This window comes from Paenirhodobacter sp. (genome assembly GCF_041916475.1).
In the GTDB taxonomy this organism is placed as follows: Bacteria; Pseudomonadota; Alphaproteobacteria; order Rhodobacterales; family Rhodobacteraceae; genus Rhodobacter.
The window spans coordinates 1-54,803 of sequence record NZ_JAYRZN010000004.1; the positions used below are offsets into that span (position 1 = coordinate 1).

Below are 54,803 nucleotides of genomic sequence, written 5' to 3' on the forward strand. Positions count from 1 at the left end.
GATGGGCCATGGCCTGTGCCGCCATCACCGAGAACGACCCGCATACGCGCGGCATCGTGGTGCTGGGGCTGGATGCGCCGGAGGCCGCGCTGGCCGCGAGCTTCGCGGTGGCGGCGGAATTCCCGCTGGTGAAGGGCTTCGCCGTGGGCCGCACCATCTTCGGCGACACCGCCCGCAAATGGATGCAGGGCCAAAGCTCAGACGCAGACGCCATCGCCGAAATGGCCGGGAAATACAGAAAATTGTGTGACATATGGGATGCGGCGCGCCTGTCCGCCGGGGAGGCCGCGTGATGGAAACGCTCCGCTTGACCGCCGCGCAGGCGATGGTGCGCTGGCTCAGCGTGCAGATGACGCCCGAACAGGAGCGCTTCATCGAAGGCGTCTGGGCGATTTTCGGCCATGGCAATGTGGCGGGGATCGGCGAGGCGCTGCAGGGGATTGGCGCGGCGCTGCCCACCTGGCGCGGCCAGAACGAGCAGACCATGGCCCATGCCGCGATTGCCTATGCCAAGGGCCATGCGCGGCGCCGCGCGCAGGCGGTGACGACCTCGATCGGGCCGGGGGCGACGAATGTGGTTACGGCGGCGGCGCTGGCGCATGTGAACCGGCTGCCGCTGCTGATCATCGCGGGCGATGTGTTTGCGAACCGTCGCCCGGATCCGGTGCTGCAGCAGGTGGAGGATTTCGACGACGGCACGGTGAGCGCGAACGACTGCTTCCGCCCGGTGGTGCGCTACTTCGACCGCATCACCCGGCCCGAGCACCTGCTCAGCGCGCTGCCGCGGGCGCTGCGGGTGATGACGGATCCGGCGAATTGCGGCCCGGTCTGCCTGGCCTTCTGTCAGGATGTGCAAGCGGAGGCCTATGACTGGCCGGTGGAATTCTTCGCGCCGAAGGTCTGGCGTATCCGCCGGCCGGAGCCGGACCGCGCCGAGCTGAACGAGGCGGCGGCGCTGATCCGCGCGGCCGCGCGCCCGGTGATCATTGCGGGCGGCGGGGTGATCTATTCGGGCGCGGAGGAGGCGCTTGGCGCCTTCGCCAGCCGCCATGGCATTGCAGTGGCCGAAACCCAGGCCGGGAAATCGGCGCTGGCGCAGGCGCATCCGATGAACTTCGGCGCGAGCGGGGTCGATGGCTCGGCCGCGGCGAATGCGGCGGTGCGGGGGGCGGATCTGGTGATCGGCGTCGGCACCCGGCTGCAGGATTTCACCACCGGCTCGCGCACCATGTTCGCGCCCGGGGCCGGGCTGGTGAGCATCAACGTGCAGGGCTATGACGCGGCGAAGCATGGCGCGGTGAGCCTCGTGGCCGATGCAAAAGTGGCGCTGGAGCGCCTCAGCGCGCTTCTGGGCGATTACCGCGCCACGCCCGATACGGCGGCTCGCGCGGACTGGCTTGCGGCGGTGGACGCGCATTGCGCCGCGCCGCAGGGCAACGGCCTGCCAACGGATGCCCAGGTGATCGGCGCGGTGCAGCGCGCGACCGGGCCGGAGGCGATCGCGATGTGCGCCGCGGGCACCATGCCCGGCGCGCTGAAGCTGCTGTGGCAGCCCGCGCAGGGCGGCTATCATATGGAATACGGCTTCAGCTGCATGGGCTACGAGATTGCAGGCGCAATGGGGCTGAAGCTCGCGCTGCCTGCGCGCGAGGTGATCTGCTTCATCGGCGATGGCAGCTACATGATGGCCAACAGCGAGCTCGCGACGGCGGTGATGCGGCGCGTGCCCTTCACCGTGGTGCTGACCGACAACCGCGGCTACGGCTGCATCAACCGGCTGCAGACATTGGGCTGCAAGGGCGCGGCCTTCAACAACATGTATGCCGATTGCAATGTCGCGGCGCAGCCCGCCATCGACTATGTGGCCCATGCCGCGGCGATGGGGGCGCATGCGGTGAAGGCCGCGTCCATTGCCGAGCTGGAGGCGCAGATCGCCGCCGCGCGCGGGCGCGACATTCCCTCCGTGATCGTGATCAAGACCACGGCGAAGGACTTCCCCGGCACCGGGATCGAGACCTCCGCCGGGCCGCACGGCCATTTCTGGGACGTGGCCCTGCCCGAGGTGAGTGACGCCCCTGCGCGGCAGGCCGCCCATGCCGCCTATCTGGACCATCTGGCGCAGCAGCGCCGCATCAACTGAACCCGAGGAGCCATCATGATCCGCTTCGGAACCAATCCCATCGCCTGGGCCAATGACGACGACCAGACCCTGGGCGCCCATATCCCGACCGAACAGATCCTGCGCGAAGCGGCCGAAATCGGCTTCGACGGGATCGAGAACGGCCACCGCTGGCCCGCTGATCCGGAGGCCTTGCGCCAGCTGCTCGGGGGCTATGGGCTCGCGTTCGTCTCGGGCTGGCATTCGCTGAACCTGCTCGCCCATGGCGTGGAGGCGGAGAAAGCCGCGATCCAGCCGCATCTGGACCGGCTGAAGCACAATGGCTGCACCGTCTGCATCGCCTGCGAGACCTCGAATTCGGTGCAGGGGCTGGACGTGCCGGTGAACGATGCGCCGGTGCTGAGCGCGGCCGAGATGGCGGCCTTCGGCGCGATGGTGGAGGAGATCGCGGCCTTCACCGCGGCGCAGGGCGTCGAGCTGGTCTATCATCACCACATGGGCACCGTGGTGGAAACGCCCGCGGAGATCGACGCCTTCATGGCCGCGACGGGGCCTGCGACGAAGCTCCTGTTCGATGCGGGCCATGCCTATTTCGGCGCGAACGGGCAGGATCCGGGGCCGCTGCTGGCGCGCCATATCGGGCGGGTGCGGCATGTGCATGCGAAGAACGTGCGCCCGGCGGTGATGGCGCGGGTGCGGGCCGAGGGGCTGTCGTTCATGGACGGGGTGCGGGCGGGTGTGTTCACCGTGCCGGGCGATGCCGAGGGCGGGATCGATTTCGCGCCGCTCCTCGGGCAGCTGAAGGCCGCGGGCTATGCCGGCTGGATCGTGATCGAGGCGGAGCAGGACCCTTCGGTGCGCGAGCCCTTCGCCTACCAGTCGCTGGGCCTGAAGACCCTGAAGGCGGCCGCGCAGGCGGTGGGCCTCGTGCCCGTGGCGGCAGCGCAATGACCGGCTTCGACGATCCCCGCCTGCGGCCCCTCTGGCGGCGGCTGCTTCTGGTTGCGGTCCCGCTGGGCTGGGCGATCGTCGAACTCCGGGCCGGATCGGCGCTGTTCGCGGGCCTGTTCCTGGCGCTCGGGGCCTATCTGGGCTGGCGCCTCCTGATCACCTACAACCCTCAGCGGGGGACTGCACGATGACACGGCTGCACCTGAAACCCTTCGGAACCCATGGCAAGGTCCATGCCGTCACGCCGCAGACGGCGGGCTGGCGCTATGTGGGCTTCGGGCTCTACCGGCTGCGCCCGGGCGAGACGGTGGCGGAAGCGACCGGCTCCGACGAGGTGATCCTGGTGATGGTGGAGGGCAAGGCCGCCTTCCAAGCCGCCGGGCAGGACTGGGGGGTGCTGGGCGAGCGGATGAACGTGTTCGAGAAGACCCCGCCGCACAGCCTCTATGTGCCCAATGGGCAGGACTGGCGGGCGACGGCAGAGACGGACTGCATCATCGCCGTTTGTGCGGCGCCGGGGCGGGGCGGGCATGCGGCGCGCCGGCTTGGCCCCGAGGGGATCACCCTGACCGAGCGCGGCCGCGGCACCAACACGCGCTATATCAACAATATCGCGATGGAGGCCGATGACGTGGCCGACAGGCTGCTGGTGACCGAGGTCTTCACCCCGGCGGGGCACTGGTCGAGCTATCCGAGCCATCGCCACGACGAGGACGATTTCCCCCGGATCACCTACCTGGAGGAAACCTACTACCACCGGCTGAACCCGGCCTCGGGCTTCGGCGTGCAGCGGGTCTATACCGATGACGGCACGCTCGACGAAGTGATGGCGGTGAAGGACGGAGACGTGGTGCTGGTGCCGCGCGGGCATCACCCCTGCGGCGCGCCCTACGGGTTCGAGATGTATTACCTCAATGTCATGGCCGGGCCGCGGCGCAACTGGCGCTTCGTGGCGGCCCCCGAGGTCGAATGGATCATGGAGAGAGACGCGACATGAGCAGCCCCTTCACCCTGGCCGCCTGTGCGGAAATGCTGTGGCGCGACCGCCCGATCGAATGGCGCTGTGCGCGGCTGGCCGAGATGGGGTTCCAGGTCGGTCTCTGGAACTGGCCGGAGCACGATCTGGCGAAGCTCGCCGCATCGGGGGCGACGTTCTCGATCATGAACGGCTACCTGACCGGGCGGCTGGCCGATGATGAGGGGGCCGATGCGCTTCTGCGCTCGGCGCGGGAGACGGCGCAGGTGGGCAAGCGGCTTGGCGTGGCGCGGCTGAACCTGCATGGCACCGGCCTCGGCGCGGGCGGCCTGCCGGCGCAGCCCTGCGACGTGGTGAGCGGGGCGATGTGGCTCAAGGCGCGCGATACCCTGTGCCGGATCGCCGAGATGGCAGAAGCCGAGGGCGTGACCTTCACGCTGGAGAACCTGAACCTGCCGGTGGACCATCCGGGCACGCCCTTCGGCCGGGCGGAGGATACGATCGCGCTGGTATCGGCGGTGGATCATCCGCGGCTGCGGCTGAACCTCGATCTTTATCATGCGCAGATCGGCGAGGGGAACCTGATCGAGACCTGCCGCCGCGCGCTGCCCTGGATCGGGGAGGTGCAGGTGGCCGATGTGCCGGGGCGCTGCGAGCCGGGCACGGGCGAGATCAACTACAGGGGAGTTGCTCGGGCGCTGCAAGCGATGGGCTATGCCGGACCGGTGGGCATGGAGGCCTTCGCCACCGGCGACCCGGAGGCGGCGCTCGCAGCCTTCCGCGCGGCCTTCACGCTCTGAGGCGGGCTCGCGCCGGCGTCGCGCGGGCCACAGTCGCGCAGAAGCTGCGGGCGGGAGCGTTCTGCGCTTGAACGGCGCATGGGAGGGGATATTCTTGTGGCCGCTGCACGCTACAGGAGATCAGAATTCCCCATGTCGAAGGTCATTCTGCATATCGGTGCGCACAAGACCGCGACCACCACGATTCAGAACACCTTTGCCGCCAATGCCGCCGTATTGCGCGATAACGGGTTGATCTATCCTGTGTTTCATCGCGGCACCGGGCATGATGGGCTGGTCTACAGCTGGCGTTCTATGCCGAAGTTCTATGCGCTGGAGGGCGGCGGGCAGGTCGGGCTGCGCTGGCTCGCGCGGGAATTCGGCGCGGGGCCGCTGCCGGTGTTTCTCAGCAGCGAGGAGTTTTCGCGCGGGGATCCGAACGAGGCCTGCGATTTCGAGGAGGTGCGCGCCCTGCTGGAGGGGTTCGCGGAGGTCGAGGTGTTCTTGTGCCTGCGGCCGCAGTGGGAGTTCCTGCAATCGGCCTATCTGGAGATTTCCAAGCTGCGCCAGCCCCCCGCGCCGGATCAGCTGGCGGAGATGGCGATCCAGACCGGCATGTTCGCGGGGCTGCATGCGGATGATAACCGGCTGCTGGACCGGCTGGAGACGGCCTTCCGGTCCGAGGAGATCACGCTGCTGACCTTCGAGGAAGCGGTCGGCGCGCCGGGGGGCATTCTGGGCTGGATGCTGGCGCATCTGGGCCTGCCGCTGCAGGCGGAGGACCTCGCTCCGGTCGATGGTGGGGCGTCGAATGTCTCCATCGGGCCGCTGGTCGGATGGGCGGCCAATGCGCTGAGCGCGCCGCGCATCGCCCGGCCGCAGCAGCAGCAGATGCTGCGCGCGAGCTTCGAGGCCCGGTTTGCGGGGCGCCGCTGCACCCTGTTCTCCGAGGCGGAGATGGAGCGGCTGTGCTGGCATTTCGACCCGCTGAACGCCCGCGTGGCGGCGCGGCGCCAGCCCTATCAGCCCGGCTTCGCGATCCCGCCGATGCGGCCACCGGAAGGCGTTCTGTACCGCGACGATCCTGCGGTGCAGGCCTGGTACGCGGGTGCGCAGCCCGAGCAGAAGGCCGCGGGCTGAGGTTCAGGACATCAGGTCGTAGGTGGTGTTGCCGATCTGCAGGTAGATGTGATCCTGGGCGCCGCCATCCACCAGCGCCCAGATGATCTGCCCGGTGGGCTTGTAGATGACGAAGGCCTCCTGGACGCCGGCGGTCCCGGCATTCGGGGTCTCGGCATAGTTCACCTGGAAATCGGCGCGCGTGGCGGCGGCGCCAAACAGCAGCTTGTCCCTCTCGGTGCCGGAATAGTCCTGGATCCAGTCCGATCCATGCGATGCGATGCCGAGGTGATAGAAGGTATCGGCCCCGGCGCCGCCCGCCATCCGGTCGTGCCCATAGCCGCCGTTGAGATAATCGTTGCCGTCGCCGCCATAGAGCATATCTCCCAGCGGCCCGCCGATCAGCGTATCGTTGCCCGTCCCGCCGATCAGCGTATCGGAGCCGAAGCCGCCTTCCAGGGAATCTTTGCCCGCATCGCCATAGAGCAGGTCGTTGCCATAGCCGCCGAGCAGGGTATCGTTGCCGTTGCCGCCATACATGTCGTCGCGCAGGTCGGATTTGGTCTGGCCGCCGATCAGCAGATCGTCGCCATCCCCCCCGGAGATCGTGTCCCGGCTTTCGCCACCATAGATCGTGTCGTTGCCCGCATCGCCGTAGAGCGCGTTCTGCCCGGAGCCACCGTAGATCAGGTCATTGCCGGCGCCGCCGCTGATCTTGTCGTTGCCATCGCCGCCATAGAGCGTGTCGTTGCCGGCATTGCCGCGGAGGGTGTCGTTGCCGCCATTGCCATAGATCAGGTCATGATCGGCGCCGCCGCTCAGGCTTTCGGCGCTGCTGGTGCCGCGGATCACGAGGCCGGTCGATGGCGTGGCGGGCTCTGGTTCTGGCTCTGGCTCCGGTTCGGGCTCCGGCTCGGGGGCAGGCGTTTCCTCGTAGGACAGGATCAGCAGGTGGTCGGCGCCGCCGAAGCTCAGCGTCGGCCAGATGTCGGTCAGGGCCAGGCTGTGCTTCGCCGAGGAGGTGATGTTGATCTTGTAGCTGCCGAAGGTGAGATTGATGCCGGTGCTGGTCGTGCTTGCCGCCAGCTGCGAGGTGGAGCGCAGAAGCGGCAGGCTGCTCAGGTCGATGGTGTCGCCCGCGGCGTAGTCCAGGATGTATTGCGTCGCGCTGCTCGGGCGGATGACGAAGGTGTCCTCGCCCGCGCCTCCGCTGAGGTAGGTGGAGCCGGTGCCGGAAACCAGGATATCGTCGCCCGCGCCGCCCGAGAGCGTATCCTTGCCCGAGGAATTGGAGATCAGCATGTCGTCGAGCGTGGTGCCGGTGATCTTCGTGCTGCCGGAGGTGGCACCGTTCACGGTGCTGCCGAGTTTGCTCAGGTCGATGTCGTAGCGCGCAAGCCCGCTTTCGGTGCCCGAGGAGACATAGACCTCCAGGAGATTGCCGACCACGGTCGCGGTGAGCGACTGGATGTTCTCCAGCCCCGATCCGGCGCTGTGCGCGATGGTCTGGACATAGACGAGGTGCCCGTCGGGCGGGAGCGTGAACAGCGAAAGCCCGTCATCCGCCCCGGCCGCCACCACGAAGGCGCGGTTACCGACCTTCGCGGTGGCCAGTTCGGTGATGCCGCCGAAGCGGGTGTCGAGCGTGTCCCAGAGATGGTCCGTGGCGGTCAGCACCCCGGTGGAAGACATCTGCATGACGCTGATCGAGGAGCTGCCGGAGGCGGCCAGCAGCACGAAGGTCTTGCCGAAAATCTGGACGACCTCGAGCGCACTTGGCTTGTCGATCCCGATCCCCTCGGCCGCGCCCAGCGTATCCTTCAGCGCAAGGGCGCCGGTGCTGGAATTGACGGTATAGACGGAGAGCCCCTGCAGCCCGGCATCCGCGCGCAGCAGGAAGGTCGCGCTGCCGATGGTCACATGTTCGAGCAGGACCGTACCGGCCTTGTAGCTCGATGGCGCAGAGACGGTCTGCCCGGCATAAAGGATGCCGTCCTGCTTCAGGATGAAGCTCGCGAGCTTGCCGGTGCTGCTGCTGACCACGGTGACCAGAAGGTTGCCGTTGGCGAGGCCCGCGGTATGGAGCTGCGCCTGCTTGCCGGAGGCCAGCGCATCGTCGAGCAGGTAGTTCGCCGCCGATTGCAGCGCGCCACTGGTGGAGACGGAATAGCCGAGCAGATCGCCCGCCGCCGTGGTGCCATAGAACAGCAGGTTCCCGCCCGTGCCGCTCACCCAGGAGAGGTCCGCCCCCGTCATCGTGGACAGGCTGCTGCCATAATATTTCGTGTTGAGCAGCGTCGGCGCGGCCGATGTGCCCTTCAGCTCGTATGTGACGAGACCACCGTTCACTCCGGTGGAATAATACAACAGCGTTCTGCCGTTCGACGTGGTCGTGTCCATCTGCCGGATATCGCCATCCAGCACGGAAACACCCGTCAGATAGGTCCCCCTATATGCAAGTTCCATTCCTCACGGTTTCCCAGCCCTCGTGACAATACCCCGCAGAAAGTATTGCCGGAGGCGCTGCCCGTTCGGCAGTGCATTATCGGAAGGATTTTCCTAGAATTTAAGCCGCCTTTTTAGACACTTGGTCAGACTCGCTCATCCAGGATGTGCCGGTGGAAACGACGCACGAGGAGCAGGCCGATGACCGAGAGCAGCAGCGCCACCCCGAAGACATAGACCGGCGACGCATAGGGGGCTCCGTAGGTGCCGTAGAAGCCCTTGCGCATCATCGAGATCACATGGGTCAGCGGGTTCCAAAGCATCCAGCCCCGCGGCACCGGAGACAGCGTATCCACCACGAACAAAACCCCGGAAATCAGGAACATGGGCCGGTTCAGCACCGCCCAGGTGAACTGCCAGACCGGGAACATGCTGGTCAGGAAACAGTTCATCAGCCCGATCCCGAGCCCCATGGAAATGAGCATCGCGAAGGACAGGCCGATGGCGCCGACATTGAGATCCACCCGCGCGCCCTCGATCTCGATGATCACGAACAGCACGACGAAGAAGACCAGGAACTGGGTCAGGCTTTCGAGCAGCAGCCGCGCTACGATTGTATCTATGTAGGACACATTCGGATAGGCCAGCAGCGGCTTCGAGAAGCGGATCGCCGAGGCGACCTTATTGCTGATATTTTGATACATCTGCAGCGGCAGCAGCCCGGTCGCGTAAAACAGCGGAAAGCTGCTGCCGAGCGGCGGGTGATGCGCGATCATCGTAAAGACGATCGTCATCACGATGATTCCCGCCGTGGGCTCGGCGATGGACCACAGATAGCCGCCCGGGGAGCGGCCATAGGTCGTGGACATTTCGCGCAGCATCAGCGCCATCACCGCGCGCGGGAAGACGAAGCCGACACGGCGTTGGGTGACCGCGTTCATGGCGTCAGGCCGAGGCGGCCGCGGGCGGTACCGCGGCGGTATAGCTGAGGGCCTGCGCACCCTCGGGGCGCAGCCAGGCGCGCAGCACCTGCAGGTATTGGTCTCCCCACATGTCGGAGGGCTCGAGGATCGCCTTCTCCGCCCATTCGTTCCAGGCGTTCAGGAACAGCTCCTGCCGGTAGGAGCCCTGCAGCCGGTTTTGCGAAATCTCGCGCAGCCAGCGGTCAAAAGAGGCCGGGTTCGCGCCCCAGGCCAGGTGCGCAGAGGCGCCGCGCCGGGCGGTATTGTCCCAGCAGGGCATGGCGCCGCAGATGGTGTTCTTCGGCAGTTTTCGCAGGTAGCCCGGGCTCAGCGCATTCTCGATCACGCCGTTATAATCGTAGATCAGCCCGGTGAAGCCCGGCCGCACCGCGCCGCCGGTCCGGTCTCCCTGGGGCCCGCCGAAGAGGTAGTCCTTCTCTTGCACGAGGCCATGCGGGGCCATCTCGATCCAGAAATCGAACAGCGCATCCGAGAGCGGCTTGTCCCCGGTGATATGGAAGCGCACTGCGCCGATCTCCACCTCGCCGATGCCCATCGCGCGCCAGGCATCGCGCAGCCGCGCGACGCTGGCCACCGGCTCGGGCATGTCGTCGGGGCGGTAGATGACGAAGCGGGGGCGGTTGCCATCGGGGCGGGCGTAGCGCGGATCGCGCATGTAGTGCGCGACGTTTTCAGCGAGCGCCTTTTCGAAGCCCTTGGCGTAATCCTGCTCCAGCAGCACCTCGCCCGAGAGCCCGTCCCAGTTGCGCCGCCAGCTTTCATTGGCCCAGCACAGGTAGAACGGGAACTCCACATCCGGGCGGCTGAGCAGATTGTCGACCGGCTTTTCCAGAATCCGGCGGCCGCCGAACCAGTAATGATAGACGCAGAAGGCATCCACCCCCGAGGCGCGCGCCAGCTCCGCCTGCGCGCCCATGGTTTCGGGCAGGCGCAGGTCGTAAAAGCCGAGGTCCGTCGGCAGGACCGGCTGGCGGTGCCCGGCGCGGGCGGGTGCTGCATGAGTGACATTGTGCCATTCGGTGAAGCCCTTGCCCCACCACAGGTCGTTTTCCGGCACCGGATGGAACTGCGGCAGGTAGAAGGCCGAAACGAACTGTGGCCGCGCCGGCGGGGCAGGGGGCGCCATCGCGGCCAGCTCCGCGCTTTGCACCACCCGGTAGCCGCCCGCGCGGGCGATCATGCCCATGGAGCGTTCCAGCGCATGGGCCAGCGTGCCGTCCACCTGTGCCTGCTCGGGTTCGAAATCGTTCTCGTCGAGCCGCAGCGCCTTCAGCAGGCCGATCAGCGCGGGCTTCATCCAGTAGATGGACCCGGCCGGGAAATCCAGCCGCTCGCGATCCACGTCGATCTCCAGCCGCTGCATCAGCGCGCGGGTGACCTCGAAATTCGTGCCCCACCATTCGGTGCCGTGGTAATGCTGCCCGTCGGCGACCCAGAAGCCGATGGAGGGATCGGCCCGGAAAGTCTCGAGCATCTGTGGCAGGCCCGCGCCCGGAAGGATCCCGCCGATCAGATGCTTGCGCCACAGATCGCCATCGTCGCGGTGCGGGGATTTCTTGGTATGGATCTTGCAGATCGCATCATAGCCATCGAGCACACCGGCATTCACCAGCCGCAGGAACGGCAGGATGTCGCGGCCGCGGTTCTCCACCGGCAGCACCAGCGCATCGGGGAATTCGGCCACAATCTGCCGCGCGAGCTCGTCGGTCTCGTCGGAGCGGTAGGTGAGCGTGACATAGAGGTCGAATTCCACCGCCTGATCCTTGATCGTGCGCGCGAATTCGGGCCAGAGATCCGGGTAGTACACATGCGCGACCAGCGCCTGCCGGTTGCGCCGCTCGCCCGCCAGGATCCGGCGCGCCCGCATCGGCAGCGCGGGCAGGTCCTCGGCCTTCGGCAGCTCCTTGGTCAGCCGCCCCTCGGCATGGCCGGTGGTCACATAATGATAGAACGGAGGGATCCGGTGATCGCCCACCTCGGGGTTGTAGCGCAGATAGGCGCCGGGCGAGAAATCCGGATTGGGCCGGAAGCCGCGCGCCTCGCCATAGAGCACATAATGGCGCTCGGGGAACTTGTGGTACAGCCGATGGATCAGGGGATAGGCGCCGCGGTAATAGACCGGGTCGAACATTCCCGAGGCCTGGACGGCGCGCAGGTATTTGCGCTCGCGCGGGGTCATGGCAAACAGCCGCGCGAACCGCAGGATGCGCTGAAGGGCGGCGTTCGATTCCGGTTGCATTTTCAGCCTCTTGGTCTCGTGCGGTCCCGGGCCGGGCCCGGGCGCAGGGTAATGTTTTAGCTCGGGGTCACGAAGGGGCGCGGCCGGCCGAAGGTATCTGATCCCAGCGTGTCGCATATCTGCAAGGATGAGCCGGGTTTGTCCATATGGGGAAGACAGTCCGCCGCCAGCACCAGCTCCAGCCCGCAGGTCACCACCGCATCTGGGTGGGCATTCTGTACATCCGGGCGCGCGATGCGGCGCAGGCTCTTCGGCTGGAAGGTCTGATCGCCGATCCGGATCGCGGGCTCCTCCACATGCTGGCCCGCCGCGGTGAGCGCCCAGCCCCGCGCGACGAGATCGCCCTCGGCGTTGAGCGTGGCCGCGTCGATATTGCCGCGTGGCCGCATATGGGTGTCGGGGTTCAGCTTCTCTTCGGCGATCGCGAGATCCAGATTGCGGACCTTCGGCGCGAGCCCGCCGAGCATCGCCCGCAGCGTCTCCACCTCCGCCAGCAGCCGGTCGTGCAGCTCGGGCGGCAGCGGATCATAGACCTCGTTGCGATCATGCGCGCGGAAGAAGTTGCCGTTGCGCTGCTGCGAAGCCCCCGTCGCGCGGCCGCGCGACACCTTCTTCTTCCAGAACTCCGTCCAGGATTTGATGACATAGTGCTGGATCCGCAGCCCGTCCCAGACCACGGTTTCCGACAGGCCCTCATGGCCGTTGAAATTCACCAGCGGTGCGAAGGCCGTGTTTACCCGCTTCCAGCCCATGCCGAGGCGCAGATGGTGGACGTTGTCCGTCATGCCGGCGAGCGCGCGGCCGCGGATCAGGGTCTTGTAATGCCGGTTGACGGAGAAATCCTGCTCGGCCCGGTTGGCAAAGCGGCGCGTGACCAGGCCGGGGCCGGGCTGAAACCGCTCGCTGGAGCCATAGACCGCCCAGTTCACCCCGACCGCGCCCACGGTCTCGGGGATCCGGTCCAGGAAGGGGTGGAGCCCGTCGATGCCGGATTCCGGGCGCAGGAACTCGTCGGCGTCGATGAAGAACAGCCAGTCGGCATCCTTGCCGTGGTCGCGGGCGATGCGGTCGTAGGCATCGATCTGCGGCGGGATCTTCGGCCGGTTCGGCAGCGGGATCCGCGTCACGATCCCCTGCGCGTCAAGCGCGCTCAGGATCTCGCTCATGCCGTCATTGCTCTCGTTGTCGGCGATGATGAACCGCTCCACCCCGATCATGCGGTGCCAGGCCAGCCATTCGAGGATATAGGGTCCCTCGTTCTTCATCACCGCGGCAATCGCGACCCGAACCACCATGTTACGTCTCTTCTACCCGTGTGAAATGCTGTCTTTTAAGGATGGCAGGCTCGCGCCCAGCACGCCTAGCTCTTCTTCCGCAACCAGGGCGGCAGTTGTCGCTTAATCGTATAGCTGTAATGCTCCGAAGCCTTCTTCACGTCATTGTAATAGAACATGCGGCCCTCCTGAAGCACTGCGCCGGATTGGCACATCCGCTCCATCTGCTCGGTCGAATGCGACACGAAGATCGCCGCCGATTGCCGCAGCCGGTCGCGCAGCAGCGCCTCGCTCTTCTTCTTGAACGACGCATCGCCCACCGCGGTGATCTCGTCGATCAGATAGGTGTCGAACGGGATCGCCATCGACATGGCGAAGGCCAGCCGCGAGCGCATCCCCGAAGAATAGGTCCGCACCGGCAGGAAATAATGGCTTTCCAGCTCGGCGAAATCGCCGCAGAACCGCACCATCTCGTCGGTGTCCACGCCGTAGATGCGCGCCACGAATTTCACGTTCTGCGCGCCGGTCATGTCGCCGTGGAAGCTGCCCGAAAAGCCCACCGGCCAGGAGATGGTCCCGTTCGAGACGATCTCGCCGCTGTCGGGCTCCAGCGTCCCCGCGATCATCTTCAGCATGGAGGATTTGCCCGCACCGTTCAGCCCCATGAGCGCCACCGAACGGCCGGTCGGGAAGGTGCAGTTGATGTTGCGGGCGATGTATTTCGTCACCCCGTTCAGCCGGTAGCACTTGACCAGATTGCGCAGTTCGATCATGTGCCCTCGCCGGTCAGCGCCGGTCGCGCAGGCTGTAATAGACCAGCACACCGAGCGCCCAGACCATGAACAGCAGGAACCCGCTGAGGAACAGCAGCGTCGTCCGGTTCGGGTAGCGGTGCAGCTCGGGCAGGCTCGGCTCGGCATAGGTGGCCAGGTAGCGGCTCTGGCGCTGCGCCTGGGCCTGGGCCTTGTCGAGGGTCGCCTGCGCGGTCAGGTAGCGCTGCTGCGCATAGGCCAGATCGACCTGAAGCGCCTCGAACTGCCCCATCACGGCGGCATAGTCCTCGCTCTGAACGGCGCCCATATTGCCCACGCCGAATTTCTCGCGCTCCTGCGCGATCATCTTCTCCACCACCTCGATCCGCTGGCGGATCGCTTCGGCGCGCGGGTCGTTCTTCTGGCCGGTCTGCGGCAGCATCTGCTGGCTGATCAGCGCATCGGCCAGCTGCGCCTGCAGCGAGGTCAGGATCCCCATCTGCCCCTGCACATCGGCCTGCGGATCGACAATCTGCATCCGCGAGCGGAATTCAGTCAGGGCGGAGCGGGTCTTGCGCAGCCCGTTGAGGGCATAGTCCATGTCTTCGGCGGCATAGCGGATCTCGTCCGCCCGCGCGATCGCCGAGAGCTTGTTGATCATCTCCGAGGATTTCGCCTCGATCGCTTTGGCGATGGCCAGCGCGTCCTCGGGGGTGAAGGCGCGCACCTCCACCAGGATCATGCCAGTGCCGGCGGTGTAGTTCACCTTCACCATCCGGTGCCAGTAATCGGCCAGATCCTCGATCTTGTCCGACCCGCCATAGGCGAACACCGGGTCGAAGCTCGGGCGGGACCAGATCTTGCGCAGATCCAGATCCTTGTCGATCGCGGTGACGAGGGTCTGGTTCTGGATGAATTCATACAGGATGTCGGTGTCGGAGGTCGAGGAGCCCGAAATGCTCGCAAGCCCGCCAAGCAGCGATTGCGCCGCCGACATTTCCTCCGACCGCACGGCAAAGCCGAGCGTGGACACATATTGATCCTTCGCAATGACGAAGAGATAGGCCCCGATCAGCACCATCGGTGCGAGAACGCACAGGGCAAGCGTGGCCAGGATCTTGCGATGCCGGGGTTTGAGCGCCGCCGGGTGCGGTGCGCCACTTTGCGCTCCGATCCCGATCTCCGTCTCCTGACCCCTGGCTACGTCACCGATGATATTGCGCTCGACAGGCTGAGGCTTCAACGTCAGCAGATCCTTATGGCTTCTTGTGGCGGCGATGATCCTCTTTCGCAGCGAGCAACGCAATAGCCAAACGTCGCACCGAACGGAACCGCGAAGTTATGGCCCGGGCGGAAATCCGCCCGGGGCCCTGGCCCCCGTCTCAGCGGGCGAGGATGGCCGCGACGACCTGCTCTGCCGCGTCTTCGGCGCTGAGCGATACCGTGTTCACCACGAGCTCGGGCGCTTCGGGGGCTTCATAGGGGCTGTCGATCCCGGTGAAGTTCTTCAGCGCGCCGGAGCGGGCCTTCTTGTACAGCCCCTTCACATCGCGCTCCTCGGCCACGGCCAGAGGCGTATCCACATAGACCTCGACGAATTCGCCCGGCGCCATCAGGTCGCGCACCATCCGCCGTTCGGAGCGGAACGGCGAGATGAAGGCGGTGAGCACGATCAGCCCGGCATCGGTCATCAGCTTCGCCACCTCGCCCACGCGGCGGATGTTCTCCACCCGGTCGGCATCGGTGAAGCCGAGGTCGCGGTTCAGCCCGTGGCGCACGTTGTCGCCATCGAGCAGGAAGGTGTGCTTGCCCATCGCATGCAGCTTTTTCTCCACCAGGTTGGCGATGGTGGATTTGCCCGCGCCCGAGAGCCCGGTGAACCAGACCACGCAGGGCTTCTGGTTCTTCAGGCTGGCATGGGCGTCGCGGTTCACGTCCACCGCCTGCCAGTGGATGTTCTGGCTCCGGCGCAACGCAAAGTGGATCATCCCGGCGGCCACGGTCGCGTTGCTCATCCGGTCGATCAGGATGAAGCCGCCGAGGTCGTGGTTCGCGCCATAGGCTTCGAACGGGATCGGCCGGTCGGTCGAGATGTTGCACACCCCGATCGCATTCAGCTTCAGCGTCTTGGACGCCAGATGATCCAGCGTGTTGACGTTCACCTCGTATTTCGGCTCGGTCACGGTCGCGGTCACCGTCTGCGCGCCGATTTTCAGCAAATAGGGCCGGCCGGGCAGCATCTCGGCCTCGGCCATCCATACGATGGAGGCCTCAAACTGGTCGGCCACCTCGCAGGGCGCATCCGCGCGCGTGATCACGTCGCCGCGCGAGCAGTCGATCTCGTCGGCGAAGGTGAGCGTGACGGATTCGCCCGCGACCGCGCTGTCCTTGTCGCCGTCGAAGGAGGGGATCGCCTTCACCGTCGTGGTCTTGCCCGAGGGCAGCACCCGCACCGCATCGCCCGGCCGGATCACGCCCGAGGCGACCTGGCCGGTGAAGCCGCGGAAATCCAGGTTCGGCCGGTTCACCCATTGCACCGCCATCCGGAACGGCGCGTCCTGCAGGCGGGTTGCGTTCACCGGCGCCTCCTCCAGATGCGCCATCAGCGTCGGGCCCTGATACCAGGGCATCTCGGGGCTGCGGCTCACGATATTGTCGCCCTTCAGCCCCGAAATCGGGATCGGCAGGAAGCTCTCCATGCCGATCTTCTTCGCGAATTCCGAGTAATCCTTCACGATCTCGTAGAACCGCGCGGCGTCATAGCCGACCAGATCCATTTTGTTGATCGCCAGCACGATATTCTTGATGCCGAGCAGGTTCACCAGATAGCTGTGCCGCCGGGTCTGGGTCAGCACGCCCTGGCGCGCGTCGATCAGGATCACCGCGAGGTCGGCGGTGGAGGCGCCGGTGACCATGTTGCGGGTATATTGCTCGTGGCCGGGGGTATCGGCGACGATGAACTTGCGCTTCTCGGTGGCGAAGAAGCGATAGGCCACGTCGATGGTGATGCCCTGTTCGCGCTCCGCCGCCAGCCCGTCCACCAGCAGCGCAAAGTCGATCTCGCCCGCCTGGGTGCCTACCGCCTTGCTGTCGCGCGCGAGGCTCGCGAGCTGGTCCTCGAAGATCATCTTGCTGTCATAGAGCAGCCGCCCGATCAGCGTCGATTTCCCGTCATCCACCGAGCCGCAGGTGATGAAGCGCAGCATGGTCTTGTGCTGGTGCTGGTCCAGATAGGCCTCGATGTCCTCGGCGATCAGGCGGTCGGCCTCGTAGACATGCTTTTTCAGATCGTCGGACATCAGAAATAGCCCTCCTGCTTCTTCTTCTCCATCGAGGCGCTCTGGTCGTGGTCGATGGCGCGGCCCTGACGCTCCGATGTGGTCGTCAGCAGCATTTCCTGGATCACGTCGGGGAGCGTCGCGGCGGTCGATTCAACCGCCCCCGTCAGCGGGTAGCAGCCGAGCGTGCGGAACCGCACCGATTTCATCTGCGGCGCCTCGCCGGGGCGCAGCCGGAAGCGGTCGTCATCGACCATGATCAGGAGCCCGTCACGCTCCACCACCGGGCGCGGCTCGGCGAAATACAGCGGCACGATCTCGATGCCCTCGAGGTGGATGTATTGCCAGATGTCCAGCTCGGTCCAGTTCGACAGCGGGAACACGCGGATGCTCTCGCCCTTGGCCTTGCGGGTATTGTACAGCTTCCACAGCTCCGGGCGCTGGTTCTTCGGGTCCCAGCGGTGGTTCGCGGAGCGGAAGGAAAAAATCCGCTCCTTCGCGCGCGATTTTTCCTCGTCGCGTCGCGCTCCGCCGAAGGCCACGTCGAAATTGTATTTCGTCAGCGCCTGCTTCAGCCCGTCGGTCTTCCACATGTCGGTGTGCAGGCTGCCATGGTCGAAGGGGTTGATGCCCTTCGCCTTCGCCTCGGGGTTCTGATAGACGATCAGCTCCATGCCCGCATCCTTCGCGGCCTTGTCGCGCAGGTCGTACATGGCGCGGAATTTCCATGTGGTGTCCACATGCAGGAGCGGGAACGGCGGCGGCGCCGGATAGAAGGCCTTCTTCGCCAGATGCAGCATGCAGGCGGAATCCTTGCCCACCGAATAGAGCATCACCGGGTTCTCGGCGGTCGCGACCACCTCGCGCATGATGTGGATGCTCTCCGCCTCCAGGTTGCGCAGGTGGGTCAGTGCGCGGTGCGGCGCAGCTGTCTGGGCGTGGGTCATGATAGTCCGACTTCTCCGCATGATGGCGGCCTCTTGTGCCGCTTTTCGCGGCTTCCTCCAAGTCCCCCGCCGCAATCAGGGAGAAAAGCAGTCTCTTTTGCGGGCAAAGACGACTCTTTTCCCTGTGCCGGTGCCGATGCTAGAACGGCGCCAACGAGACGAGGTTGAACCGTAGCATGAATGCACTGCGCCAGAGGGATGTTTCGCCGGACGGCGGGCCGCATGTGCTGGTCCTGATGGCGGTGCGCAACGGCGGAAAGAACCTGCGCGAGCAGCTCGACAGCCTCGCCGCGCAGGAGCATCGGCGCTGGAGCCTGCTGGTGAGCGACGATGGCTCGACCGACGACAGCCGCGAGATTCTCGCGGATTTCGCGCGCGAGGGCCATGACGTGACGGTCCTGCCCGGGCCCTGCACCGGGCCAGCGGATAATTTCCTCTCGCTCCTGCGCCGCGCCGGGCCGTTCCTGCAGGCCGAGAGCCTGATCGCGCTGTGCGATCAGGACGATGTCTGGTTCCCGGGCCGGCTCAGCTTCGGGCTGGAGCAGCTCGCGCCGCTGGATCCGGCGCGCCCGGCAATGGTGTTCCATTTCACGCTGATCACCGATGCGGCCCTGCGCAACCCGCGCCGCTCTGCCGCGCGCCCGCGCGCGCCGGGCTTTCGCAACGCGCTGGTGCAGAACATCGCCTCGGGCAATACCATCTTGCTGAACCGGGCCGGGACGGACCTCGTCTGCGCCGCCGCGATGGAGCCAGAGGGCGTGGTCATGCATGACTGGTGGATCTATCAGATCGTGACCGGGGCAGGGGGCATTGCCATTCAGGACCCGCGCGAGGTGCTGTATTACCGCCAGCACGGCAACAACGAGATCGGCGCGAATGACGGCTGGCGCGACAAGGCGGTGCGGATGGCGCTCCTGTTCCAGGGCCGGTTCCGGGCGTGGAATGCCACCAACGTGGCGGCGCTGGAGGCCTCCGCGCATCGGCTGACGCCGGAGAACCGGGCGCTGATGGGGCTGTTTCGCGATGTGCGCGAGGGCGGTCTCGGGCGGCGGCTGCGGGCGCTGTGGCGCGCGCGGCTTTACCGCCAGTCGGTCTCCAGCACGATCGCGCTCTGGGTGGCGACGGTGCTGCGGCGGATGTGATCTGGCGCAGGGGCTATCCGCTTCCCCCTTAACCGGCGCGTTCCTAGATGTATCGGTTTCCTGGATCTGTGATCGCGTCCGTATGAGATTTGCAAATATTCGACGCAAGCCTGGGGGCAATAATGGGTTCGAAGCCTATGCGGAGCTTCGCATGATGTGGCCCGCCGAAGCGCTGAGCGCGTGGCTCGTCGAAGCACGGCCGGATCCTTCGGGTGAATGGAGACTGACGCTGGCCCGGCCTTAAGCCAGAGCAAGGTGTGAGAGGTGACCAGCGCCGACGTGCTGAAGGTGCTTCGGCTGATTTGGGTGATAAGGCGGCTCCTGGCCTTCCGGCTGTTTTGTTGACGCGCAGGACGTTTCACCGTGGGTTGCAGGTCGCGGCGGTGGGGCTGGTGACGGATCATGGCGCATGCCCCCTGGGCCTCGCGGTTGCAGCAAACCTGCCGCCCTCGCGCGGCTTCACAGAATGGGTGTGGAGCATCGCCCTGACGGGCAACGTCTATTGTTTCGGCTATCCTCTCCTCCAGAATCTGAACGTCGCGCATGGTAGCTTCGGCAGATTGGGGCGGTGGGCCTGCCGGCCGGCGACCATGACGACGCGGCACATGAGCGGTTTGCGGGTGCCACTTCTGCCATGCAGGCGGTTGCGTTTCACAAGGCCGAAATTGCCCGCTTTCTAGTGGCGGGCTGGGCATCCGAAGATCGCGGCCTCACCTGCACCCTGATCGACCAGGCGCGCAAGACGTTCGGAACTGATGGCACCGAAAAGATGACGCTTCGGTGCATCTTGAGAGCGGTGGCCGGGGTCGAGCCGATGAACTTCGTCCCAGCATTGCTTCCGGCACATACCCGCGCAGGCAGCCCGCCTGCGGAGTTCTCGCCCGAGGCCTGGGCCTACTTCCGTCTTTATACCGACAACGGCTCGGCCTTCGCCGGGCATCTGGTGGAGGGTGGTGCGGATTTCAAATGGCGGGGAAAGGCTGACGCCAAGCCCGGCGTGAAGCCATTGGGCGTCTGCTATCACCTTGTCATTAATAGGAAGTTCGCGATGCCAAAGAACGCAAAGGCCACGATCGCGGAGCGCACCTTTGCCACGCTTTACCGCGTGATCGACGACCGGCCGTAGTTCCGGGGCGCACAAGCAGGTCATGCGCCAGGCGCAACGCCGGGGCAAGGCGGTGCGGCCTGTGCCTCTGGCCGTAGCTCTTGCCGTGGTCGAGCGCGAAATCGCACGCCGCAACCGCGAGGAAGGCCGGAAAGGCCGAGGCGCGCGCGGGCGGTCCTATGAACAGATGTTCCGGGCAGGTCTTACGGATCGTGTTTTGCGCAAACCGACCGCGCAGCAACTCTATTATACCGGGCTGGTCTACACACCGGCTTCGGTGGATCGCTGGGGCCGTGAGCAGGTGGCGCCATGGACCTATGGCGACCCGGAACCGCAGGATGCGTTTCTTCGCTTGCACGGCAAGGGGCAAACCCTGATCGGCCGCGCCCCCGGCAATTTCGAGGTCCCTGCCGTCGCCTTCGATGAAACCGGGCGGCTGATTTGCTAGGATATAATGCCTGTTAAAGCCGGTGTTTACGGCAGTGTTGACGGTGCGCGCGAGGCGGCGAAGAACCGCAAGGCGGCGCGGGATGCGGTGCGGCGGGCCCACGAAGCGAATGCCTATCTGGACGATGCCGCGTTCGCGCCGGCGCTGGCCGATCTGGGCACGGGCGATGCAGAAGAAGCCCCGTTGCCGCCCGCCAAGGTGATCGGTGCCTGCTTCGGCGGTTTTCGGCCGAACCGTGCCGCAGCCCCCGCAAAGCAATCCAAGGCGAAATCCGCGCTGACGGCGGAAATGCTGCGGAATCTAGATCGGGCAATCGGGTTCGATCTCGTGCGTCCGTTCGGAAAGTAGGTCCGGTGAGCGTTGCACCGCTCACCGGACCATTCAACGCGGGTAAGCCCGCTCTCTTTGAACGGAGGAAAGAATGGCAGAAGTGGTTCTACTTGCCGAGCCGGGGCCGGGGGCCCGGGTGAGAGGCAGCATCGCCATAACGGAAAGCGCACAGGACACTCTGCGGTCGGTACAACTGGGCAGTTCGGAGTTCGGCGGAGCGATTACCCTGATCGCGGCCGCACCAGGCACGGGAAAATCCAAGGCGCTGATGCACTTCACGCACGGCATCCGAAAGGATGCCCTTTGGCATACGGCGGTCAAAAGCGCAGATGATACCCCTTTGCGTGCGACGACCCAGTAGATGGAAACGCTGGACATAGGCCGACCGAACAACCGCTGCCTGCGGGGGTTGAGGGAACAGATTGGAGAGGCTATCGGGGTCGATGGCCTGCTGATCATCGACGAGGCCAAAACCTGATCCGGCATAATACGCGCGGCGGCAGCGAATGGGGTACAGTCGAGTGGTTGCGCGCATGTCGGAAGAGGGCTGTTTTCCATAGTGTTCAGCGGCGATCTGGCGCTTCTCTAAATCCAAGATCGGCTTCCGCGACTCTGGCGGCGGGTGACCATCAAAGCTGTGACGAAGGACGATGTCGTAACCCTTACGGCATAGCGCGGGCTGGCCGATGCCAAGGTGTGCGAAGCGCTGTATCAGGTCGCTCGGCGGGGCGCCGGACTGGGCGAAGTGGACAATGCGATTTGCCATGCGCCCCTTCTGGCAGGCGGCGGAACGCCTTATGCGGCGTACATCATGGCCGCGCTCGAAGACCTCAAGCTTTTGGCGATGGGGGCAAGTGATGACCTATTCCGACGCATTTTTGTCCGATCATGAGTGGAAGTTGAAAATGGCTGCGGAAGGCAACGCCGTCTATATACTCGGCAAGACGGCGGAAGAGATCAAAGCCGAGATGGCAGCAAAGGCCGCGGCGCTCGCGCAGAGATCGTGCCGCAACATCACCATGACTGCCGGGGAGCGGAACGTCATCGACACGGCGATTTCCGATGTCATGGGGATCTTGCTCGATGTCAGGAACGTTTTTAACAAATTGGCCTATGCTGATGATCTGGATCAGCCTTGGGTCAACTCCATGACGCGCCTCTCTGCTCGTGCAGTTCATGGTTTGGAGGATAAGTAAATCCTCGTGCTCGATAAGTTGGATGTCACCGTTCGCAATGCACCACCGAGGACGCCGCATGACGATCAACAACCGTCAGAAGGCCCTTCTGCATGTCGCTAAGGGCAAATTCGGGCTATCCGACAACGAATACCGCTCCTGCCTCGTGCATCTGGCCGGAGTGGAAAGCTCGGTCGATCTCGATCAAGACGGATTTGAGGTGATCATGGGGTTCTTTGAATGGCGCGGCTTTCGCCCGCTGGTCGCGGATGGCCGTCCTATGGCAACCGGCCCGGCATGGCGACCTTCGCCCAACTCGAACTGATCCGCTGCCCGTGGCGGGCATACACGCGCGGGGCCGCCGGCAAGGATGAGTTGAACACGTGGTTGCTGAACAAGTTCCGGCTGTCCAGCCTGCGCTTCGTGGACATGAAGGCGCCGCGGAAGATGATCACGGCCCTGAAGGCGATGAAGGTCATCGAAATGATCGCGGCGCGCGGCGAAGACCCGGTCCACCGCCGCCCCGTCGCCGTATACCGTTCAAATTCGCCGGAGCGCGTTCAAAAATGCCCATCTTCGGTTTTCTGGGGGATGGGTGGCGGAAACGGTATGGCAGGCCTCTGTCGCCCGTTTTTTCTAATGCCTGCTACAGCGCCTCGATATGTGCCTGCGCCGGACCGAGTCACAGGGCGCCACAGAACACGATAGCCTCGATCAGGCATTCGAAAATGGCGGATTGTCGGCGCCTCCTGCGTCTGCCCTGAAACCATAGAGCCAGACCAGTTCCTCGCACGCGTCCCGGATATCGGGCGCCCGGCCACCACACATGACGCTGCCGTATTCCTTCGTCTCGGGCGGCGGAAACTCCACCCCCGGCAGTTCGCGCGCCACCAGATAGGCCGAGAGCGCGAAGGCCAGTTGATCCGCCCGGGCGTTCATCGCATTCGCTTCGTCGCTCTCGGGGTCATGTTTCCAGACTTCGGCCCGAAGCCTGAGCATCTCGCCGAACTCGTCGTCGTATGACTTCCGATCCTCCGACTGCCCGCTCATCCGCGACACCTTCAGAATACATCCCCGGCCCTAACTACTATACCGGGTGATACCGATCCAGCATTCCTATGTAGGAGTGCCAATGACGGTCTATTCCACATCCAACGTCGCGGCGATCCTGAATGCCGAATGCGGCGAGGCTTGCGTTGGTTGAAGCCTATGGTGGCCAGCGCATTGCGCTCCCGAAATGCAGCGGCGGGCGCCTGGTCAAAATTCCGGGTGCGGATATCGTCCTGGTGCTGGTGCGCTCCTGCGGCGGCACCGACCTCGATATTCCCTCGCGCGGTCATGCTGCGCCGATGATGGCCTCCGCCCGGCTGCGTGCAGATGTCACCCGCCCCGTTCTTTCGGCGAAGGAGATCGCCGACAAGCACGGCGTGACTTCCGCCTGCATCCACAAACTGCGCGGCCAGATGCGCGGCGAAACTGCAAACGCCCCGAACCTGCGCCATGGATGTCATCGCTTCGACGGTGAGCGAGATGGTCAGCGGCTTCAATATCCCTTCAACAAGGCCGCGCAGGGCGCGCCGGTCTATCGGAACCAGATCGCGATGGACGTGAAGTCCACCGGCTCCGACGAAACCTATGGCGGGATCGCGGGCGTGCCGCAGAGGCGCGAATAGCTTGGCCCGCGCCACGTCAAGGGCGTCCGTTCCGCGCGCTACACGATTGAGAACCGCAAATTCGAAACCACGCTGCGCCTGCGCCGCGAGGATATCGATGATGACCGCCCCGGCGTCTGCGCGCCGCAGATCAGCATGAGGGCGCATGCCGCCGTCACCCATCCGGACGAACTGTCCTTCGATCTGTTGCGTAACGGGTTCGGCTCCGAGTGTTATGACGGGCCGTATTTCTTCCATACCGATCAGCCGGTGGTTGGTGCTTCGGGTACAAAGACCGCGCTGCCGACCTTCGGCGGTGCCACCGGCACGGCGTGAGTCCCGCTCGATACCAGCCGCCCCGGTGGAGCCGCTCCTGCCTGAGCCCGCGTGCCCTATCCGATGCAGCGTCTGGACAAGGGCAGCGACAACAACGTCTTCTTCAACGACAAATACATCCATGGCATCCGGGCGCGGGTGAACGCGGGCTGCGGGCTCTGGCCATTCGCCTTAGGGCCGCGCTTGCCGCGGGACATGACCGGCTATGCCGCCGCGCGGATCATGGGTGTGACGCCGAATGTGCTGGTGGTTTCGCCCGAGCACGGACGTGGCACGCGGGATCCTGACGGCAGAAGCCATCAGCGGCACGTCGAACGTCTGGCGCGGTTCCGCCGAACTGATCGTCTCGCCCTATTTTCAGGAGTGACCACGATGGCTGACAAACAGGTGAACACGATCCCCCTGCCGCAGATCGGAGGGGACAAGGCCGAAAGCCTGGTCCGCTCCGGCCCTCGGGCGCGTTCGATCTGAACGACAGGCGCGGGCCGAGGGTGGTCTGGGATAGGGCGGCAGCAATCGAGCGATCGCGGCGTGACCTCGACCGCGGGATGCCGGTGGACATGGATCACGCGCTTGATCGTCATACTCAGGCCGAAGCCCCGGCGGCGGGCTGGATTGAAGAGCTTGCCGCGCGCGATGGTGTATCTGGGCGCGAATACCGCTTCATCCGCCCTGTGGTCATGGTGACGAAGGCGGGAGGCGTCATGGCGGTGAAGCGCGCCGGGCTGACCAACGCGCCCGCGATCACCTTGCAGGCGCTGTGCGCGGTCGAGGAGGATCCCGTAAATACCGAGGCCGATGCGGCCTAGGTGATCGACGCCCTGCGCGAGGCGCTCGGTGCCCCGCCCGACATGACGGTGTCCGAACAGGTCCGTCGCGCCTGCGCCATCATCGCGGCAGCGGCCAGCACGCGCACCGATACCGGCCCGGCCAAGGAAATGGCGTCGAGCTGCGGGGCACAGCTGGCCGAACTGCTCGAGGATCGGGCCGAAGCCGCGCTCGAACGCGCTCGCGCCTCGGGCAAGCGCGGGCCTGCGATGGAAGGGTGGCCTCCGCCGACCTTCGCGCCTTCGAGGCATGGGAAGCTTGCGCGGTGCGCTGGTCAACCGCGGCGGGCCGGATGCCGCCCGCCCCACCGAGGCGCGGGCGGGGCAATGCCGAACGCATCGCCATCTGCGCCCAGCTCGGGATTGAGCCGGGCGGGCTGCCGGAGAGACAGGTCGCGGTTTCTGCCGAGTTGACGCGACCTTCGGCCCGTGGCGCGCGGGGAGAGCCACGGGCCATCCCGCCCAAATGAAGGAATCCCCTCATGCCCGATCCGCTGACACGGCTCTCTGCCGGGCTGGCCGATGCGAAAGCTGCCCGGGCCAGGGTCGGCCGAGGGATAACTGCCCTTGAAGAGCGTGTTCAAAAGGGCGTGGAAGCGCTAACCGCCATCAGGGCCGAAGCCTCGGCGCACCGCCGCCTTCATAGGCCCGGACGCGCGCCCAAGACTGACGGAGATGCCGGATTGCAGGCGTTCTTCTGGCCCGGATCGATCGCCTGACCTTCGATCAGATCGCGGCTGAAATCGCACAGCATTTCTCCGGAACGCGGCGCGTTGGCCGAAGCACGATCTGGGAATGGCCGCGCAGGAAGCGTGAGACAGCGGGCAACGCCATCCGGAATTGAAACAGCCCTGCCGGATCATACGGGACGGCCTGCGGACCCCCGGCCAATTCCGGTATCAGGCCCAACGAAATGCAGGCCCAAGCCCAGTGAAAGACAACAGGCATCAGATGGGAGCTGCAATGGCGTATCGATGACTCTTTGCGGGAAAATAATATGACATTAGAAGGGTATGTCGTGGCGGAGGGGAGTGGGAGTCGAACCCACCCGGGACAGGCTCGCTGCCCCAACCGGTTTTGAAGACCGGCCGCCCCACCGGGGACGCTTCCCTTCCTCAGTCGAACAGATCGACCCGATGCGGGTTTATGCGGCGCAGATCGCCGCGGCGCAAGGTCAGGCCGTGACGGTCGAAGAAATCCAGGATCTCGATCGCGACCTTGCGGCCGTTGTTCAGCCGGTCGCGGAAGGCGGGGGCGGCGAACCAGCCGTCCGGGGTGCCCGCGGCCACGTCGCGCAGGATCGCGACCATTTCGCGCGTCACCGTGCGGGCGAAGAAATGATCATGCGCGATCTGCTCGGCGCGGCCGAGCTTCTGTGCGAGCTTCATCACCCGGCGGATCTCGCGTTCGTCCAGGCCGAATTCCCCGGCCAGGTCGCGCACCCGCGGCGGGCGGAACCGGCCCTCGCCGAGAAGATGCGGCAACAGCCGCTGCCAGAGCGCCTCATCGGTCGGCGCCAGCGTCACCTCATGCGCGGGCAGCCGCACGAAAGCGCCGTCCAGCACCGCGCGCCCGGCATCGGCTTCCTGCCGCAGGAAAACGAGGAAAGGCTCCTTGGGCAGGCGCGGGTGCAGGGCGAGGCGCAGCCGCTCGCGCCCCATCCCGGGCAGATCGGGGTTTTCGGCATGGAAGCCCGCCAGAGCCGCGGCCATGCCGGTGCGCAGCCCGCTCAGGGCTTCGTCGCCCAGCACCAGCGGCCCGATCTGGCCGAGGCCCGCGGGGAGGGGGAGCGGGTCAAGACTGCGGTCGCGCAGGAAGGCAGCAAGATCCACCGGCCCGATAGCGGCCAGCGCCCGGAGCGCCATGGCGGGCTCGGCCGCGCGGGCGGCCGCGATCAGCGCGAGGCGTTCGGGCGTGCGGCGCTTGCGGGCGGGGGCGCGCAGGTCCCGGAACTGACCGCCGCCGATGGTGCGGCTGGCGGAGGTGTCGCGCAGGATGAAGCGGTCGCCCACCGCGGCCGCGATGGGGCGATCGAGCACCAGCTGCACCGGCCCTGTGGCTCCGGGCGCGATCGGCTCGCCCAGCGGCACGATGCGCGCGCCGACCTCCACCGCATGGCTGTGCAGCCGGGCTGGGAACCAGGCCCCGAGGGGCTTCGCCTCTGCCCCGAGCACGGTCAGATCTGCGTCGATCCGGTCCGTCGGCGCGTGCAGGGCGGGCGAAAGCACCACATCGCCGCGGTGGATCGCGGATTTCTCCACGCCATCGCCGGCGAGATTGAGCGCGCAGCGCTGCCCCGCCAGCCCCTCCGGCGCGGCCCGGTTCTGCGCATGCACCGAGCGCACGCGGGCCGCCAGGCCCGAGGGGCTGATGATCACACTGTCGCCCGGCTGCACCCGGCCGGTGAGCAGCGTGCCGGTGACGACGGTGCCTGCGCCCGCAAGGGTGAAGCTGCGGTCCACGGCGAGGCGCATCGGGCCCTGTGCCGCTCGCCCGCCGGTCTCGGCCTCCGCCGCGATCAGCGCCGTGCGCAGCGCCGCGATCCCTTTGCCCGTCAGCGCTGAAAGCGGCAGCACCGGCGCCTCCCGCAGCAGGGGCGGCAGCACGGCGCGGATACCCGCCGTCACCTTCGCGCGCCGTTCCGGCCCCGCGAGATCGGCCTTGGTCAGCGCCACGATGCCGCGCCGAATGCCCAGAAGCTCCAGAATGGCCAGATGTTCGCGCGTCTGCGGCATCACCCCGTCATCGGCGGCGACCACGATCAGCGCGAGGTCGATGCCGCCCGCGCCCGCCAGCATGGTGTGGATCAGCCGCTCGTGGCCCGGCACATCGACGAAGCCGGTGATGGCACCGCCACCCAGATCGGCATAGGCGAAGCCCAGATCTATGGTGATGCCGCGGGCCTTTTCCTCGGCCAGCCGGTCGGCATCCACTCCGGTGAGCGCCTTGACCAGCGCGGTCTTGCCGTGGTCGATATGCCCCGCCGTGCCGACGATCATGCCAGCGCCGAGAGCAGGTCTTCGTCGCGCGGCAGGCAGCGCAGATCGAGGATCAGCGCGCCCTCGCGGATATGGCCGATAACGGGCCGCTCGCGCCCGCGCAGATCGGCGGCCAGCGCTTCGGGCGCGCCGCCGCTGATGCGCAGCCCCGCCGAAGGGATCGTATCCACCGGCAGCGCGCCGGAGCCGATCTGGCTCGCACAGGCACAGGGTGCCACGCTGTGGCCGGGCAGCAGCGCCGCCACCTGCGGCGCGAGCCGCGCGGCCTGAGCGGCGATCTCGGCCTCGGGGCGCGCGAGCAGCCGCAGCGTCGGCAGCCGCTCCGCGAGCCGGTCCGGATCGCGATAGAGCCGCAGCGTCGCCTCCAGCGCCGCGATGCGGATCTTGTCGAGCCGGATCGCGCGCTTCAGCGGGTTCTTGTCGATCGCGGCGATCAGGTCGCGCCGCCCGACGATGAACCCCGCCTGCGGCCCGCCGAGGAGCTTGTCTCCGGAGAAGGTCACGAGATCCGCGCCCTCAGCCACCGCCTCCGCCACCGTGGGCTCGCGCCGCAGCCCATAGCGCGAGAGATCGACCAGCGAGCCCGCGCCGAGGTCGTTCAGGAGCGGCACCCCGGCTGCGCGCGCGATCTGCGCGAGCCGCGGGGCGGGCACCTCGGCGGTGAAGCCCTCGATCCGGTAATTCGATGTATGCACCTTCAGGATCAGCCCGGTATCGGGGCCGATGGCCGCTTCGTAGTCGCGCGGATGGGTGCGGTTCGTGGTGCCCACTTCGTGCAGGCGCACGCCGGCGCGGGCCATGATATCGGGCATGCGGAAGGCGCCGCCGATCTCGATCAGCTCGCCGCGCGAGACGACGGCCGCGCGCCCCTGACCGAGCGTGTTGAGCGCGATCAGCACGGCGGCGGCGTTGTTGTTGACGATGGTCGCATCCTCGGCGCCGGTCAGCTCGCGCAGCAGCCCCTTCAGATGGTCATCGCGGTGCCCGCGCCCGCCCGTCTCCAGATCGAATTCCAGCGCGATCGGCGCGGCCATCGCCGCCGTGGCCGCCGCAATCGCCTCCTCGGCCAGAATCGCGCGCCCGAGGTTGGTGTGCAGCACCGTGCCGGTGAGATTGAGCATTGGCCGCAGCTGCGTGCGCGCCGCCGCCGCCATATCCGCCGCGACCAGCTCGGGCAGATGCAGCGCCAGCTCCGCCCCGGCTTCGCCCGCCCGGATCGCGCCCCGCGCGAGATTGAGCCGCCGCCGGATCGCCGTCACCACCGCAGTGCGGCCATGCGCGGCCACAAGCGCCTGCCCGGTATCGGAGAGGAGCAGCTGATCGACGGAGGGCAGCGCGCGCAGGGCCTGCATCAATAGCCCACCAGATACGGATCGAACCCGCCGCGCCGAAGGCCCGTCTCGCGCATCAGGAGATCGAGCCCGAGGCTGCCGACGTCATCGGCCACCGGGTCCAGTGTGGGGTTCTGCACCGCGTAAAAGATCTTCACCCAGGACTGGCATTCGGCGCAGCATTCGGCCTTCACCGTGGCCTCCGTGGTTTCGGCGGAGCGGTAGCTGAGGCCCTTGGTCGAGCCGCAGCACAGGCATTTCACCCGCACCTCGTTCCATTGCGTGGCGCAGCTGGCGCAGGTGGCGTAGCGGACGTTCTCGATTTCCCTAAGCGCCACGACGGAGGAGCTCACCGGCCGCCCGCCGCAGCAGGGGCAGACCCCGACCGCCACCGGCTCAAACAGTCCCGGATCCAGCGCCGCCGCGAGCCGCGCCAGATGCACCTGCACCGCCGCCGCCGCGAACAGATGCGGTGCGGCGCTATCTTCGGGAATGCTGTCGGCCAGCACATTGGCCAGGAGCCAGCTCTGGTCCTCCGGCCCGGCCGCGATCACCGCCTCCAGCGCCATCCGCGCAGGCGCGGGCATATCGAGCGCCAGTGCCCGGGCGCACAGCGCCTGCAGCGTGGCCCGCAGCCCGGCATCTTCCGCAAGCGCGGCCCGGTCGATCGGCGGCATGCCCGCCGCGCCGCGGCCCGCAGGCGCGGGCGGGGCGGGCAGCGCGGCCACCAGATCCGCCTGCACCCGGCTCAGCGCCGCCAGAAACTCCAGATAGGGCCCGAGGTTGCTGCCCGGCGCCAGAAAGGCGAAGCGCGCGGCGCGCGCGGCGAACAGGCGGGCGGGATCGGGCAGCCGCACGAAGGGCGCCTTGGCGATGCCGCCAATCACCGAGGGATCGGGGTTCAGGGTCGTCGACATGATCCTCTCCGGGCCGGACCGGCCACCGCGTGGCGGCTATTCTGCCGGGCCGGCATCGCGCCGTCCAGCCAGTTCGCGCAGCCATTTGCGATGGTGCCGCCAGGCCCAGCCGCCGGTCACCGTGCCGCGCGTCATCGCCCGGATCGTGCCCCGGGTCCAGATCGCGGCATAAACATGCAGGATGAACACCAGAATGATCAGCACCGCCGCCAGCGCATGGGCCAGAACCGCCAGCCGCCGCACCGGGATGCTGACCAGATGCGGGAAATACTCCTGCCAGATCATCACGCCGGAGACGATCAGCACCAGAATGAGCCCGGTCATCGCCCAGAACACCGTCTTCTGCCCGGCGTTGTATTTGCCAAGCTCGGGCAGCTTCTCCTCATGGCCCAGGATCACGTCCTTGGTCTGCATCGCCCATTGCACGTCTTCGCGCCGGGGCAGGTTCAGCCGCCACATCTGCAAGAACAGCAGAAAGAAGCTGAGAAACAGCACCACCCCCACGATCGGATGCAGCCAGCGCGTGGTCTGCCCGCCGCCGAACAGCCCGGTGAGAAAGAACAGCGCCGGATGGAACAGCGCCAGCCCCGAGAGCAGCAGCACGATGAGCGCGCCCGCGGTGACCCAGTGGTTCAGCCGGGTGAGGCCGCGGTAGCGGTGCACGGTGACGGGATGGACGCTCTCGATGGTGTCGCCGGGGGCGGAATAGACACGTTTGCTCATGCCTTGTCCTCCTTATCGACCAGCGCCTCCGCCTCGGCCTCGTCATGGGCGGTGACCTCGTTGCCGCGCGCGATGAGCCCGTGCAGCGCCGCGCCCGCCGCCGCCAGCCCCATCGCCACCAGGCCCACCGTTTTGGCCGGGCCCTTCCAGCCCTCCACCACCGGCGAAATCTGCGGCGCCTCCGGCAGCCCGGCATAGAGGCCCGGCTTGTCAGCGTGATGGAGCACATACATCACATGCGTGCCGCCCACGCCCGGCGGATCATAAAGCCCGGCGTTCTCGTAGCCGCGCGATTGCAGATCCGCGATCCGCTCGGCGGCATGCTGCTTCATCTCCTCCTTCGGGCCGAAGGTGATGCATTGCGTCGGGCAGGCCTTGGCGCAGGCCGGGCCCTGGCCCACCGCCACCCGGTCCGAACACAGGGTGCATTTGTAGCTCTTGTGGTCCTTCTGGCTCACCCGCGGAATGTTGAACGGGCAGCCGGTGACGCAGTAGCCGCAGCCGATGCAATTGTCGTGGATGAAATCCACGATACCGTTCGAATATTGCACGATGGCGCCCGGCGCCGGGCAGGCCTTCAGGCAGCCCGGATCCTCGCAATGCATGCAGCCGTCCTTGCGGATCAGCCATTCGAAATCCCCGGTTTCAGGGTTCTCGTATTCGGTGAAGCGCATCAGCGTGAACATGTCGGGGGTGAGGTCGTGGGGGTTCTCATAGACCCCCACATTCTCCTCGATCTCCGGCTCTGTGTCGTTCCACTCGATACAGGCCGACTGGCAGGCCTTGCAGCCGATGCATTTCGACACGTCGATCAGCTTCGCGACCTCGGTCAGCTGGCGCTCGGGGCGGGGCAGGTTCGGCGTGGCCGAGGCCCGCACCACATCCGAGGGCAGCAGGTTCGATTCCATCGGCTGCACCGGCGGGTTGGCCGCCGCCGTCGTCGGTTGGGGGGCGCGGTCGGTCATGACACGGGTCCTTTCCCTGCCGGTTCGATGTTGACGAGGAAGGCCTTGAACTCGGGCGTGTCGATGTTAGCGTCGCCCACGAAGGGGGTCAGGCTGTTTGGCCCGAAGCCTTTGCGCGCGGCCCCCATGAAGCCCCAGTGGATCGGGATGCCCACGACATGCACGGTCTTGCCGTCGCAGATCAGCGGCCGGATCCGTTTCGTCACCACCGCCTTCGCCCAGACATCACCGCGCTTGGACCACACACGCACGCGCCCGCCCTTGGCGATGCCCTTCTCCGCGGCGAGCTCCTCGCTGATTTCCACGAAGAATTCCGGCTGCAGCACGGCATTCACCCGGTTGTGCTTGGTCCAGTAGTGGAAATGCTCGGTGAGCCGATAGGACGTCGCCACCAGCGGGAATTCGTCGCTGGTGCCCATCTGCGCGAGATCCCCCGCAAAGACCCGCGCCGCCGGGTTGCCCCGAAGTTCGCGGTTCAGCGGGTTCGCCACCGGGCTTTCGAAGGGCTCCATATGGGTCGGGAACGGCCCGTCCTTCAGCCCCTTGCGCGAGAACAGCCGGCCCACGCCCTCGTTCGTCATGATGAAGGGCATGACGGTTTCGGGCTTCGCGGTGGGCGAAATGTCGGGCACGTCGAAGCCCGTCCATTTCTCGCCGTTCCATTCCAGCAGCTTGCGGCTCGGGTCCCAGGGCTTGCCCTCCATGTCGGCCGAGGCGCGGTTGTACAGGATCCGCCGGTTCGCGGGCCAGGCGAAGGTCCAGTTCAGGAAGGTGCCCACATCGCCCGGGTCGCTGTTGTCGCGCCGGGCCATCATGTTGCCCTTTTCCGTCCAGCTGCCGGCATAAATCCAGCAGCCCGACATGGTGGAGCCATCGTCGCGCATCATCCCGAAGGAGGGCAGCTGCTCGCCCGCTTTCGCCAGGAGCTTCGTCGGGTCCGCCGGATCGTACAGATCCGCCAGCGCCCGGCCGTTCATCTCCTTCGCCAGTTCCTCGGGCGAGGGCTCATGCGGGTCGGCATAGTCCCAGGTCAGGTCCCGGATCGGCTCCGGGAAGGCGCCGCCCTCGGCGGCATAGAGCTCGCGCATCTTCAGGAAGATCCGCGCCATGATCCAGGTGTCGGGCTTGGCCTGGCCGGGCGGCGTCGCCCCCGCCCAGTGCCATTGCAGCCAGCGGCCGGAGTTCACCGTGGCGCCTTCGTCCTCGGCAAAGCAGGTCGTCGGCAGCTCCAGCACCTCGGTCTGGATCGTGGCGCTGTCCACGTCGTTGTAGATGCCGTGGTTCTGCCAGAAATGCGCCGTTTCCGTCTGCAGCGGGTCCATCACCACCAGCAGCTTCAGCTTCGACAGCGCCTCGGTCAGCTTCGCCCGGTTGGGGAAGGACAGCAGCGGGTTGAAGCCCTGACACATATAGATGTTGACCTCGCCCTTCGACATCATCTCGAAGTAGCGCAGGATGTCGTAATAGGGCACATCGAGCTTGGGCAGGTAGTCATAGGCCCAGCCGTTCTCGGCGGTGGCGGCATCGCCCCACATCGCCTTCATGAAGCTGACCATGAACTTCCGGTAATTCTGCCAGTAGCTGGTCTGCCCGGGGCGCAGCGGTGCATTGCCCTTCGTTGCCATGAAGGTCTCGAAATCGGTCTCGGCATCCTTCGGAATATTCAGATATCCCGGAATGGTATGCGACAGCAGGCCGATATCCGTGAGGCCCTGGATGTTCGAATGCCCGCGCAGCGCATTCACCCCGCCGCCCGGCATCCCGATATTGCCCAGGATCAGCTGCAGCATCGCCATGCCGCGGATGTTCTGTGCACCTTTCGAATGCTGCGTCCAGCCGAGCGCATACATCGAGGTCATCACCTTGTCCGGCGCCGAGCATTCCGCGATCATCTCGCAGATCTTCTCGTACCGGTCCTTCGGCGTGCCGCAGACGGTTTCCACGAATTCCGGGGTATAGACCTCCACATGCGCCTTCAGCAGGTTCCAGACGCAGCGCGGGTCGCTCAGCGTCGGGTCCACCCTGGCAAAGCCATCCTCGCCGATCTGGTATTCCCAGTCGGCCATGTCATAGGCGCGCTTGTCGGCGTCATAGCCGTTGAACAGCCCGTCCTGCCAGCCGAAGCCCTCCTTCACCAGGAAGGCGGCATTGGTGTAGTTCTTCACATATTCCCACTGCACCTTGTCGTTCTTGATGCAATGGCGGATCACCCCCATCAGGAAGGCGATGTCGGATCCGGGGCGGATCGGGGCATAGTAATCAGAAACCGAAGCCGTGCGCGTGAACCGCGGATCGACCACGATCAGCTTCGCGCCGCGATGCGCCTTGGCTTCGGTCACCCATTTGAAGCCGCAGGGATGTGCCTCCGCCGCATTGCCACCCATGACGATGACAAGGTCGGTGTTCTTGATGTCGGTCCAGGCGTTCGTCATTGCGCCGCGGCCAAAAGTTGGAGCCAAACTGGCTACCGTGGGGCCGTGTCAGACGCGTGCCTGGTTGTCGAATGCCAATATCCCCATCGCGCGGATGGTCTTGTAGGTGAGCCAGCCGGTTTCATTGGTGGCGCCGGAGGCGGCCAGGAACCCGGCCGTGAGCCAGCGGTTCACCGTCTGGCCCTTGGCGTTCTGCGCGATGAAATTGCTGTCGCGGTCGTCCTTGAGGCTGCGCGCGACCTTGTCGATGGCGGCGTCCCAGGTGATGTCCTGCCATTCGCTGCTGCCCGCGGCGCGGTAGCGCGGCTTGGTGGCGCGGGTTTCGGATTTCACGAAATCCTTCAGCGCCGCGCCCTTCGGGCACAGCGTGCCGCGGTTGGTCGGGTGGTCGGCATCGCCCTCGATATGGATCAGCTCGGCCGGCTCCCCGGCCTTCAGATCGCCCTTGGAATACATGATGATCCCGCAGGCCACGGAGCAATAGGTGCAGATATTGCGGGTCTCGGTGGCTGTGGCGAGCTTGAAAGCGCGGACATGGGCTGCCTCGGCCGCTTCGGCCTGGCCAAATCCCATCGCGCCCAGCGACGTCGCCGCCACCCCCGCCCCGGCCAGCTTCAGAAAGCTGCGGCGCGAAAGGTCGATGTTCACGAGACCCTCCCTTACCTGTCTGTACTCATAGATCGGTACCCCATCGTCCTGCTTTCGGGCGGGCAAGTCAAGACAAGCGTCCGCGAGGGGGCGGTTTCGCGGAAGGACCTCCCCCGTCGGCCGCGCGGCACCCCGCCTTGCCGGCGCAGGCCGGGGGTGGCAATACTGGCGCAGACATGCCGTGAAGGAGGCCCGCCATGCCCGATCCCGCCACCCAGGAACCCCGGCTGACCTCGCTGGCGCATGGCGGCGGCTGCGGCTGCAAGATCGCGCCCGGCGTGCTCGAAGGCATCCTGCGCGGAGCCACGGCCCTGCCGGTGCCGCCCGAATTGCTGGTGGGGATCGAGACTTCGGACGATGCCGCCGTCTATCAGCTCGCGCCAAACCTCGCCGTGGTCGCGACCACGGATTTCTTCATGCCGGTGGTCGATGACCCGCATGATTTCGGCCGCATCGCCGCCACCAATGCGCTGAGCGACATATATGCCATGGGCGCTACGCCCATTTTCGCGCTGGCGCTGGTGGGGATGCCGGTGAACGTGCTGTCTCAGGGCACGATCCGGGCCATCCTCGATGGCGGCGCGGAGGCCTGCCGCGGGGCGGGCATCCCGATCGCGGGCGGCCATACGATCGATTCCGTCGAGCCGATCTACGGGCTGGTGGCCATTGGCGTGGTGGATCCGGCGCATCTGCGGCGCAACGCGGATGCGCGGCCGGGCGATGTGCTGGTGCTGGGCAAGGCGCTCGGGGTCGGGGTCTATTCCGCCGCCCTGAAGAAAGGCGCGCTGGATGCCGCGGGCTATGCGCAGATGATCGCCTCCACCACGCGGCTGAATACGCCGGGGCCGGACCTCGCGCGAATGCCCGGCGTGCATGCGATCACCGATGTGACGGGGTTCGGCCTCGCGGGCCATGCACTGGAAATGGCGCGCGGCGCGGGCCTGCGGGTGGAGATCGACTGGGCTGCGGTGCCGCTCCTGCCCGGGGTGCCTGCGCTGGCGGAGGCCGGCTTCGTGACCGGCGCCTCGGGGCGCAACTGGGCGAGCTATGGTGCGCAGGTGGCGGCGCCTGCGCTTTCGGATCTGGACCGCGCACTCCTCAGCGATCCGCAAACGAGTGGCGGGCTTCTCGTGGCCTGTGCGCCCGAAGCGGCGGAGGCGGTGCTTGGCTGTTTCCACGCGGCCGGGTTCGATGCGGCGGCGATCATCGGCCGGGTAGCGGCAGGCGCGCCGGGCCTGAGCGTCGGCTGACCGGCATTTCTGTTGAGCGCAGCGCGCCTTCGCTGCCGATCGTGCCTTCGCGCCGGCCCCGAGCGACTGGAAGCGCTATCAGATCAGCACCGCAGTCACCCTGCCCGCGGGCCAGCCCGCGCAGCTCTGGCTGCCGGTGCCCTCGGTGGCCTCGGAATGGCAGCGCAGCATCGATACCAGCTGGAGCGGCAATGCCACGCAGGCCGAGCTGATCGTCGATCCGGCGAGCGGCGCGCGCTTCGTGCATGCGCGCTTCGATGGCTCTGCCGCGCCGCAGATCACGCTGGTGAGCGGCTTCGAGACCCGCAACCGCACGATCGACTGGGCGCAGCCTGCGCCAGCTACCGAAGACCCCGCGGTGCTGACCGCGGCGCTCGCGCCGAGCGCGAACAAGCCGCTGCAGGGGGTCGTCACGCAAACCGCGCAGAAGATCACCGCGGGCGCCGGGAGCGATGTGGAGAAGGTGCGCGCGATCTATGCCTGGATCGTGGCGAACTGCTACCGCAACCTCGATACCCCCGGCTGTGGCCTGGGCGATACGGTGGCCACGCTCACTTCCGCCGGGCTGGGCGGCAAATGCGCCGATCTCAACGGCCTGTTCGTGGCGCTCTCGCGCGCATCCGGGGTGCCTGCGCGCGATCTTTACGGGGTGCGGGTAGCGCCCTCGGCCTTCGGCTACAAGCAGCTGGGCGCGGGCAGCGCCGATATATCGAAGGCGCAGCACTGCCGGGCGGAAGTATTCCTCTTGGATTATGGCTGGGTGGCGATGGACCCGGCCGATGTGCTCAAGGTGATGCGCGCGGAAAGCGAGACCTGGATCCGGGATCCGGCCGATCCGCTGGTGGCGGAGGTGAACCGGGCGCTGCTGGGCAATTGGGAGGGGAACTGGGTGGCCTATAACAGCGCCGAGGACGTGGCCCTGCCGGGCGCCGGGCGGCGGCTGCCGTTCCTGATGTATCCGCAAGGGGTGCTGGGCGGCGCCCGGCTGAACGAACTCGACCCGAAGGCCTTCGGCTATACGATCACGGCTCAGGCGCTCTGAGCCCGCCAGGGGCGCCCGCGGGCGCCCCTTCGCGCGGTGCAAGGCGGCTATTTGTAAGGGTGACGCCTTTTTCCTTGCAGTGAGGTGATTTCCGCAGGATCCCGGTGCAGGACGGGCGCAGACCCGCGAGACTCGCACACAGAGGATGGACATGACCCTTTCGAATTCGCTGGCCGCACTGGACGCGGCGCACCACCTGCATCCTTTCACCGATGCCCGTGCGCTGGAGGCGAAGGGGCCGCTGATCATCGAGCGGGGCGAGGGCGTCCATGTCTATGACAACACCGGCAAGAAATACATCGAGGCGATGTCGGGGCTGTGGTCGGTCGCGCTCGGCTTCAGCGAGACGCGCCTGGCCGAGGTGGCCTATGAGCAGCTGAAGAAGCTGCCCTATTACCACACCTTCAGCATGAAGGGGCATGAACCCTCGATCCGGCTTTCGGAAAAGCTCGCGGAATGGGCGCCCGAGGGGCTGAGCCATGTGCTCTATACCTCGTCGGGCTCCGAGGCGAACGATACCATCGTCAAGCTGGTATGGTACTACAACAATGCGCTCGGCCGCCGCGAGAAGAAGAAGTTCCTCGCCCGCAAGAACGCCTATCACGGCATCACCATGGCCTCGGGCAGCCTCACCGGGATCCCGGTCGATCACAAGGATTTCGACCTGCCGATCCTGCCGGTGATCCACCTCACCTGCCCGCATCATTACCGCGAAGGCGCCGAGGGCGAGACCGAGGCCCAGTTCACCGCGCGGTTGCTCGCGGAGCTGGAGGAGACCATCGCGCGCGAGGGCGCCGATACGATCGCGGCCTTCATCGGCGAGCCGGTGATGGGCGCGGGCGGGGTGATCGTGCCGCCCGCGGGCTACTGGCCGGGCGTCGAGGCGATCTGCCGCAAGAACGACATCCTGCTGATCGCGGATGAGGTCATCAACGGCTTTGGCCGCCTCGGCACGCCCTTCGGCGCCGAAAAGATGGGCTTCACCCCCGATATCATGACCACCTCGAAGCAGATTACCTCCAGCTATATCCCGCTGGCGGCGGTGGTGTTCTCGGATGCGATCTATCAGGCCGTGGCCGACAACAGCCACCGCATCGGCACCTTCGCACATGGCTTCACCGCGGCCGGGCATCCGGTGGCGACGGCGGTGGCGCTGGAGAACCTGAAGATCATCGAGGAGAAGGACCTGGTGGGCAATGCGGCCCGGCTGGAGGCCCAGTTCCAGGGCGGGATCCGCGCGCTGGCGCAAAGCCCGCTGGTGGGCGAGGCGCGCGGCGTCGGCCTGATGGCGGCGGTGGAGATGGTGGCCGACAAGGCGACGAAGCGGCCGTTTTCCAAGCCCGGCCAGGTCGGCCAGATCGCCAATGCCTTCGCCCATGAGGAAGGCCTGATCCTGCGCGCGATCGGCGATACGCTCGCGCTCTGCCCGCCGCTGATCGTGACCGAGGCCGATGTGGCCGAGATCCTGCGCCTGATGGGCGTGGTGCTGGAGCGCACGGCGGCGGCGGTCGCGGAGCAGGACATCGCCTGAGACGGCCAATGGCGCGCCCGGTCCCGGCCGGGCGCGCTTTTTTGCTAGAGCGATAGATAAAAACTATCAAAAAGGCACGATCAATCTATTTCTCTTTCGCGTCCGCGGCATTTATGTTCTGCATTGCAGAAGGCCGGAGCCTCCCCTCCCGCCAGCAGACAATCGAGGACGTCGCACATGGCGCTGATCAACACCAAGATCAAACCGTTCAAGGCCAAGGCCTACAAGGAAGGCAAGTTCATCGACGTGTCGGATGCCGATATCGCCGGCAAATGGGCGGTGTTCTTCTTCTATCCGGCCGATTTCACCTTCGTCTGCCCGACGGAGCTGGGCGATCTGGCCGATCACTATGCCGAGCTGCAGAAGCTGGGCGTGGAAGTGTTCTCGGTCTCGACCGACACCCATTTCACCCACAAGGCCTGGCATGACAGCTCCGACACCATCGGCAAGATCACCTATGCGATGATCGGCGACCCGGTCGGCATCATCACCCGCAACTTCGACGCGATGCGCGAAGAAGAGGGCCTCGCGGACCGCGCGACCTTCGTCGTCGATCCGGATGGCGTGATCCAGGCCACCGAAACCACCGCCGAAGGCATCGGCCGCGATGCTTCCGAGCTGGTGCGCAAGATCAAGGCCGCGATCTATGTGCGCAACCATCCGGGCGAAGTCTGCCCGGCGAAATGGCAGGAAGGCGAACAGACGCTCGCCCCCTCGCTCGAACTCGTCGGCAAGATCTGACGCTCCGGCCCCCCGCGCGCGGGGGGCCGCCTCCGCCGGCCCGGCCCTCCCCGCCGGGCCCCTTCCCCATGACCGGAGAGACCCATGCTCGACCAGAACCTGAAGACGCAGCTCAAGGCCTATCTTGAGCGGATCACCCGCCCTGTCGTTCTCGTGGCTTCGCCCAACGACACGCCGAAATCGGCCGAGATGATGGCGCTTCTGGCCGAGATCGCGGCGCTGTCCGACAAGATCACGGTGGAGACCCGCGCCGATGCGCGCAGCCCCTCCTTCGCGCTGACCTCGCCCGGGCAGGATATTTCGCTGCGCTTCGCCGGGCTGCCGATGGGGCATGAATTCACCTCGCTGGTGCTGGCGCTGCTGCAGACGGGCGGCTATCCGCCCAAGGTGGAGCAGGCGGTGCTGGATCAGGTGAAGGCGCTGCAGGGCGATTTCACCTTCGAAACCTATTTCTCGCAAAGCTGCCAGAACTGCCCCGATGTGGTGCAGGCGCTGAACCTGATGGCGGTGCTGAACCCCGGCGTGAAGGTGGTGGCGATCGACGGCTCGGACTTCCGCGCCGAAGTCGAGGCTCGGCAGGTGCTGAGCGTGCCGACCGTCTATCTGAACGGTCAGGTCTTCGGCCAGGGCCGGATGACGCTGGAAGAGATCCTCTCGAAGGTGGACAGCGGCGCGGCCGCGCGCGAGGCCGCGAACCTGGCCGCGAAGGAAGCCTTCGACGTGCTGGTGGTGGGCGGGGGCCCGGCCGGTGCGGCGGCGGCCATCTATGCGGCGCGCAAGGGCATCCGTACCGGCATCGCGGCGGAGCGCTTCGGCGGCCAGGTGCTGGATACGATGTCGATCGAGAATCTGATTTCGGTGCCCCATACCGAGGGCCCGCGCCTCGCGCAGGCGCTCGAAACCCATGTGCGGGAGTATGACGTCGATATCATGAACCTGCAGAAGGCCGCCGGCCTCAGCCGCAACGGCGATCTGATCGAGGTGGCGCTCGCTTCGGGCGCGACGCTCTCGGCCCGGGCGGTGATCCTCTCCACCGGTGCGCGCTGGCGCCAGATGGGCGTGCCGGGCGAGGAGCAGTACCGCAACAAGGGCGTGACCTATTGCCCGCATTGCGATGGCCCCCTGTTCAAGGGCAAGCGCGTCGCGGTGATCGGCGGCGGCAACTCGGGCGTGGAGGCGGCGATCGACCTCGCGGGTGTGGTCGCGCATGTGACCCTGATCGAATTCGACGCCCGCCTGCGCGCCGACGAGGTGCTGCAGCGCAAGCTGCGCAGCCTGCCCAATGTGAACATCATCGTCTCGGCACAGACGACCGAAGTGAAGGGCGATGGCACGAAGGTCAGCGCGCTGGTCTACAAGGACCGCGTGGGCGGCCAGGTGCATGAGCTGCCGCTGGAGGGTATCTTCGTCCAGATCGGGCTGCTGCCCAACACCGACTGGCTGAAAGGCGCGGTCGATCTCACCCCCCGCGGCGAGATCGCGATCGACAGCCACGGCGCCACCTCGATGCCGGGCGTGTTCGCGGCGGGCGATTGCACCACCACCCCCTACAAGCAGATCGTGATCGCCATGGGCGCCGGCGCCACCGCCTCGCTCGCGGCCTTCGATCACCTGATCCGTGTTACGGCCCCCGCGGCGGAACAGGCCGCCTGAGTGACGCTGCGCGAATTGCAGTACCTGGTGGAGGTCGCGCGGCTCGGAAATTTCCGCCGCGCGGCCGAGGTCTGCAACGTGAGCCAGCCGACCCTTTCGGCGCAGCTGCGCAAGCTGGAGGACGAGCTCGGCGTGGTGCTGGTGGAGCGCGGCGCGCGCCGGGTGATCCTGACCGCGGCCGGGGAGGAGATCCTCGTTCATGCTCAGCGGATGCTGGCCGAGGCCAACGATATCCGCACGCTGGCCGCGCGCCACCGCAGTCCCGATACCGGGCGGCTGCGGCTTGGGGCGTTTCACACGCTCGGGCCCTATCTGCTGCCGCGGCTGGTGCCGCGGATCGGCGCGGCCTTTCCAGGGCTGGAGCTGGAACTGGTGGAGGAAAAGAGCGCCCAGCTCTTGGAGAAGCTGCGTGTGGGGCGGCTCGACGTGGCGCTGCTCGCGCTGCCGGTGGCGGAGGGCTACCAGGTGGAGCCGCTGTTTACCGAAGAGTTCTTTCTCGCCGTGCCCGCTGGCCATCCGCTGGCCGCGCGCAATTCGGTGCAGCTTTCGGAGCTGGGCGGGCAGCGGCTGATGCTGCTTGAGGATGGGCACTGCCTGCGCGATCAGGCGCTGAACCTGTGCCAGCGGTGGGGGGCGGAGGAGACGGCGGGGTTCCGCGCCTCCAGCCTGGAGACGCTGCGGCAGATGGTTTCGGCGGGGATGGGGATCACGCTTCTGCCCGCGCTCGCAACTCGCGGGCCGCTGGCGCAGGCGGGTGCGCTGCGGTTCCTGCCGGTGGTGGACGACCCTGCGCCGAGCCGGACCATCGGTCTCGTCTGGCGGCGCAGCTCCGCGCTGGCGCCCTTGCTGCGCGATCTGGCGGCGCTGATCCGCGCCACGGCGGCAGAGATTACCGCCGCCGCCTGATCAGGCGAAGGGATCCTCGATCCGGCAGCCGGTCGGGCGAAAATCCGCGACATTGCCGGTCACGACGGTGCCATCGCGGGCAAGTGCCGTCGCCGCGATCAGCAGGTCCGCGCCGGCATGGCCGAGCCGCGCCGAAAGCCGGCCCCAGATCCGCGCCTCCTCCGCGCCGAACGGCAGCAGCCGGTCGGAGAACAGCGTCACCGTCCGGTCCATCCAGTCGCGCAGGTCGCGCGCGAAGGGCGGGTTGATCTCCTCCTGCCGGGCAATGCCGCGCTCGATCTCGCCGAGCGTAATCACCGACAGGAACAGGTCCGCATCCTGCTGGCGCGCGAGCCAGGCAGAGACGGCGGGGCTGCGCTCCGGCCGGCGCAGCGCCGAGAGCACGTTGGTATCGAGGATCAGCATCAGAAATCGACGTCGCGCGGGCGGATTTCGGGATGGGCTTCGGGGGCTGCGGGCAGGCTGAGAAGATGCGCCGCGAAGGATCCGCGCCGTTCGGCCGCAGCGGAGCGCATCCGCTCATAATCGGCCGCCGACATCACCACCACCGCGGGCTTGCCCCGGCGCGTGACTTCCTGCGGCTGCCCGGCGAGGGCGGCCTCCACCACGGCGGAAAAGCGGTTCTTGGCGTCCTGAAGGGTCCACATCGGCGGTTCCTGTGTATCTGGCTAGATAGATAGCTAGATTGATGCCGCGTTTCAAGAGCGGCGCGCCAGCGCGCGGGCTGCCGCCAGGTCCGCGAGCCGGTGCAGCGCCAGCGCGAGCCCCGCGACCACCAGCACCGCGGCGAACATCAGGTCGGTCTTGGCGCGGGCATTGGCCATCAGCATCAGATAGCCCAACCCGCGCGAGGCCCCCACCCATTCGCCGATCACCGCACCGATGGGGGCATAGACGGCCGCGATCTTCATCCCGGCAAGCAGGCCGGGCAGGGCAGCGGGCATGCGGATGCGCCACAGCACTGCCCGCGGGCGGGCGCCCATCACCCGGGCCTGGGCGAGCCATCCGGGGGGCGTGTGCAGGAGCGCGTCCAGATAGGCGGAGGTGACCGGGAAATAGATGATGAGGAGCGCCATCGCCACCTTCGAGGCGGTGCCATAGCCGAACCAGAGCGTGAACAGCGGCGCGAGCGCAAACACCGGGATCGCCTGGCTCGCGACCAGCACAGGCTGCAGCATCCGCCGCAGCCTGCCCGACAGCGCGAGCCCAAGCGCCGAGCCCCAGCCCAGAGCCGCCCCAAGCACCAGCCCGGCCAGAACTTCGCCCAGCGTCACCAGAGCATGGCCCGCGATCATCGCGCGCTCGCGCCACAGAACGCCCAGCACCCGGATCGGCCCGGGCAGGATGAACGGCGGCGGCGCCAGCAGCCAGACCAGCCCCTGCCACAGGCCCAGAAGCGCCATCAGGGGCAAAGCGAGGCGCGCGAGCGCCCTCATGCGGCGAGCAGGCGGCGGGTGAGCGCGCCGGTCATCGAGAGGGTCTCTGCGGCATCGGGCGCGCGGGGAGCGAGGCCGGGCGGGGCGATCCGCACCGGGCCCTCGCCGCCCAGCAGGAGGATCTCGTCGCCGAGGCGCGCGGCTTCGGCCGGGTCATGCGTGACCTGCAGCACGGTGCGCCCGCGCAAAAGCCGCGCCGCCAGATCCTGCATCCGCACCCGGTTCGCGAGGTCGAGCGCGGAGAATGGCTCGTCCAGCAAGACCACGGGGCGGTCCTCGAACAGGGTGCGGGCCAGGGCCACGCGCTGGCGCTGGCCGCCGGAGAGGGTTTCGGGCCGCTGCCGGGCGCAGCCTGCAAGGCCTACTTCGGCCAGCAGGGCCTCGGCCCGCGCCGGATCCGGGGCACCGCCGCGCAGGCGCGCGCCGAGGGCCACATTCTGCGCCGCGGTGAGCCATGGCAGCAGCAGGTCCTTCTGCGCCATCAGCGCGATGCGGCCCTGCAGGGGCAGGCCGTCGTCTGCGCTGCAGGTGCCCTGCAGGGTGATCCCGGCCGCGATGCCCGCGAAGCAATGCAGGATCGAGGATTTGCCGATCCCCGAGGGCCCGAGCAGGCAGGTCCAGCGCCCGCCCGGCACCTCCAGCCGCAGCGGGCCGAGAAGGCGCCGCCCTCCGGCCTCCAGCAGGCCCTCGAAGATCAGCCCCGGCGCGCTCATGGCGCGAGGCCCATATCCCAGAACGCGGCCTCCAGCCGGGTCGCGGTGGCAAAGCGGGTGCAGAGCGCGGGCCAGCGCGGGCCGCTTCCGGGCGGGCCGATCCGCCGCGCCGCCGCCTGATCCAGCCGCGCGCCAACATCGGCACACAGCGCCTGATAGCCGGCGCCGCCATAGGTCTCGATCCAGTCCGCATAGGGCCCGCCCGCGCCGCGCAGCCGCAGCCCGATCTCGCCATAGCCCAGCACACAGGGCGCCAGAACCACCAGCAGATCGAGGAAATCGCCCGAATGGCCCGCATCCATCACATAGCGGGTATAGGCGAGCGTGGCCGGATGCTCCTGCGCGGCGCCCAGATCCGCCAGCGCGATCCCCGCCGCTTCGCAGATCCGCACATGGAGCGAGAGCTCATCCTTCAGCAGGGCCTGTACTGTCGCTGCGCAGGCGCGCATTTCCTCCAGCGTATCGGCCTTGGTCACCGCCAGCGCCCAGGCGCGGGAGAAATGGATCAGGAACAGGTAGTCCTGCACCAGATAGCGCAGGAAATTCGCGCGCGGCAGGCTGCCATCGGCGAGGCCCTGCACGAAGGCATGGCCCACATAGGCCTGCCAGTCGGGGGCGGCCGCGCGCAGCAGGGGGAAGGTGGTGCCGTACATCATTCCGCTCCCGGGTCATAGGCCAGATCGGCCACCGGGCGCACCTGCGCGATCAGGCCCGCGCCCTGCAGGAACCGCTCGAAGCGCGCATAGCGGCCATGGTCCAGCGCGGCGGGGCGGCGGGCGAGCCGGGGCAGGGTGTCGCGCCAGGCGCGGGCATTCAGCGTATCGTTCAACTCCGGCGCACTGGCCGCGAAAAGCGCCCAGCTCTCTTCGGGATGGTTCAGGATATAGTCCGAGGCGCGCTCGGTCGCGGCGAGGAACCGGGTGATCTTGTCCCGCTCCGCCTGCGGACCGGCAACATAGATCAGCTCGTCATAAGGCGGCACGCCCGCTTCCTCCGGATAGAAGCAGCGGCCCGGACGCCCCTCCAGTTCCATCTGCGTCAGCTCGAAATTGCGAAACGCGCCGATCACCGCATCGACCTGGCCCGACAGCAGCGCAGGCGAGAGCGACCAGTTCACATTGACCAGCTCCACATCCTTCAGCGTGAGGCCCGCGCTGTGCAGCATCGCGGCCAGCATCGCCTCCTCCACCCCGGCGATCGAATAGCCGATCTTGCGGCCCTTCAGATCGGCCAGCGCCTGCACCGGCCCGTCCTGGCGCACCAGAAGGCAGTTCAGCGGCGTTTCCACCAGCGTGCCCACCCGTTTCAGCGGCAGGCCCTCGGCCACCTGCAGATGCAGCTGCGGCTGGTACGAAACCGCGATATCGGCCTTGCCGGCGGCGGCGAGCTTCGGCGGATCGGCCGGATCGGCGGGCGGAACGATCTCCACCTCCAGCCCCTCATCGGTGAAATAGCCCTTCTGCTGGGCGATGATGATCGGCGCGTGATCCGGGTTCACGAACCAGTCGAGCACCACGGTCATTTTCTCGGCAGCGAAGGCCGGGCTCGCCAGAAGGCAGAGCGCGAGGGTCAGGTGTTTCATGCGGGGTCTCCGAGGGCGACAAGGGTGATTTCGCCGCGCCAGAGCGGGGCGAGGCGTTCGGCGGCGGACCAGGAGCGCTGGCCCGAGCGGCAGCACAGCACGGCGCGCTGGCCGGGGGCGGGCAGGGTGCGGGCCACATCGGCCACGCTGCGGCGCAGGGCGTCGGGGCGCAGGAGGGGCGCCTCGGCTTCGGCGCGCAGATCGACGATGAAATCGTCCGCGCGGATCTCGGAGGCGGCGATGAAGCGCGGGGCGAAGGCGGGCTCGGGCGCGCCGAGGAAGCCGAAGCCGCCGAAACGCTGCGCCGCGCCGTCGTAGCGCAGCAGGCGCCCGAGCGGCGAGGGCAACCCGGCAAGAACGGCCAGCGCCATCTGCGCCTGAAGCGCGCCGATCACGCCCACCACCGGGCCCAGCACGCCATCCTCCGCGCAGCTGCCAAAGCGCGGCGGCAGATCGGGGAACACCGCGCGCAGCGACGGCGCGCCGCCGCAAAAGCCGCCCGCATAGCCTTCGGTGCCGGTCACGGCGGCATGGATCAGCGGCTGCCCGCGGCTCTGGCACAGGTCCGACAGGGTATAGGCCACGGCGAAACTGTCGGCGCAGTCGAGCACGAGGTCCATGCCCTCGGCCAGCGCCGGGGCGGAGGCCGGATCGAGCGCGGCGCAGACCGGGGTGATCCGGCAGGCCGGATCGAGCCCGCGCAGGCTTTGCGCCGCGGCTTCGGCCTTCGGGGCGCCGATGTCTGTGGCGCGAAACAGGGTCTGCCGGTGCAGGTTCGCTTCCTCCACCCGGTCCGGGTCCACCAGGCGGATCTCTCCAAGACCGGCACCCACCAGATATTGCAGCACCGGCGCCCCGAGCCCGCCCGCGCCCACCACCAGCACCCGCGCGCGCGGAAGCCGCGCCTGGCCCGCAGCGCCGATCACCGCTTCCTGCCGGGCATAGCGGCTCATCGCGTGGCCTCCAGCCAGGCCCGGATGCGGGCTTCGGGATCCGGGTTCAGGGTGATGTCGGTGACCGCCGAAACGATATCCGCCGAGGCCGCGAAGGCCTGCGCCGCGCGCGGCACGCTGAGCCCGCCGATGGCGACGAGGGGGATCGGACCGATGCGGGATTTCCACTCCCGCACCCGGTCGAGGCCCTGTTCGTGCCATTTCATCTGCTTCAGGATCGTCGGCCAGACCGGCCCGAGGGCCACGTAATCGGGCGCGAGCGCGAGCGCCCGGTCCAGCTCGGCGTGGTCGTGGGTGGAAAGGCCGAGCCTGATCCCCGCCCGCCGGATCGCCGCCACATCGGCGGTATCGAGGTCCTCCTGCCCAAGGTGAACCCAATCGCAGCCGAGATCCATCGCCAGCTGCCAGTGGTCATTCACCACCAGCGTGGCGCCCGCGGTCCGGCACAGGTCGCGCGCACGGGTGATCTGGCTGCGCAGGTCGTCACGGTCCTTCAGGCGCAGCTGCACCAGCCGCACGCCAAGCGGCAGCACGCGCGGCAGCCAGGAGGCATCGTCGAAAATCGGGTAGAAACGGTCCAGCATCAGAGCACCGCCAGACCGATCAGGGGGGTGGAGGGCGCGGCCATATCGCGCCGGGGCATCGGATCGGCCCCGCGCGCGAGCACACCCGCCCGCAGCGCCAGCGCGAAGGCCTCGGCCATGGCTGCGGGATCGCCGGCCTTTGCCACGGCCGTGTTCAGCAGCACGGCATCGAAGCCCATCTCCATCGCCTGTGCGGCATGGCTGGGCAGGCCCAGCCCCGCGTCGATCACCATCGGTACCTGTGGGAACTGGGCGCGCAGCGTGCGCAGGCCGTAGCGGTTGTTGAGGCCGCGCCCGGTGCCGATCGGCGCGCCCCAGGGCATCAGCACCTCGCAGCCCGCCTCCAGCAGGCGCCCGGCCAGAATGCCGTCCTCGGTGGTGTAGGGGAACACGCGGAACCCATCGGCGCAGAGGATGCGCGCGGCCTCCAGCAGGCCGAACGGGTCGGGCTGCAGCGTGTCGGGGTTGCCGATCACCTCAAGCTTGATCCAGTCCGTGCCGAAAAGCTCGCGCGCCATATGGGCGGTGGTCACCGCCTCGCGCACCGAATGGCATCCGGCCGTATTCGGCAGAAGCCGCACGCCGAGGCCGCGCACCAGCTCCCAGAAGGCCTGGCCCTCGCCCGCCGCGCCTTCGCGGCGCAGCGAGACCGTCGCCACCCCGGCGCCGGAGCGGCGGAAGGCCTCGGCCAGATCGCTGGGCGCGGGGTATTGCGCCGTGCCCAGCATCAGTGCCGAGGCGATTTCGGTTCCGTAGAAAACGGGCATCTCAGCCTCCCTGACGCGGCGCGAGGATTTCCAGCTGATCGTCGGCTTCGAGCGCGCGATCACGGGCCGCGGCCGGTACGAAATCGCCGTTCAGCGCCGTGGCGACGCGCGCGCCCGCATAGCCCAGCTCCACCAGCGCCTCGGCCAGGGTGGCGGCGCCCACCTCCTGCGCCGCACCGTTCACGATGATCTTCATGCTTGCTCCTCGATCAGATCGGCTGCCGCCACCGCCAGCGCGGGGGACATCAGGAACCCGTGCCGGAACAGGCCGTTCACATGGATGCGGCCCTCTTGCCGGAAGGCGCGGGGGATATTGTCGGCAAAGGCGGGGCGGGCATCGGCGCCGAATTCCAGCACCTCGGCCTCGGCGAAGGCGGGGTGCAGCGCATAGGCCGCATTCAGCAGCTCCACCACCGAGCGCAGCCGCACCGGCCCGCGCCCGCCCGCCTCCAGCTGCGTGGCGCCGAGCATGAACACACCATCGCCGCGCGGCACGATATAGAGCGGGAAGCGCGGATGCAGCAGCCGCACCGGGCGGTGCAGCACGATGTCGGGCGCGCGCAGCACGACCATTTCGCCGCGCACGCCGCGCAGATCTGGGAGCAGGTCGCGCGCCGCAAGGCCGCGGCAATCGATCACCGGGCCCTCCGGGGTGGCTGCGCGGTGAAAGGCCACGCCGCGCGCCTCCAGCCCGGCGCGGAGGACTGCGAGCGCCGCGCGCGGGGTGACGTGGGCCTCCTCGGCGAAGAACAGGGCGCGCTCGAAGCGCTCCGCGAGGAGAGGCTCCAGTGCGAGTCCATCGCCCTCCAGCGTGACATGCCCACGGGTGCGGCGGGCGAAACGGTCGAGCTCAGTGCGGTCGCGGGTGAGGGCGACGACCAGCGTGCCCATCCGGTGTACGGTCGCGCCCGCGGCCTGCCACCAGTCCGCGGCGCGCTGGCCCTGGCGGATGATTTCCGGCGCGGCGGTCTCGCCTTCGCAGAAGGGCGCCAGCATTCCGCCCGCCCACCAGGAGCAGCCATGCGGCCCCGGCGCCCCCGCCGGATCGACGACCTGCAGCAGGTGCCCGCGCCGGGCGAGCTCCGTCGCGGTGGTGAGGCCTGCGACCCCGCCGCCGAGGATGGTGATCATGACCAGACCTCATGGAAATGATGGACGGGGCCGTGGCCTGCGCCGATGGCAAGGGTGTCCGCGGCGCGGATCGCGCCCTGCAGCCAGCCATGCGCACGGGCCACGGCCTCGGGGAGCGCCATGCCCCGGGCCAGGCCCGAGGCGATGGCGGAGGACAGGCTGCAACCGGTGCCATGGGTGTTGCGGGTGGCGATGCGGGGGGCCTCGAAAGCGCGGCAGCCTTCGGCGGTGATCAGCAGGTCTCGGCAGACGGGGCCGTCCGCATGGCCGCCTTTCATCAGAACGGCCTCAGCCCCGAGGGCGCGGAGCGCCTGCCCGGTCTCCTCGGGCGCGGCCGAGCGGCCGAGCAGGCGTTCGGCTTCGGGCAGGTTCGGGGTGAGCAGCGTGGCGCGCGGCAGCAGCCGCGTGCGCAGCGCCGCCACCGCCTCGGGCGCGAGCAGCGCATCGCCGGATTTCGCCACCATCACCGGATCGAGCACCACCGGCCCCGCAAATCCGCGCAGCGCATCGGCCACCGTGGCAATGGTGGCCACATCGCCCAGCATGCCGATCTTCACCGCATCGGCGCCGATATCCGCCAGCACCGAGGTGATCTGCGCCGCGATCAGCCCGGGCGGCAGCATCTGCACCGCCTGCACGCCGCGCGTGTTCTGCGCGGTGATCGCCGTGATTGCGGTGGCCGCATAGACCCCGAGCGCCGAGGCGGTTTTCACGTCCGCCTGAATGCCGGCGCCACCGCCACTGTCGGATCCTGCGATGATGAGCAGCCTTGCCACCGCGGTCATGTCGTCCTCCACGAAGGGCTGCGGACGACAGGGCGGGGCATGCATGGATGCGCACCGGCGCAGACCATGCGGTTTCCGTTCCCTACGCCGGCATTGCCCGGATCAGGTTCGATGGGTTAGCGCGATGCCTCTCAGCCCCGTGACGGGGCACCCCAACGGATGTGACGCGACGTTAGCGAGGGCCCCGCGGCTCGGCAAGACGATTCGTGGCGGTGCGATTTCGCTCGCCTAAGGCTGCGCGAGGCGCGATACTATGGCCCGGAAGCCAGTTCAGGATTGATCGCCATGTCACGGATTTTCGAAGATAATTCGCTCTCCATCGGAGAAACGCCGCTGGTGCGGCTGAGCCGTGTGACGGCGGAGATGGGGGCTACGGTGCTGGCCAAGATCGAAGCGCGCAACCCGGCCGGATCGGTGAAGGACCGGATCGGGGCGGCGATGATCCGCGATGCGGAGGCGCGCGGCGTGCTGAAGCCGGGCTCGGAAATCGTGGAGCCGACCTCGGGCAATACCGGCATCGCGCTGGCTTTCGTGGCGGCGGCGAAGGGCATCCCGATCACGCTGACCATGCCCGAAACCATGAGCCTCGAGCGGCGCAAGCTGCTGGTGGCCTATGGCGCGAAGCTGGTGCTCACCGAGGGCGCGGCGGGGATGAAGGGCGCGATTGCCAAGGCGGAGGAGATCGCCGCTTCGGATCCGAAATACGTCCTGCTGCAGCAGTTCGCGAACCCCGCCAACCCCGCCATCCACCGCGCCACCACCGGCCCCGAGATCGAGCGCGATACCGAAGGCGGGGTGGATGTGTTCGTGGCGGGGGTGGGCACCGGCGGCACGATTACCGGCACCTCGCAATATCTGAAGCGCGATCGCGGCCTCGCGATCACATCGGTCGCTGTGGAGCCGGAGGCCAGCCCGGTGCTGAGCCAGGCCCGCGACGGCGCCGAGATCAAACCCGGCCCGCACAAGATCCAGGGCATCGGCGCGGGCTTCGTGCCGAAGGTGCTGGACCTGTCGCTCGTGGACCGGATCGAGCGGGTGAGCAACGAGGAGGCGGTGGCCACCGCGCTGCGGCTCGGGCGCGAGGAAGGGATCCTGACCGGCATTTCGGGCGGGGCGGCGGCGGCGGCGGCGCTGCGGCTGGCGCAGGAGCCGGAAAATGCCGGCAAGACCATCGTGGTCGTCTTGCCGGATTCCGGCGAGCGCTATCTGAGCTCCATCCTGTTCGAGGGGCTGTTCGACGCGAGCGGTGCCGCGCTCTAAGTGAGCGCGAGCACCAGCCCGGGGAACAGCAGGATCAGCGCGACGCGCAGCAGGTCCATCACGATGAAGGGGCCAAGCCCGCGGAAGATCGTGCCGACGGCCACGTCCGGCACGACCGACCGCAGCACGAAGGCATTCATGCCCACCGGCGGCGTGATCAGCGAGATTTCCACCACCACCACCACGAAGATCCCGAACCAGATCAGATCGAACCCCTGAGCGGCAACGATCGGGTAAAAGACCGGCACCGTGAGCATGATCATCGACAGGCTTTCGAACAGGCAGCCGAGCACGAGATAGATCAGCAGGATCAGCAGGATGACGCCCCAGCGATTGCCGCCGAAAGCCTCCAGGAAGGCCTGAATGTCGCGGGTCATGCCGGACATGTTCACATAGTTCGAGAAGGTCAGCGCGCCGAACAGGATGAAGAACATCATCGCCGTGGTCTTCATCGTATCATAGAGCACATCGCGCAGCGCGGCCCAGCGGAACCGCCCCGAGGCGAGCAGCAGCACGAAGCCCCCGGCCGCGCCCATGCCCGCGCTCTCCGTCGGGGTGAAGATCCCGAGGTAGATCCCGCCCATCACATAGACGAAGAGAAGCAGGGCCCCGGCCGTGCCTTTCAGCGCGCGGATGCGGGCGATGAGCGGCAGCGCGGGCTCCACCGGCAGATCGGCGCCGCGCGCGCTCCATTTCACCGCCAGCACATAGCCGAGGATGCCGATGAGGCCGGGGATGACGCCCGCGAGGAACAGCCGGCCGATGTCCTGCTGGGTCATGATGCCGTAGAACACCAGGATCACCGAGGGCGGGATCAGGATGCCGAGGGTGCCGCCGGCCGCGATGGCCGCGGTGGAGAGCCGGTCCGGATAGCCGAAGCGGCGCATCGAGGGCAAGGCGATGCGCGCCATGGTGGCGGCCGTGGCCATGGACGAGCCGCAGACCGAGGAAAACGCTCCGCAGGCGATGACGGTGGCGGTGGCAAGGCCGCCCTTGCGGTGCCGGGTCCAGGCATAGGCGGAATTGTAAAGCTCCCCTGCGATACCGGATTGCACCACGAAATTCCCCATCATCAGGAACAGTGGCAGCACCGAGAGAGAATAATCCCGCCCGGTATCGAAGAAGGTCGCCCCCAGCAGCGAGAGCGCCGGGGACCAGCCGATGATCGACACCACGCCCACGAGCCCGACCGCGGTGAGCGCGAAGGCAATCGGCATGCCCGCGAACAGCAGGCCCAGAAGGACCAGCATCCCAATCGGCCAATGCGCCATCTAGTGCCTCCCGAAGCCCCGCGCCGCCGCCAGCGGCATGAACAGCGCCGCGAGCCCGCAGCAGGCCGCGCAGAGGTAGCCCAGCGGCGCGATCGGCAGTCGCAGCGAGTTCGTGGCGCCGCCATAGCCGCCGATCTGGCCGGCATAGACCCAGATCCGCCAGGCGATCAGGCCCAGAACCGCCGCGGACAGGAGCGCCATTGCCATGTCGCGCCAGGGCTGCACCCAGCCGGGCAGCCGCTCGGTGATAATATCCACCGCCACATGGTCGCGGTCGAGGCTCACCGCCGGCAGCCCGAGGAACACCACGGCCACCAGCATCATTTCGGTGAGCTCGGTCGCCCCCGTGATCGGGCGGGCGAGAAGGTAGCGGCCGATCACATCGCCCACCGTCAGCGCCATCATCGCCATCAGCATCGCCCCGCAGAGGACCGCAAGGCTGCGCCGCGCGAAGGTGCGCGGTACCGGCTCAGGGCGCTTGCCGGAGGAGGGGTCGGTCTCCGGCAGGCGTGGGGCGGCTTCGGTCATTGCCCGATCTCGGAGAGGAGTGCGGCATGCGCGGCCTGCGCATCCACGCCCGCGGAGGCCGCCTCGGCGAGCTTCGCATCCACCAGCGGCTGCAGCGCGGCCTTCCATGCCGCCATCTGCGCCGCGCTCGCCGGGGTGATGGCGATCTTGCCCTCCATCTCGGCGCGGCCCTTGGCGTCGGCGCGATCCCACATCTGGCCGGCCATGCGCGCCAGGGCCTCGCCGGTCACGCTGTCGATCTGGCTTTGCTGCTCGGGCGTCAGGCTGTCCCATTTCGCCTTGTTCATGACGATGTAGAACGAGGTGTTGAACAGCCCGCCCGGCACCGCGATCGCCTCGCTCAGCTGCGGGATCAGCTTGAAATATGCAACCGATTCATAGGGGAAGGTGATGCCATCGGCGACGCCCTGGCTCAGAAGCTCATAGGCCTTGGAGGAGGGCCCCTCCACCGGCACCGCCCCGAGCGCGCCGACGATTTCATGCACGATGCCGCCGCCCACGCGGATTTTCCGGCCTCGCAGCGCATCGGGGCCGGAAATGTCGCCGCCCTTCAGGAAGACCTCACCGGGGCCATGGCTGAACACGGCGAGCACCTTGACCCGGTCATATTCCCCGGCCTGCTTCAGATATTTTTCCCAGACGTGCCAGTAGGCGACCGAAATCGCCTCGGCGCTTTCGCCGAGGAACGGCAGCTCCACCACATTGGTGGTCTTGAACCGGCCCGGGTTGTAGCCCTGCACCCCGAAGGTGATATCGGCGACGCCATTGACCGCGAAATCGAAATGCGCCCCGGGCGGGCCGAGCGGCGCGGGCAGGATCGTCGCGGTGACCTCGCCATGCGTGGCCTCGGCGATCTTCTGCGTCATCGGCACGATCACTTCCGAGACAAGCGGATGCGAGGGCGGCAGCCAGTTCGCCACCGTCAGCGTGGTGCCCGCCAGCGCGGGCGCGGCCAGCCACAGTGCCGTTCCCGCCGCGAGGAAATATTTGCCCAGCTGTGCGCGCATGTGTCGGATCCTTCTGTCGCGATGGGTATGGCAGGCCGCTTGACCTTTCGCCTAGAATGACCATTCGCGGGGGGCAGGCAATGCCGAAATCGACCGGCCGGATCAATCCGCGCCGTTTTTGCCCGCTCCGGCGCGGCGTTTCCCGAAGCGCCGCCGCCCGCCGCCCGCCTGCGATGGCGCGCCGTTCCCGGGGCCGGGTTCAGGCGCTCCCGCGGCGCCTTTCCGCGCCCTGATGATGCCTGCGACTTTGTGCTGCTGGCTTCGGCCCACCCGCAAGCGATGTTGCCATGGCTGGCTGTGTGTACGCCGGATCTGCCGGGATCTAGGCTCTGATGCCGAAGGCGCGCCGCGCCGGGACTGGTCCCGGAGAACACGCGCGCTAACAAAAGTGCGGCGCTATTGCTGAGCTGTCGTTCGCTTCGCGGGAATCCTTGCCCGCTTGAGCGGCCCGATGCGGGCCGCGCCTTCCGAGAACCGGGAAAGGCGCCGAAACGCGGCCCGGAGGAGCCGCGTCACGCAGGAAACATCGGCTCAGGCGGCCAGAGCAGGGCGTCCGGCGGCTTCGCCCGAGGTTTCGCCCAGGTACCGGGCATAGCCGAGGTCGCTTGCGTCGATATCGGTCTTGCGGCCCGAGACGATATCCGCGATCAGCCGGCCGGAGCCTGCCGACATCGTCCAGCCGAGCGTGCCATGCCCGGTGTTCAGGAACAGGTTCGCATATTTGGTCTTGCCGATGATCGGCGTGCCATCGGGCGTCATCGGGCGCAGGCC

Annotated in this window: 56 protein-coding genes, 1 tRNA gene, 1 pseudogene and 1 riboswitch (1 of these 59 running past the window's edge); of the genes and pseudogenes, 25 read left to right on the forward strand and 33 right to left on the reverse strand. The window is 67.4% G+C overall.

Annotation, left to right across the window (positions count from 1 at the left end; all coding sequences use genetic code 11):
* The 7 genes from ACOMG5_RS02445 to ACOMG5_RS02475 all read left to right on the forward strand — a co-directional run.
* On the forward strand, positions 1-293 hold a 293-nt coding region (locus ACOMG5_RS02445; RefSeq protein ID WP_420342191.1), incomplete at its 5' end, for a 2-deoxy-5-keto-D-gluconate 6-phosphate aldolase domain-containing protein.
* Positions 293-2,140, forward strand: coding sequence for a 3D-(3,5/4)-trihydroxycyclohexane-1,2-dione acylhydrolase (decyclizing) (iolD, locus tag ACOMG5_RS02450; protein WP_420342192.1), 1,848 nt, complete (start codon positions 293-295; stop codon positions 2,138-2,140). The genes ACOMG5_RS02445 and iolD, both read left to right, overlap by 1 nt.
* Before the next feature lie 15 nt (positions 2,141-2,155).
* Positions 2,156-3,070: a myo-inosose-2 dehydratase gene (gene iolE, locus ACOMG5_RS02455; protein ID WP_420342193.1), complete on the forward strand. Its 915-nt coding sequence runs from the start codon at positions 2,156-2,158 to the stop codon at positions 3,068-3,070.
* Positions 3,067-3,261, forward strand: coding sequence for a DUF3329 domain-containing protein (locus ACOMG5_RS02460; protein WP_420342194.1), 195 nt, complete (start codon positions 3,067-3,069; stop codon positions 3,259-3,261). Before iolE ends, ACOMG5_RS02460 begins: the two co-directional genes overlap by 4 nt.
* Entirely contained in the window at positions 3,258-4,067 is an 810-nt protein-coding gene (iolB, locus tag ACOMG5_RS02465) for a 5-deoxy-glucuronate isomerase (RefSeq protein WP_420342195.1), read from the forward strand. Before ACOMG5_RS02460 ends, iolB begins: the two co-directional genes overlap by 4 nt.
* On the forward strand, positions 4,064-4,846 hold the full coding sequence (locus tag ACOMG5_RS02470; RefSeq protein ID WP_420342196.1) for a TIM barrel protein: 783 nt from the start codon (positions 4,064-4,066) through the stop codon (positions 4,844-4,846). Before iolB ends, ACOMG5_RS02470 begins: the two co-directional genes overlap by 4 nt.
* A 132-nt stretch (positions 4,847-4,978) precedes the next feature.
* Positions 4,979-5,965, forward strand: a complete 987-nt coding sequence (locus ACOMG5_RS02475) for a hypothetical protein (RefSeq protein ID WP_420342197.1) — start codon at positions 4,979-4,981, stop codon at positions 5,963-5,965.
* A gap of 3 nt (positions 5,966-5,968) precedes the next feature.
* On the opposite strand, the gene ACOMG5_RS02480 is transcribed toward ACOMG5_RS02475, so the two are convergent.
* The 8 genes from ACOMG5_RS02480 to cysD form a co-directional block, all read right to left on the reverse strand.
* A complete protein-coding gene (locus ACOMG5_RS02480; RefSeq protein WP_420342198.1) occupies positions 5,969-8,410 on the reverse strand; it encodes a hypothetical protein in 2,442 nt (813 codons plus the stop codon).
* A gap of 125 nt (positions 8,411-8,535) precedes the next feature.
* Entirely contained in the window at positions 8,536-9,330 is a 795-nt protein-coding gene (locus tag ACOMG5_RS02485) for an ABC transporter permease (protein ID WP_420342199.1), read from the reverse strand.
* 4 nt (positions 9,331-9,334) lie between these two features.
* Positions 9,335-11,611, reverse strand: coding sequence for a glycoside hydrolase family 99-like domain-containing protein (locus ACOMG5_RS02490; protein WP_420342200.1), 2,277 nt, complete (start codon positions 11,609-11,611; stop codon positions 9,335-9,337).
* A 56-nt stretch (positions 11,612-11,667) separates the two neighbouring features.
* A complete protein-coding gene (locus tag ACOMG5_RS02495) occupies positions 11,668-12,906 on the reverse strand; it encodes a glycosyltransferase family 2 protein (protein ID WP_420342201.1) in 1,239 nt (412 codons plus the stop codon).
* A gap of 65 nt (positions 12,907-12,971) precedes the next feature.
* The gene (locus tag ACOMG5_RS02500; protein ID WP_420342202.1) at positions 12,972-13,658 is read right to left on the reverse strand and encodes an ABC transporter ATP-binding protein; all 687 of its coding nucleotides are present in this window, start codon (positions 13,656-13,658) and stop codon (positions 12,972-12,974) included.
* A gap of 13 nt (positions 13,659-13,671) precedes the next feature.
* A complete protein-coding gene (locus ACOMG5_RS02505) occupies positions 13,672-14,718 on the reverse strand; it encodes a sugar transporter (protein ID WP_420342203.1) in 1,047 nt (348 codons plus the stop codon).
* 301 nt (positions 14,719-15,019) lie between these two features.
* Positions 15,020-16,936, reverse strand: coding sequence for a sulfate adenylyltransferase subunit CysN (gene cysN / locus ACOMG5_RS02510; RefSeq protein WP_420342204.1), 1,917 nt, complete (start codon positions 16,934-16,936; stop codon positions 15,020-15,022).
* Positions 16,936-17,862 (reverse strand): sulfate adenylyltransferase subunit CysD, encoded by a 927-nt coding sequence (gene cysD, locus ACOMG5_RS02515; protein WP_420342205.1) that lies wholly within the window; start codon positions 17,860-17,862, stop codon positions 16,936-16,938. Before cysD ends, cysN begins: the two co-directional genes overlap by 1 nt.
* 176 nt (positions 17,863-18,038) lie before the next feature.
* On the opposite strand from cysD, the gene ACOMG5_RS02520 reads away from it, so the two are divergent.
* The 4 genes from ACOMG5_RS02520 (at position 18,039) to ACOMG5_RS02535 (ending at position 20,905) form a co-directional block, all read left to right on the forward strand.
* A complete protein-coding gene (locus ACOMG5_RS02520; RefSeq protein ID WP_420342206.1) occupies positions 18,039-19,004 on the forward strand; it encodes a glycosyltransferase in 966 nt (321 codons plus the stop codon).
* A gap of 568 nt (positions 19,005-19,572) precedes the next feature.
* Entirely contained in the window at positions 19,573-20,130 is a 558-nt protein-coding gene (locus ACOMG5_RS02525) for a hypothetical protein (protein ID WP_420342207.1), read from the forward strand.
* Between the two features lie 22 nt (positions 20,131-20,152).
* Positions 20,153-20,557, forward strand: a complete 405-nt coding sequence (locus ACOMG5_RS02530) for a hypothetical protein (protein WP_420342208.1) — start codon at positions 20,153-20,155, stop codon at positions 20,555-20,557.
* A gap of 6 nt (positions 20,558-20,563) precedes the next feature.
* A complete protein-coding gene (locus ACOMG5_RS02535; RefSeq protein WP_420342209.1) occupies positions 20,564-20,905 on the forward strand; it encodes a hypothetical protein in 342 nt (113 codons plus the stop codon).
* An 88-nt stretch (positions 20,906-20,993) separates the two neighbouring features.
* Here ACOMG5_RS02535 and ACOMG5_RS02540 read toward each other — a convergent pair whose 3' ends face one another.
* Complete coding sequence (locus ACOMG5_RS02540; RefSeq protein WP_420342210.1) at positions 20,994-21,653, reverse strand: hypothetical protein; 660 nt, start codon at positions 21,651-21,653, stop codon at positions 20,994-20,996.
* 91 nt (positions 21,654-21,744) lie between these two features.
* Here ACOMG5_RS02540 and ACOMG5_RS02545 point away from each other — a divergent pair, with 91 nt between their 5' ends.
* The 3 genes from ACOMG5_RS02545 to ACOMG5_RS02555 are packed head-to-tail and all read left to right on the forward strand — an operon-like array spanning position 21,745 to position 22,770.
* On the forward strand, positions 21,745-22,083 hold the full coding sequence (locus ACOMG5_RS02545) for a hypothetical protein (protein WP_420342211.1): 339 nt from the start codon (positions 21,745-21,747) through the stop codon (positions 22,081-22,083).
* Positions 22,084-22,141: 58 nt separating this feature from the next.
* On the forward strand, positions 22,142-22,387 hold the full coding sequence (locus ACOMG5_RS02550; RefSeq protein ID WP_420342212.1) for a hypothetical protein: 246 nt from the start codon (positions 22,142-22,144) through the stop codon (positions 22,385-22,387).
* Entirely contained in the window at positions 22,360-22,770 is a 411-nt protein-coding gene (locus ACOMG5_RS02555) for a hypothetical protein (protein WP_420342213.1), read from the forward strand. Before ACOMG5_RS02550 ends, ACOMG5_RS02555 begins: the two co-directional genes overlap by 28 nt.
* A gap of 6 nt (positions 22,771-22,776) precedes the next feature.
* On the opposite strand, the gene ACOMG5_RS02560 is transcribed toward ACOMG5_RS02555, so the two are convergent.
* A complete protein-coding gene (locus tag ACOMG5_RS02560; protein WP_420342214.1) occupies positions 22,777-23,112 on the reverse strand; it encodes a hypothetical protein in 336 nt (111 codons plus the stop codon).
* A gap of 122 nt (positions 23,113-23,234) precedes the next feature.
* On the opposite strand from ACOMG5_RS02560, the gene ACOMG5_RS02565 reads away from it, so the two are divergent.
* The 4 genes and pseudogenes from ACOMG5_RS02565 (at position 23,235) to ACOMG5_RS02580 (ending at position 25,596) form a co-directional block, all read left to right on the forward strand.
* Positions 23,235-23,735, forward strand: coding sequence for a hypothetical protein (locus ACOMG5_RS02565; protein ID WP_420342215.1), 501 nt, complete (start codon positions 23,235-23,237; stop codon positions 23,733-23,735).
* A 12-nt stretch (positions 23,736-23,747) separates the two neighbouring features.
* A pseudogene (locus tag ACOMG5_RS02570) lies at positions 23,748-24,521 on the forward strand (Mu-like prophage major head subunit gpT family protein); the annotation flags it as partial.
* A 20-nt stretch (positions 24,522-24,541) separates the two neighbouring features.
* Positions 24,542-24,859, forward strand: a complete 318-nt coding sequence (locus ACOMG5_RS02575; protein ID WP_420342216.1) for a phage protease — start codon at positions 24,542-24,544, stop codon at positions 24,857-24,859.
* Positions 24,860-25,359: 500 nt separating this feature from the next.
* Positions 25,360-25,596: a hypothetical protein gene (locus ACOMG5_RS02580; RefSeq protein ID WP_420342217.1), complete on the forward strand. Its 237-nt coding sequence runs from the start codon at positions 25,360-25,362 to the stop codon at positions 25,594-25,596.
* Between the two features lie 300 nt (positions 25,597-25,896).
* On the opposite strand, the gene ACOMG5_RS02585 is transcribed toward ACOMG5_RS02580, so the two are convergent.
* From ACOMG5_RS02585 to fdnG, 7 genes are all read right to left on the reverse strand, one after another.
* Positions 25,897-25,992 (reverse strand) — tRNA-Sec (locus ACOMG5_RS02585).
* Positions 25,993-27,876, reverse strand: a complete 1,884-nt coding sequence (gene selB / locus ACOMG5_RS02590; protein WP_420342218.1) for a selenocysteine-specific translation elongation factor — start codon at positions 27,874-27,876, stop codon at positions 25,993-25,995. It abuts the tRNA gene before it with no gap.
* Positions 27,873-29,228, reverse strand: a complete 1,356-nt coding sequence (gene selA, locus ACOMG5_RS02595) for an L-seryl-tRNA(Sec) selenium transferase (protein ID WP_420342219.1) — start codon at positions 29,226-29,228, stop codon at positions 27,873-27,875. The genes selB and selA overlap by 4 nt, the downstream gene beginning before the upstream one ends.
* Positions 29,228-30,124, reverse strand: a complete 897-nt coding sequence (fdhE, locus tag ACOMG5_RS02600) for a formate dehydrogenase accessory protein FdhE (protein WP_420342220.1) — start codon at positions 30,122-30,124, stop codon at positions 29,228-29,230. The genes selA and fdhE overlap by 1 nt, the downstream gene beginning before the upstream one ends.
* Positions 30,125-30,160: 36 nt before the next feature.
* Positions 30,161-30,847 (reverse strand): formate dehydrogenase subunit gamma, encoded by a 687-nt coding sequence (locus ACOMG5_RS02605; RefSeq protein ID WP_420342221.1) that lies wholly within the window; start codon positions 30,845-30,847, stop codon positions 30,161-30,163.
* Positions 30,844-31,812, reverse strand: coding sequence for a formate dehydrogenase subunit beta (gene fdxH / locus ACOMG5_RS02610; RefSeq protein WP_420342222.1), 969 nt, complete (start codon positions 31,810-31,812; stop codon positions 30,844-30,846). The genes ACOMG5_RS02605 and fdxH overlap by 4 nt, the downstream gene beginning before the upstream one ends.
* Positions 31,809-34,886 (reverse strand): formate dehydrogenase-N subunit alpha, encoded by a 3,078-nt coding sequence (fdnG, locus tag ACOMG5_RS02615; protein ID WP_420342311.1) that lies wholly within the window; start codon positions 34,884-34,886, stop codon positions 31,809-31,811. Before fdnG ends, fdxH begins: the two co-directional genes overlap by 4 nt.
* A gap of 203 nt (positions 34,887-35,089) precedes the next feature.
* On the opposite strand from fdnG, the gene selD reads away from it, so the two are divergent.
* From selD to ACOMG5_RS02645, 6 genes are all read left to right on the forward strand, one after another.
* A complete protein-coding gene (gene selD, locus ACOMG5_RS02620) occupies positions 35,090-36,142 on the forward strand; it encodes a selenide, water dikinase SelD (RefSeq protein ID WP_420342223.1) in 1,053 nt (350 codons plus the stop codon).
* A gap of 136 nt (positions 36,143-36,278) precedes the next feature.
* Entirely contained in the window at positions 36,279-37,184 is a 906-nt protein-coding gene (locus ACOMG5_RS02625; RefSeq protein WP_420342224.1) for a transglutaminase-like domain-containing protein, read from the forward strand.
* A gap of 151 nt (positions 37,185-37,335) precedes the next feature.
* On the forward strand, positions 37,336-38,715 hold the full coding sequence (locus tag ACOMG5_RS02630; RefSeq protein ID WP_420342225.1) for an aspartate aminotransferase family protein: 1,380 nt from the start codon (positions 37,336-37,338) through the stop codon (positions 38,713-38,715).
* Positions 38,716-38,892: 177 nt separating this feature from the next.
* Complete coding sequence (gene ahpC, locus ACOMG5_RS02635; protein WP_420342226.1) at positions 38,893-39,456, forward strand: alkyl hydroperoxide reductase subunit C; 564 nt, start codon at positions 38,893-38,895, stop codon at positions 39,454-39,456.
* Between the two features lie 84 nt (positions 39,457-39,540).
* Entirely contained in the window at positions 39,541-41,109 is a 1,569-nt protein-coding gene (ahpF, locus tag ACOMG5_RS02640) for an alkyl hydroperoxide reductase subunit F (protein ID WP_420342227.1), read from the forward strand.
* The gene (locus ACOMG5_RS02645; protein WP_420342228.1) at positions 41,110-42,015 is read left to right on the forward strand and encodes a LysR substrate-binding domain-containing protein; all 906 of its coding nucleotides are present in this window, start codon (positions 41,110-41,112) and stop codon (positions 42,013-42,015) included.
* On the opposite strand, the gene ACOMG5_RS02650 is transcribed toward ACOMG5_RS02645, so the two are convergent.
* Genes ACOMG5_RS02650 through thiD form a run of 12 tightly spaced genes read right to left on the reverse strand, consistent with a single transcriptional unit; the run spans position 42,016 to position 49,966 of the window.
* A complete protein-coding gene (locus ACOMG5_RS02650; RefSeq protein ID WP_420342229.1) occupies positions 42,016-42,420 on the reverse strand; it encodes a type II toxin-antitoxin system VapC family toxin in 405 nt (134 codons plus the stop codon).
* On the reverse strand, positions 42,420-42,662 hold the full coding sequence (locus tag ACOMG5_RS02655; RefSeq protein ID WP_420342230.1) for a type II toxin-antitoxin system Phd/YefM family antitoxin: 243 nt from the start codon (positions 42,660-42,662) through the stop codon (positions 42,420-42,422). The genes ACOMG5_RS02650 and ACOMG5_RS02655 overlap by 1 nt, the downstream gene beginning before the upstream one ends.
* A gap of 51 nt (positions 42,663-42,713) precedes the next feature.
* Positions 42,714-43,451: an ABC transporter permease gene (locus tag ACOMG5_RS02660; protein WP_420342231.1), complete on the reverse strand. Its 738-nt coding sequence runs from the start codon at positions 43,449-43,451 to the stop codon at positions 42,714-42,716.
* Positions 43,448-44,164 carry an ABC transporter ATP-binding protein gene (locus ACOMG5_RS02665; protein ID WP_420342232.1) on the reverse strand — a complete coding sequence of 239 codons (717 nt, stop codon included), beginning with the start codon at positions 44,162-44,164 and terminating at the stop codon, positions 43,448-43,450. The genes ACOMG5_RS02660 and ACOMG5_RS02665 overlap by 4 nt, the downstream gene beginning before the upstream one ends.
* Positions 44,161-44,820, reverse strand: coding sequence for a TenA family protein (locus ACOMG5_RS02670; RefSeq protein ID WP_420342233.1), 660 nt, complete (start codon positions 44,818-44,820; stop codon positions 44,161-44,163). The genes ACOMG5_RS02665 and ACOMG5_RS02670 overlap by 4 nt, the downstream gene beginning before the upstream one ends.
* Positions 44,817-45,746, reverse strand: a complete 930-nt coding sequence (locus ACOMG5_RS02675) for an ABC transporter substrate-binding protein (RefSeq protein WP_420342234.1) — start codon at positions 45,744-45,746, stop codon at positions 44,817-44,819. Before ACOMG5_RS02675 ends, ACOMG5_RS02670 begins: the two co-directional genes overlap by 4 nt.
* On the reverse strand, positions 45,743-46,699 hold the full coding sequence (locus ACOMG5_RS02680) for a ThiF family adenylyltransferase (protein WP_420342235.1): 957 nt from the start codon (positions 46,697-46,699) through the stop codon (positions 45,743-45,745). The genes ACOMG5_RS02675 and ACOMG5_RS02680 overlap by 4 nt, the downstream gene beginning before the upstream one ends.
* Positions 46,696-47,286: a thiamine phosphate synthase gene (locus ACOMG5_RS02685; RefSeq protein WP_420342312.1), complete on the reverse strand. Its 591-nt coding sequence runs from the start codon at positions 47,284-47,286 to the stop codon at positions 46,696-46,698. Before ACOMG5_RS02685 ends, ACOMG5_RS02680 begins: the two co-directional genes overlap by 4 nt.
* Positions 47,283-48,050 carry a thiazole synthase gene (locus tag ACOMG5_RS02690; RefSeq protein ID WP_420342236.1) on the reverse strand — a complete coding sequence of 256 codons (768 nt, stop codon included), beginning with the start codon at positions 48,048-48,050 and terminating at the stop codon, positions 47,283-47,285. The genes ACOMG5_RS02685 and ACOMG5_RS02690 overlap by 4 nt, the downstream gene beginning before the upstream one ends.
* A gap of 1 nt (position 48,051) precedes the next feature.
* Positions 48,052-48,246, reverse strand: coding sequence for a sulfur carrier protein ThiS (gene thiS / locus ACOMG5_RS02695; RefSeq protein ID WP_420342237.1), 195 nt, complete (start codon positions 48,244-48,246; stop codon positions 48,052-48,054).
* Positions 48,243-49,181, reverse strand: a complete 939-nt coding sequence (locus ACOMG5_RS02700) for an FAD-dependent oxidoreductase (protein WP_420342238.1) — start codon at positions 49,179-49,181, stop codon at positions 48,243-48,245. Before ACOMG5_RS02700 ends, thiS begins: the two co-directional genes overlap by 4 nt.
* Positions 49,178-49,966 (reverse strand): bifunctional hydroxymethylpyrimidine kinase/phosphomethylpyrimidine kinase, encoded by a 789-nt coding sequence (gene thiD, locus ACOMG5_RS02705; RefSeq protein WP_420342239.1) that lies wholly within the window; start codon positions 49,964-49,966, stop codon positions 49,178-49,180. The genes ACOMG5_RS02700 and thiD overlap by 4 nt, the downstream gene beginning before the upstream one ends.
* A 62-nt stretch (positions 49,967-50,028) precedes the next feature.
* A riboswitch (TPP riboswitch) is annotated at positions 50,029-50,131 on the reverse strand.
* 120 nt (positions 50,132-50,251) lie between these two features.
* Between thiD and cysK the strand changes: the two genes are divergently transcribed.
* Complete coding sequence (cysK, locus tag ACOMG5_RS02710; RefSeq protein ID WP_420342240.1) at positions 50,252-51,226, forward strand: cysteine synthase A; 975 nt, start codon at positions 50,252-50,254, stop codon at positions 51,224-51,226.
* Here cysK and ACOMG5_RS02715 read toward each other — a convergent pair.
* The 4 genes from ACOMG5_RS02715 to ACOMG5_RS02730 form a co-directional block, all read right to left on the reverse strand.
* Positions 51,223-52,497, reverse strand: a complete 1,275-nt coding sequence (locus ACOMG5_RS02715) for a TRAP transporter large permease (RefSeq protein WP_420342241.1) — start codon at positions 52,495-52,497, stop codon at positions 51,223-51,225. The two genes, cysK and ACOMG5_RS02715, sit on opposite strands and share 4 nt — an antisense overlap.
* Positions 52,498-53,025 (reverse strand): TRAP transporter small permease, encoded by a 528-nt coding sequence (locus ACOMG5_RS02720; protein ID WP_420342242.1) that lies wholly within the window; start codon positions 53,023-53,025, stop codon positions 52,498-52,500. It lies immediately after the preceding gene.
* Positions 53,022-54,032, reverse strand: coding sequence for a TRAP transporter substrate-binding protein (locus ACOMG5_RS02725; protein ID WP_420342243.1), 1,011 nt, complete (start codon positions 54,030-54,032; stop codon positions 53,022-53,024). Before ACOMG5_RS02725 ends, ACOMG5_RS02720 begins: the two co-directional genes overlap by 4 nt.
* Positions 54,033-54,563: 531 nt before the next feature.
* Positions 54,564-54,803: the 3' end of a D-amino acid dehydrogenase gene (locus ACOMG5_RS02730; RefSeq protein WP_420342244.1), read on the reverse strand. 1,059 nt of this gene lie beyond the right edge of the window; only the last 240 of its 1,299 coding nucleotides appear in the window; the start codon falls outside the window, past its right edge; its stop codon occupies positions 54,564-54,566.

What these genes read in the sequence shown, in the direction of transcription:
- iolD (WP_420342192.1), top strand. Translation starts at nt 293, where the DNA reads ATGGAAACGCTCCGCTTGACCGCCGCGCAGGCGATGGTGCGCTGGCTC.
- iolE (WP_420342193.1), top strand. Translation starts at nt 2,156, where the DNA reads ATGATCCGCTTCGGAACCAATCCCATCGCCTGGGCCAATGACGACGAC.
- ACOMG5_RS02460 (WP_420342194.1), top strand. Translation starts at nt 3,067, where the DNA reads ATGACCGGCTTCGACGATCCCCGCCTGCGGCCCCTCTGGCGGCGGCTG.
- iolB (WP_420342195.1), top strand. Translation starts at nt 3,258, where the DNA reads ATGACACGGCTGCACCTGAAACCCTTCGGAACCCATGGCAAGGTCCAT.
- ACOMG5_RS02470 (WP_420342196.1), top strand. Translation starts at nt 4,064, where the DNA reads ATGAGCAGCCCCTTCACCCTGGCCGCCTGTGCGGAAATGCTGTGGCGC.
- ACOMG5_RS02475 (WP_420342197.1), top strand. Translation starts at nt 4,979, where the DNA reads ATGTCGAAGGTCATTCTGCATATCGGTGCGCACAAGACCGCGACCACC.
- ACOMG5_RS02480 (WP_420342198.1), bottom strand. Translation starts at nt 8,410, where the DNA reads ATGGAACTTGCATATAGGGGGACCTATCTGACGGGTGTTTCCGTGCTG.
- ACOMG5_RS02485 (WP_420342199.1), bottom strand. Translation starts at nt 9,330, where the DNA reads ATGAACGCGGTCACCCAACGCCGTGTCGGCTTCGTCTTCCCGCGCGCG.
- ACOMG5_RS02490 (WP_420342200.1), bottom strand. Translation starts at nt 11,611, where the DNA reads ATGCAACCGGAATCGAACGCCGCCCTTCAGCGCATCCTGCGGTTCGCG.
- ACOMG5_RS02495 (WP_420342201.1), bottom strand. Translation starts at nt 12,906, where the DNA reads ATGGTGGTTCGGGTCGCGATTGCCGCGGTGATGAAGAACGAGGGACCC.
- ACOMG5_RS02500 (WP_420342202.1), bottom strand. Translation starts at nt 13,658, where the DNA reads ATGATCGAACTGCGCAATCTGGTCAAGTGCTACCGGCTGAACGGGGTG.
- ACOMG5_RS02505 (WP_420342203.1), bottom strand. Translation starts at nt 14,718, where the DNA reads ATGGTGCTGATCGGGGCCTATCTCTTCGTCATTGCGAAGGATCAATAT.
- cysN (WP_420342204.1), bottom strand. Translation starts at nt 16,936, where the DNA reads ATGTCCGACGATCTGAAAAAGCATGTCTACGAGGCCGACCGCCTGATC.
- cysD (WP_420342205.1), bottom strand. Translation starts at nt 17,862, where the DNA reads ATGACCCACGCCCAGACAGCTGCGCCGCACCGCGCACTGACCCACCTG.
- ACOMG5_RS02520 (WP_420342206.1), top strand. Translation starts at nt 18,039, where the DNA reads ATGAATGCACTGCGCCAGAGGGATGTTTCGCCGGACGGCGGGCCGCAT.
- ACOMG5_RS02530 (WP_420342208.1), top strand. Translation starts at nt 20,153, where the DNA reads ATGCGCCAGGCGCAACGCCGGGGCAAGGCGGTGCGGCCTGTGCCTCTG.
- ACOMG5_RS02535 (WP_420342209.1), top strand. Translation starts at nt 20,564, where the DNA reads ATGCCTGTTAAAGCCGGTGTTTACGGCAGTGTTGACGGTGCGCGCGAG.
- ACOMG5_RS02540 (WP_420342210.1), bottom strand. Translation starts at nt 21,653, where the DNA reads ATGGCAAATCGCATTGTCCACTTCGCCCAGTCCGGCGCCCCGCCGAGC.
- ACOMG5_RS02545 (WP_420342211.1), top strand. Translation starts at nt 21,745, where the DNA reads ATGACCTATTCCGACGCATTTTTGTCCGATCATGAGTGGAAGTTGAAA.
- ACOMG5_RS02550 (WP_420342212.1), top strand. Translation starts at nt 22,142, where the DNA reads ATGACGATCAACAACCGTCAGAAGGCCCTTCTGCATGTCGCTAAGGGC.
- ACOMG5_RS02555 (WP_420342213.1), top strand. Translation starts at nt 22,360, where the DNA reads ATGGCGACCTTCGCCCAACTCGAACTGATCCGCTGCCCGTGGCGGGCA.
- ACOMG5_RS02560 (WP_420342214.1), bottom strand. Translation starts at nt 23,112, where the DNA reads ATGAGCGGGCAGTCGGAGGATCGGAAGTCATACGACGACGAGTTCGGC.
- ACOMG5_RS02565 (WP_420342215.1), top strand. Translation starts at nt 23,235, where the DNA reads ATGCCGAATGCGGCGAGGCTTGCGTTGGTTGAAGCCTATGGTGGCCAG.
- ACOMG5_RS02580 (WP_420342217.1), top strand. Translation starts at nt 25,360, where the DNA reads ATGCCCGATCCGCTGACACGGCTCTCTGCCGGGCTGGCCGATGCGAAA.
- selB (WP_420342218.1), bottom strand. Translation starts at nt 27,876, where the DNA reads ATGATCGTCGGCACGGCGGGGCATATCGACCACGGCAAGACCGCGCTG.
- selA (WP_420342219.1), bottom strand. Translation starts at nt 29,228, where the DNA reads ATGCAGGCCCTGCGCGCGCTGCCCTCCGTCGATCAGCTGCTCCTCTCC.
- fdhE (WP_420342220.1), bottom strand. Translation starts at nt 30,124, where the DNA reads ATGTCGACGACCCTGAACCCCGATCCCTCGGTGATTGGCGGCATCGCC.
- ACOMG5_RS02605 (WP_420342221.1), bottom strand. Translation starts at nt 30,847, where the DNA reads ATGAGCAAACGTGTCTATTCCGCCCCCGGCGACACCATCGAGAGCGTC.
- fdxH (WP_420342222.1), bottom strand. Translation starts at nt 31,812, where the DNA reads ATGACCGACCGCGCCCCCCAACCGACGACGGCGGCGGCCAACCCGCCG.
- selD (WP_420342223.1), top strand. Translation starts at nt 35,090, where the DNA reads ATGCCCGATCCCGCCACCCAGGAACCCCGGCTGACCTCGCTGGCGCAT.
- ACOMG5_RS02630 (WP_420342225.1), top strand. Translation starts at nt 37,336, where the DNA reads ATGACCCTTTCGAATTCGCTGGCCGCACTGGACGCGGCGCACCACCTG.
- ahpC (WP_420342226.1), top strand. Translation starts at nt 38,893, where the DNA reads ATGGCGCTGATCAACACCAAGATCAAACCGTTCAAGGCCAAGGCCTAC.
- ahpF (WP_420342227.1), top strand. Translation starts at nt 39,541, where the DNA reads ATGCTCGACCAGAACCTGAAGACGCAGCTCAAGGCCTATCTTGAGCGG.
- ACOMG5_RS02650 (WP_420342229.1), bottom strand. Translation starts at nt 42,420, where the DNA reads ATGCTGATCCTCGATACCAACGTGCTCTCGGCGCTGCGCCGGCCGGAG.
- ACOMG5_RS02655 (WP_420342230.1), bottom strand. Translation starts at nt 42,662, where the DNA reads ATGTGGACCCTTCAGGACGCCAAGAACCGCTTTTCCGCCGTGGTGGAG.
- ACOMG5_RS02660 (WP_420342231.1), bottom strand. Translation starts at nt 43,451, where the DNA reads ATGAGGGCGCTCGCGCGCCTCGCTTTGCCCCTGATGGCGCTTCTGGGC.
- ACOMG5_RS02665 (WP_420342232.1), bottom strand. Translation starts at nt 44,164, where the DNA reads ATGAGCGCGCCGGGGCTGATCTTCGAGGGCCTGCTGGAGGCCGGAGGG.
- ACOMG5_RS02670 (WP_420342233.1), bottom strand. Translation starts at nt 44,820, where the DNA reads ATGATGTACGGCACCACCTTCCCCCTGCTGCGCGCGGCCGCCCCCGAC.
- ACOMG5_RS02675 (WP_420342234.1), bottom strand. Translation starts at nt 45,746, where the DNA reads ATGAAACACCTGACCCTCGCGCTCTGCCTTCTGGCGAGCCCGGCCTTC.
- ACOMG5_RS02680 (WP_420342235.1), bottom strand. Translation starts at nt 46,699, where the DNA reads ATGAGCCGCTATGCCCGGCAGGAAGCGGTGATCGGCGCTGCGGGCCAG.
- ACOMG5_RS02690 (WP_420342236.1), bottom strand. Translation starts at nt 48,050, where the DNA reads ATGCCCGTTTTCTACGGAACCGAAATCGCCTCGGCACTGATGCTGGGC.
- thiS (WP_420342237.1), bottom strand. Translation starts at nt 48,246, where the DNA reads ATGAAGATCATCGTGAACGGTGCGGCGCAGGAGGTGGGCGCCGCCACC.
- ACOMG5_RS02700 (WP_420342238.1), bottom strand. Translation starts at nt 49,181, where the DNA reads ATGATCACCATCCTCGGCGGCGGGGTCGCAGGCCTCACCACCGCGACG.
- thiD (WP_420342239.1), bottom strand. Translation starts at nt 49,966, where the DNA reads ATGACCGCGGTGGCAAGGCTGCTCATCATCGCAGGATCCGACAGTGGC.
- cysK (WP_420342240.1), top strand. Translation starts at nt 50,252, where the DNA reads ATGTCACGGATTTTCGAAGATAATTCGCTCTCCATCGGAGAAACGCCG.
- ACOMG5_RS02715 (WP_420342241.1), bottom strand. Translation starts at nt 52,497, where the DNA reads ATGGCGCATTGGCCGATTGGGATGCTGGTCCTTCTGGGCCTGCTGTTC.
- ACOMG5_RS02720 (WP_420342242.1), bottom strand. Translation starts at nt 53,025, where the DNA reads ATGACCGAAGCCGCCCCACGCCTGCCGGAGACCGACCCCTCCTCCGGC.
- ACOMG5_RS02725 (WP_420342243.1), bottom strand. Translation starts at nt 54,032, where the DNA reads ATGCGCGCACAGCTGGGCAAATATTTCCTCGCGGCGGGAACGGCACTG.